This is a genomic window from Leucobacter chromiisoli (genome assembly GCF_016522505.1).
Taxonomy (GTDB): Bacteria; Actinomycetota; Actinomycetes; order Actinomycetales; family Microbacteriaceae; genus Leucobacter; species Leucobacter chromiisoli.
This window is the reverse complement of record NZ_JAEHOH010000012.1, coordinates 1-57671: the sequence shown is the minus strand read 5'-3', so window position 1 is coordinate 57671 and position 57671 is coordinate 1. Positions and strand designations below refer to the sequence as shown.

Here is a 57671-nt window from a genome sequence, read left to right as displayed (position 1 = left end):
AGCGCCGGGATCCCGAGCCCGGCGCCCAGGCCGAGCAGCGTCCCGACGCCCGCCGCGCCTCCCGTGAGGAGGGCGCGGCGGGCGACGGCGGGACGGTTCTCGGAGGCCTCCGGGCTAGTGCCCGGCATGCTCGTCTCCGTGCTCGGAGTGGTCGCCGTGCTCGGAGTGCTCCCCGTCGCCCGAGGAGTCGTCGCCGCCCTCGAGGTTCTCGTAGTTCTCCTGTGCGCCGGCGAAGTCCTTCACCAGCACGCCGACCTCGGCGGTGGAGCCGTCGCCGAAGTGAAGGGTCAGCCGCACCTCGTCGCCCGCGAGCAGAGGCTCGGGCATCTCCATGAGCATGATGTGGTCGCCGCCGGGCGAGAGCTCGAGGGAGCCGCCGGCGGGGATCTCGAACCCGCCCTCGATCTCGCTCATCGTGGCGTTCCCGCCGCTCGTCGAGGTCTCGTGCAGTTCGACGACGCCCGCGGCGTCGCTCGACGCGCTCTCGAGCACGAGGGGCGCGTCGCCGGTGTTCTCGATCGTGCCGAACACCCCCGTCATCCCCTCGCCGGCCTTCGCCCAGCCGTCGTGCAGCTGCACCGCGTCCGCGGCCGCCGCCTCCTCGGTCGCGGCGGGGGCGGGATCATCAGCCGCGCCGCAGCTCGCGAGCAGCGGCGCGGTCAGGGCGAGCAGCGCTGCGGCGGTGGCGGCCCGGGTGCGGTTCGGGATCATCGCTCGCCGCCTTCCTCGCTCGTCGCGGAGCCGGGCTGCGCCGCGGCGCGGCGCCTCCTCCGCCCGAGGACGGCCAGGACCGCGAGGACGGCGGCGAGTCCGCCCGCGCCGATCAGGACGGCCGGCCAGACGCCGCCCGGCGATGCCACCTCATCGGCGTCGTGCTCGTCCCCCTCGCCGTGCTCGTGCTCGGCGGGCGCCTCCGATTCCGGCTCCTCCGCCTCCTCCGAGGGGGCGGAGGCCTCCTCGTCGAAGGGCTGGATCGCCGGGGGCTCCGTCTGCCCCTCCTCGAATTCGAACGAGAAGGCGCCCTCGATGGGGTGGCCGTCGCTCGACACCACGCGCCAGACGACGTCGTAGCCGCCCTCGGAGAGATCGGCGGTGAGCGGCTGCAGCACGTCGCGACCCCGGTGCTCGGGGTCGCCGTCGGCGGCGTCGGCCCCGTCGGGGCCGCTCACGACGATCTCGGTGCCGACGGTCAGCACCTCGTTGTTGAAGGTGAGCTGCACGGCCTCGAGCGAGCCGTCGGCCGGGTCGATGACGAAGCCGGTGTCGACGAGCTCATCGTGGGCGAGCGCCGGCGCGGCGGGGAGGCAGAGCGCCGCGGCGGCCGTCAGGGCCGTGGCCGCGACGACGAGCGCTCGGGGGCGCGAGGGCGCGACGGCGGACAGGCCGCCGAGGGGAGCGCCCGGGGTGTTCTGGACATGGGTGTGCGAAGACATGGTCGCCTGTTTCTCCCGGAGGATCCGGGGGGTCGAAGCGCCGCTGACACGCCGAGGCGGCAGCGGCAGGGTGATGGAGCTTCAGGAAACAGGGACGGCGGGAGGGCCGCGGTGGGTGATCGCCGAGGGTGAGCAGAGCCGGTCGCGCAGGTCGGCTCCCGCGACGAACCGGGCGCCGCGGAGGGTCGCGCGCTCGCCGGGGATCGGGAGCCCGCCGGGCAGCGCCGCCGGCAGCGCCTCGCGGATCAGCCCGACGAGGCGCAGCGCCGCGCGCTCGCCGCGGTGCAGCAGCAGGGTGGTCAGGATCGCCGCCACGGCGTGCGCGACCCACATGGTCGCGTCGGCCGCGGCGGCGTCGGCGAGGCGAGGGGCGATCGATTCCAGGCCGGCCAGGTGCTCGGCGTGGAGGGGCAGCGGCGCACCGGATCCCGGGCCGCCGGCCGAAGCGTCCGCGCCAGTCGAGAGGCCGAGGCCGGCGAACGACCAGTGGTAGACGAACTGGCTGCAGGCGACCGCGACGGCGAGACGCCACAGCGATGCCGTGCGGCCCGCGAGGGCGACGCAGAGCGGCAGGGCGAGCAGAGCGGTGGCCACGACGGCGAGGGCCGTGACCCGGCCGCCGACCAGCGCGTGCGAGGCCGCCGCGAACAGCGTCGCGATGGCGGCGCCGGCGGTGCCGCGCGCAGCGCGAAGCGCGCGGGGCATGCCCGCCGCACCCGACCCGGCCGTCATCACGCCTCCAGTCTACGCGGGCCGAGAGCGGAGGGTCGGGCGCCGAGCGGCGCCCCGCCCCGGCGGGCGCGGCGCCTCCGTCGAAGCGGTGCTACGCCCAGGGGCGCTCGACGAGCGCGTGCCCGCCCGCGTACTCGGGGAAGGGCGGCTGCGACCAGCCCCCGAGCAGCTCCTCATCGATCCGGTACACCTCGACGCCGATCGGGCGGCAGACCTCGACCGGATCGTGCGCGCCGTCGCCCCACATCGGCACCGAGAGGTCGCCTCCGGGGCAGGTCGAGAGGGCCATGAGCAGATCCTGCTCGGCGAACATCTCGAAGTAGTCGCCGACCCGCGCCGGGCAGGTCTTCATGAAGTACTGGTCCTGCTCGTTGAGGCCCGTGCACTGGAAGACGTTGAGCACGTCGTGCACATCGAACTCCGTGAGGCCGAAGGGGCGCACGGCGCGGGTGAGGTTCGAGTGGCAGTGGTAGTCGAAGTCCTCTCCCGTGAGCATGCGGTTGACGTAGGGGTCGCAGCGCGTGCCCAGCGTGTCGTGCACGCGCCCGCCCTCGGCGTCGGTGCCGTAGTCCTCGAGGGTGTCCGCGGTGATCGTGACGAGCGGGCGCAGATAGGGCAGGTTCGACCACAGCCGGTCGAAGGTGGTGACGTGCGCGGCCTGCAGCTGCCGGGTGCGGGCCGCCCAGAAGCGCTCGCGGGGGTTGTGCCGGTTCCACACGTTGAGGTCGCCCACCTGGGGGCCGTCGACGGTGAGCAGCCGGCAGACGTGCCCCGCGGGCACCTCCCAGGCCCGCCCCGATCGGATCGGGATCTCGAACGAGTCGACGAGGGTGCGGGCTCCGGACTCGCGCGCGATCGCACCGTAGAAGTCGCGGTCCACCTCGAGCGCCGGCCCCTTGTAGGCGGCCTCGGTGAGCGCGGCGACCCGCCCGTTCTGTTCGGTCATGGTGTTCTCCCGGTCCTCTCGGTTGATGATGATGCGTCGTGGGGGTCTCGGTCGGCGTCGTCCTCGTCGCCCGCGGCGCCCGATGCCGCTGCGGCGCTGCGGTGCCGCGCGCGGTTGGCGGCCCGGATCGCGTCGATCACGCGGGCCTCGGAGTCGTCGAGGTAGGAGGCGAGCGCGGCGGCCGCCTCCTCGCGCGCACCCGAGAGCACGAGCTCGGCGATCTCCCGGTCGCGCGGCACCCACTGCACCTGGAACGCGCCCTCGTCGGGGATCACGGCGAACGCGAGCCGGAGCTGCGCCACGGTGCCGACGAAGAAGCGGTCGAGGCTCGACGACATGGCGAGCCCCACGAGGGCGCGGTGGAAGTCGAGGCTGCCGGTGCCGACCTGCGACCAGTCGCCGGCGCGCACGCTGGCCTCGGTGCGCGCGACGGCCTGCTCGACCCGCTCGAACAGCTCGGAGGCGGCGGAGACGCTCTGCTGGACGGCGCCGGCCTCGACGATGCGGCGGGCGGTGTAGAGATCGCGGATGTCCTCCACCGTCAGCTCGCGCACCGAGTAGCCGGCGTTGCGCACGGAGACCGCGAGTCCGTCGGCGGCGAGGAGGCGGAGCGCGTCGCGCGCGGTATTGCGGGAGACGCCGTGCTGCTCGGCGACGGTGGCGTCGACGAGCCGCGCCCCGGGCGGGATGCCCCCCTCGATGATGCGCCGGCGCAGCGCGTGCAGCACCGTCTCCGCGGCGGAGCCGGCGGGCCCCGCGAACGCAGAACTCTGGATCATGAGGGCGATCATAGCAACTTCTCGAGCAATTGTTCATCAATATACTCCGATCTGGCGGACGGCAGCACCTCAGGGACCGCGCGCGCCGCGTGTGAGCATGCCCTCCAGGCCCTGATAAGCAGGGGATTTGCGGGAGGGGAAGCAGAAACGATCGATTGCCCCGCCAATGTGTTGCATAACTTCACCTTGACAAAATTGTTCAACTATCCGTAGCGTCGTCTGCATGATTCAGAGAAGAGTCCGCGGTGCCCGCGGCGCGTTCGCCGCTCTCGCCGCGGTGGTCATGGCGATCCTCGCGGTCCTCGTGCCGCTCCAGACGGCGCAGGCCGCCGAAGCCGACGACTCGGCGAGCGGTGAGACGCTCAGGATCGGCTCCGACCTCACCTACCCGCCGTACGCCTACCTCGACGGCGACGAGCCCTCCGGCTTCGATCCCGACTTCATGCGGGGCCTCTCGGCCGAGCTCGACCGCGAGGCCGAGTTCGTCGACACCCGCTTCGAGCAGCTCGTCCCGAACCTCCAGGCCGGCCACTTCGACGTCATCGCCTCCGCGCTCTACATCACCGAGGACCGTGCGCGTCTCGTCGACTTCATCCCGTACTTCATGACGGGCAACTCGATCGTCACCCCCGCCGACGCGGAGCCCGCGCGCGACGCCTCCGACCTCTGCGGGCTGAGCGTCGCCGTGATCAAGGGCGGCGAGGTCGCCACCCAGCTGCGCGGCGAGGCGAGCCAGGAGTGCCTCGACGCCGGCGAGCGGGCGATCGACGTGCGCGACTTCGCCGCCGACACCGAGGGGACGCAGGCGCTCCTCGCCGGGCAGGTCGACGTGCAGGTCACCGACGCCGCCGTGGGGAAGACGGCCGTGGACTCCTCGAACGGCGCGCTGGCGCTCACGAGCACGGAGCTGCTCTTCCCCGTGCCGGTCGGCATCGCGGTGGCTCAGGGCAACGCCGAGCTCGCGGACCAGCTGCGCGCCGGGCTCGACGAGATGCGCGCCGACGGCAGCTACCAGGCGCTGCTGACCGAGTACAACCTCGAGGAGCCGGATCCCGAGGCGGTCGAAGAGGCGCTCGGATCGCAGGCCGACGCCGCGAGCGCGGGCGGGGGCTTCTCCTTCGACTGGCCCTACTTCTTCAGCCTCTTCGCGCACGCGGACTTCTGGAACGCGACGCTCACCGTGCTCGCGCTCTCCGCGCTCGCCTGGACCATCTCGACGGTGCTCGGCATGCTCGTCGCGCTCGGCCGCCAGTCGCGGCAGGCGTGGCTGCGCGGGATCCTGGGCGTCTACGTCTGGTTCTTCCGCTCGCTGCCGCTCCTGGTGCTCCTCATCTTCGTCTACAACGCGCCCCAGGTGATCCCCGAGCTGCGCACGATCGTGGGATCCCCTTTCATGGCGGGACTCATCGCCCTCGTGCTCTCGGAGACGGCCTACATCTCGGAGATCCACCGCGGCGGCCTGTCCTCCGTCGCGGGCGGGCAGGGCGAGGCGGGCCGGGCGCTCGGCATCCCGTGGCGGGGCGTGCAGCGGCTCATCGTGATCCCGCAGGCGTTCCGGGTCGCCCTCCCCGCGCTCGGCAACGAGCTCGTCACCATCATCAAGCTGACGTCGCTCGTCTCGGCCATCTCGCTCACCGAGATCCTGCTGGTCGGTCAGCGGCTCTACACCCAGAACTTCAAGGTGCTCGAGACGCTGCTCGTGGTCGGCGTGTTCTACGTCATGATCGTCACCGTCTTCGACCAGGCGCTGAAGTACCTGGAGCGCAGACTCGACGTGAACCGGCGCGGGAAGCGGGCGAGGCTCGGCACCGCCACCTCCTCGATCGACGTGATCCCGCCCGCTGCGAAGCGGGAGCGCACGCCCCACGAGGGCGAGGTCGTCATCAGCGTCAGGGACGAGCGGAAGTCGTACGGCAGCGTCGAAGTGCTCAAGGGCATCGACCTCGACGTGCACCGGGGCGAGGTCGTAGCCGTGATCGGCCCCTCGGGATCGGGCAAGACCACCATGATCCGCACCCTCAACGCGATGGAGCAGATCGACGGCGGCGACGTCCTCTACCGCGGCGAGCCCGTCGGATACACCCGCGCAGCGGACGGCTCCGCCCGGCCGGCCCCGGATCGCGTGCTCGCGAGGACCCGCGCCCGGGTCGGCATGGTGTTCCAGCAGTTCAACCTGTTCCCGCACCAGACGGTGCTCGAGAACGTCACCTTCGCCCCCGACTACCTGCGCGTCGCGAGCCGCGCCGACACCCGTGCGCTCGCGCTCGAGCTGCTGGCGAAGGTGGGCATGGACGCGCACGCCGACAAGTACCCGCATCAGCTCTCCGGCGGTCAGCAGCAGCGCGTCGCGATCGCCCGGGCGCTCGCGATGGAGCCGGAGGTGCTGCTGTTCGACGAGCCGACGAGCGCGCTCGACCCCGAGCTGGTCGACGAGGTGCTGCGGGTCATGACCGAGCTCGCGGCCGAGGGGCTGACGATGGTCGTGGTCACCCACGAGATGCGCTTCGCCCGCGAGGTCGCCGACTGGGTGGTGTTCATGGACCAGGGCGTCATCGTCGAGGAGGGGCCCGCCGAGGAGGTCTTCGACCGCCCTCGAGAGGAGCGCACGAGGAGATTCCTCAACCGCGTGCAGGCCGGGGCGTAGACGGCCGACCCGGGGCCGGGTCGGGGACGCTTCGCCCCGGCCCGGCGCCCGGGCACGGTAAGCTTGATCCCTGTGTCAGACACTTCTCCGATCTCCCAGGACGCGGTCGACGCCGCAGTCGATGCGGCGCTCGCCGCCTTCGCCGCGGCTAGCACCGTCGCCGAGCTGAAAGCCGCCCGCACCGAGCACGCCGGGGAGGCCTCCGCCATCGCCGGTCTGAACCGCAGGATGCGCGAGGTGCCCAAGGACGAGAAGGCCGCCACCGGCAAGCTCATGGGCCAGGCCCGCGGTCGCATCGAGGGCGCGTACCGGAGCCGCGAGGCCGAGCTCGCCGAGAAGGAGGCCGCCGAACGCCTGGTCGCCGAGACGGTCGACGTGACGGCCGCCCCCGTCCGCAGGCGCGCCGGGACCCGCCACCCCCTCGCCCAGCTGCAGGACGAGGCGGCCGACATCTTCATCGGCATGGGCTGGGAGGTCGCCGAGGGCCCCGAGATCGAGCACGAGTGGTTCAACTTCGACGCCCTCGGCTTCGACCCCGACCACCCGGCGCGAGCGATGCAGGACACGTTCTTCGTCGAGCCGGCCGACCGCCACCTGCTGCTGCGCACGCACACCTCGCCGGTGCAGATCCGGGCGCTGCTCGAGCGCGAGCTGCCCGTCTACGTCGTCGCGCCCGGTCGCGTCTACCGCACCGACGAGCTCGATGCGACGCACACCCCGGTCTTCCAGCAGATTGAGGGGCTCGCGATCGACCGCGGCCTCACGATGGCCCACCTGCGGGGCACACTCGAGCACTTCGCCCGCCAGATGTTCGGCGAGGAGGCGGAGATCCGCCTGCGTCCGAACTTCTTCCCGTTCACCGAGCCCTCGGCCGAGATGGACGTGTGGCAGCCGCACGCCAAGGGCGGCGCCCGGTGGGTCGAGTGGGGCGGCTGCGGCATGGTCGACCCGAACGTGCTCGCCGCTGCGGGCATCGACCCCGACGAGTACCAGGGCTTCGCCTTCGGCATGGGCATCGAGCGCACCCTGCAGTTCCGCCACGACCTCAACGACATGCGCGACATGGTCGAGGGCGACATCCGCTTCAACGCCCAGTTCGGAGGCCTGGTCTAGGTGAACCGGATCCACAACGTCACAGGCGTGCGCGCGGCACGCGAGTTCAACACCGGAGGCCTGGTCTGATGCGTATCCCACTGAGCTGGCTCGGCGAGTTCGTCTCGCTGCCCGCCGGCGCCACCCCCGAGCAGGTGCACGCCGACCTGGTGCGCGTGGGCTTCGAGGAGGAGTCGATCCGCCGGTTCGACGTGACGGGCCCCGTGGTCGTGGGCGAGGTGCTCGCCCAGGAGCCCGAGCCGCAGTCGAACGGCAAGACGATCAACTGGTGCCAGGTGCGCGTGGCCGCTCCCGGTGAGCGCGCCGCCGACGGCGGCGAGGACGTGCGCGGCATCGTGTGCGGCGCCCACAACTTCGGCCCCGGCGACAAGGTCGTCGTGACCCTGCCCGGCGCCGTGCTGCCGGGCGACTTCAGGATCGCGGCCCGCCAGACGTACGGCCACGTCTCGGACGGCATGATCGCGTCGGCGCGGGAGCTCTCGCTCGGCGAGGACCACGACGGCATCATCGTGCTCTCCCGACTCGGCTTCTCCGCCGAGAACGGGAACGATCCCGAGCCCGGCGCCGACGCGCTCGCGCTGCTCGGGCTCGACCAGAGCGCCGTCGAGATCAACGTGACCCCGGATCGCGGCTACGCCTTCTCCATCCGCGGCGTCGCGCGCGAGTACGCGCACTCCACCGGCGCCGAGTTCCGCGACCCCGCGCTCGCCGTGACCGTCGCGCCCGCCGCCGGCTTCCCCGTGGTGCTCGCCGACGAGGCGCCGATCCGGGGTCGCGAGGGGGCCGCCGGCTTCATCGCGCGCATCGTGCGCGGGATCGACGCCGCCCGCCCCACGCCGCCGTGGATGGTCGCGCGCCTGCAGCTCGCGGGAATCCGTGCGCTCTCGCTGCCCGTCGACATCTCGAACTACGTGATGCTCGAGCTGGGTCAGCCGCTGCACGCCTACGACCTCGCGAAGCTGGACGGGGGCATCACGGTGCGCCGTGCCGCTGCGGGCGAGACGCTCGTCACGCTCGACGAGCAGGAGCGCGAGCTGCACCCGGAGGACCTGGTCATCGCCGACGAGTCCGGGGCCATCGGCCTCGCCGGCGTCATGGGCGGCCAGTCGACGAAGACGGACGACGGCACGGTCGACGTGCTCGTCGAGGCGGCGAGCTTCGACCCGGTCTCGATCGCCCGATCCGTCCGCCGTCACAAGCTGCCGAGCGAGGCGTCGAAGCGGTTCGAGCGCGGGGTCGACCCCCTCGTCGCCCGCGCGGCCGCGCAGCGCATGGTCGACCTGCTGGTCGAGCTGGGCGGAGGCGCGGCCGACGAGCTCGGCACCGAGATCGCGACTCCCTGGGAGCCCGCGGTGGTGCGCCTGTCGCTCGCGAGCGTCAACGGCCTGCTCGGCACCGACTACACGGCCGACGAGATCCACGGTGCGCTCGAGACCATCGGCTGCTCCGTCTCCCTCGGCGCGGCCGGCGACCCCGACCTGCTCTTCGTCACCCCGCCGAGCTGGCGCAGCGACCTGACCCGACCCGCCGACCTCGTCGAGGAGGTCGCGCGCATCGTGGGCTACGACCGCATCCCCTCGGTGCTGCCCGTCGCGCCCGCGGGGCGCGGGCTCAGCCGCGAGCAGCGGCTGCGCCGCCGCGCCGCGAACGTCGTGACGGCCGCCGGGTTCGACGAGGTGCAGAGCTACCCCTTCGTGGCACGCGAGCAGCTCGACGCGTTCGGAGCCGGGAGCGGCGACGCCGAGGGGAGCGTGGCGGCCGTGCGGCTCGCCAACCCCCTCGACGGCGGGGCGCCCTTCCTGCGCCGCTCGCTGCTGCCGGGGCTCGTCACCGCGGCGCAGCGCAACGTCTCGCGCGGCATGACCGATCTCGCGCTCGTCGAGTTCGGTGCGGTGTTCGAGCCGGGCGAGCCGGCGGGGCGGATCGGCACCGACGAGGTGCCGCCGCTCGGGGCGCGGCCCGCCGACGCCGTGCTCGCGGAGGTGAACGCCTCGATCCCGACTCAGCCGCTGCGCGTCGCGGGGCTGCTGCTCGGCGACGCCGTGCTGAAGCAGCCCGGGGAGGCCGCCCGCGCCTCCGATTGGGCCGACGCGCTCGACGCGGCCCGGATCGTCGCGGGAGCCGTCTCGGCCGAGCTCGTCGTGGGCCGGGGGAGTCACCGCGCGTTCCACCCCGGCCGCACCGCCGAGCTGAGCGTGCGCTCGGAGGAGGGGCTGCGGGTCGTCGGCGTGGCCGGGGAGCTGCTGCCCGAGACCGTCGCCGCCCACCACCTCCCCGGCAGGGTCTCCGCGTTCGAGCTCGACCTCGGCCTCCTCATGGAGCTGGCGCCGCGCGAACCCGACACCCGTCCGCTCTCGGCGTACCCGGCGGCGACCCAGGACCTCACGCTCGTCGTGAGGGTCGAGGTGCCCGCGGGCGAACTGCTGGCCGCCGTCGTCTCGGGCGCCGGGGCGCTGCTGGAGGATGCCCGCGTCGTCGACGACTACCGCGGCGCCGGCGTCGAGGAGGGGCGGAAGGCGCTGACCTTCGCGCTCCGCTTCCGCGCCGACGACCGCACGCTGAAGGCCGAGGAGGCGAGTGCGGCGAAGCTCGCGGGGGTCGCCGCGGCCGAGGCGGCGTTCGGGGCGACGATCCGCGAGTAGGAGCCGGCCCGGGCTTCCGGCCCCGCTTCCCGCCTCGCCCGGGCTTGCGGCCCCGCTCTGAGCCCGGGCTTCCGCCTCGGCCCTCCGCGACGAGGGCCTCTTGTGACGGGGGCCGGCGAGGCGGATACTGACTGAGGGCGTGGTCGCGCGGGCCCGCCGGGCCCGTGCGGCGCCCGACGACGAGGAGAGGCCGCCATGAACGTATCGACCGCAGGGCAGAGGATCGTGCCCAACATCTGGTGCAACCGGAACGCGGAGGAGGCCGGGCGGTTCTACGCCTCAGCGTTCGACGCCGCCGCTCCCGGAGGGGCGAGCTCCGAGACGGAGTCGCGGTACCCGGGCGCAGGGGAGGGCCTCGCCGACTTCCAGCTCGACTTCGCGGGCGAGCCCCTGACGGTCGCGGTGACGATCGCCGACACCCGGCTCGTGCTCATCAACGCGGGTGACGAGTTCGCCCCGAATCCGTCCATCTCCTTCATGCTGAACTTCGACCCGCTGTTCTTCGGCGACGACGAGCAGGAGGCGCGGGAGCGGCTCGACGCGCTCTGGGACGTGCTCTCGGAGGGCGGCGGCGTGCTGATGCCGCTCCAGGAGTACCCCTTCAGCAAGCGCTACGGCTGGGTGCAGGATCGCTTCGGAGTGAGCTGGCAGCTGACGCTCACCGATCCCGAGGGCGACCCCCGACCGTTCCTCATGCCCTCGCTGCTCTTCGGCGGCTCGGCCCAGAACCGGGCGGCAGAGACGGTCGACCGCTACCTGTCGGTGTTCGAGGACGCCCAGCTCGGGATCCGCGTGCCCTACCCCGAGCAGACGGGCCCGGCCCGCCCCGGTGACGTGATGTTCAGCGATTTCAGGATCGGGGACCAGTGGTTCACCGCGATGGATTCGGGTGTGGAGCAGGCGTTCTCCTTCACCTGCGGCATGTCGCTCGAGGTGCTGTGCGAGGACCAGGAGGAGATCGACCGGCTGTGGTCGGCGCTGTCGGCGGTCCCCGAGGCCGAGCAGTGCGGCTGGCTGGCCGACCCCGCCGGTGTGAGCTGGCAGATCGTGCCGGCGAACATGGCCGAGCTCATGCGGCGGCCGAACGCGTACGCCATGATGGAGATGAAGAAGCTGGTCATCGCCGATTTCTGACGGCCGGCCGCGTCGTCTCGGGATCCGGGCCGGCGGAGGGCGCGACGGGGGCGCCGTGCTGCGCGGGCCGGGTAGTGCCAGAATGGTAGCTGTTCGCCTCCGTGGCGGCCCGCCCCGGCCGTCACGGAACCCAGATCTACACGTGCGAGGAGCGCAGATGGGATACAGCGTCGCCGTCGCCGGTGCTTCGGGATACGCGGGAGGCGAGCTGCTGCGCCTGCTCGCCGGCCACCCCGAGTTCGACATCCGCACCGTCACCGGGCACTCGAGCGCCGGCCGTCCGCTCATCGAGTCGCAGCCGCACCTGCGGTCGCTCGCGGGCCTGACCCTGCAGGAGACCGTGCCCGACGTGCTCGACGGCCACGACGTCGTGTTCTTCGCGCTGCCGCACGGCGCCTCCGGGGCGCTCACCGACGAGCTGCGGAACGTCCGCCTCGCCGTCGACTGCGGAGCCGACCACAGGCTCGCCGACCCCTCCGACTGGGCGGCGTTCTACGGCGGCGAGCACCACGAGGCGTGGACCTACGGGGTGCCGGAGCTGCTCGTCGCGCGCGGCGCCGATCCGGGCGGCGCCGATCCGCGCCCTGCCGAGGGCGTCGGCGCCGGCGACCTGCCCGGCAAGCAGCGGGAGGCCCTCGTGGGGGCGTCGCGGATCGCCGCTCCCGGGTGCAACGCCTCGACCGTCGCGCTGTCGCTGGCCCCGGGCATCGCCGCGGGCGTGATCGAGGCGGGCGACCTCGTGAGCGTGCTGGCCGTGGGGCCCTCGGGCGCCGGCAGGGCCGCGAAGACCCACCTGCTCGGCGCCGAGCTCATGGGAACCGCGAACCCCTACGCCGTCGGCGGCGGCCACCGCCACATCCCCGAGATCCGCCAGGCGCTGCGGGGAGCCGGCGCGCGCGGCGAGCCCACGATCAGCTTCACCCCGGTGCTCGTCCCGATGAGCCGCGGCATCCTCGCGACCTCGACGGCCAGGATCGCCGCGGGCATCGACCCGGCCCGGGTGCGCGAGGCCTGGGAGCGCGCCTACGCCGACGAGCCGTTCGTGCACCTGCTGCCCGAGGGGGTCTTCCCGCGCACGGCCGACGCGCTCGGCGCGAACACCTGCCTCATGGGCCTCGCCGTCGACGAGGCCGCCGGCCGCGTCGTCGTGGTCGCGGCGCTCGACAACCTGGCGAAGGGCACCGCCGGGGCGGCGATCCAGTCGGCCAACATCGCCCTCGGCCTGCCCGAGGCCACCGGTCTGCCCGTCGACGGCGTCGCCCCGTGAGCCCCGCCGACCAGATGGGCCCCGGCGGCCATACCGCCGCGGCACCCCCGTTCAGCAGCAAGGAGCAGCAGTGAGCGTCACCACCCCCCGCGGGTTCCGTTCGGCCGGCATCGCGGTCGGCCTCAAGAGCACCGGCAAGCCCGATCTCGCCCTCGTCGTCAACGACGGGCCGGCCCGCGCGAGCGCCGCCGTGTTCACCGGCAATCGCGCCCAGGCGAACCCGATCCTGTGGAGCCGGAAGGTCATCGCCGGCGGCACGGCACGAGCGGTGGTGCTGAACTCGGGAGGCGCCAACTGCTTCACGGGCGACTTCGGCTACGAGACGACCCGGCTCACCGCCGAGGCGGTGGCAGCGGCCCTCGGCGACGCGCGCGCCGAGGAGATCCTCGTCTGCTCGACGGGCCTCATCGGCACGGGCGACCAGGCGTTCCGCGACCGGATCGTCGGCGGCGTGCCGACCCTCGCGGCCGTGCTCGCCGAGGACGACGCGACCGCTCCGGCCGCGATCCTGACCACGGACTCGGTCGAGAAGACCGCGGTGCGCGAGGGCGGAGACGAGGGCGCGCGGTGGACGATCGGGGGCATGGCGAAGGGGGCCGGCATGCTGGCGCCGGGACTCGCCACGATGCTCGTCGTCATCACCACCGACGCCCTGCTCGACGACGGGGCGCTCGACCGCGCGCTGCGCCGCGCCACCCGCGTCAGCTTCGACCGGCTCGACTCGGACGGCTGCATGTCGACCAACGACCAGGTGTCCCTCCTCGCCAGCGGCGCGTCGGGCGTCGCCCCCGACGAGGAGGAGTTCGCCGCTGCGCTCGCCGCCCTCTGCGACGACCTGGCGTCCCAGCTTCAGGCCGACGCCGAGGGCGCGAGCCACGACATCGACATCGAGGTGCGGGGCGCCGCGACGGAGGAGGACGCCGCCGAGGTCGGACGCTCCGTGGCCCGCAACAACCTCTTCAAGGCCGCCATCTTCGGCAACGACCCCAACTGGGGTCGGGTGCTGGCCGCGATCGGCACGACGGAGGCCGCATTCGACCCCTACCGCGTCGACGTCTCGTTCAACGGCGTTCGCCTGTGCCACGCGGGGGCCCCCGACCGCCCGGTCGAGGAGTGCGACCTCACCCCGCGGCGGACGCACGTCGAGATCGAGCTGTTCGCGGGAGACTGCTCGGCGACGATCCGCACCAACGACCTCACGCACGACTACGTGCACGAGAACAGCGCGTATTCGAGCTAGGACGGGGAGCGGAGCACACCCATGAGGACGACGACGAAGACCCTGGACCACGAGCAGGCCGCGGTGAAGGCCGAGGTGCTCATCGAGTCGCTGCCCTGGCTGAAGAAGTTCCGGGATCGCGTGATGGTCATCAAGTTCGGCGGCAACGCGATGGTCGACGACGCCCTGCTCGACGCGTTCGCCGAGGACGTGGTGTACCTGCGCCACACCGGCATCCGCCCGGTCATCGTGCACGGAGGGGGCCCGCAGATCACCGCCATGCTCGAGCGCCTCGGCATCGAGAGCGAGTTCAAGGGCGGCTACCGGGTGACCACCCCGGAGACGATGGACGTCGTGCGCATGGTGCTCACCGGCAAGGTGAACCCCGAGCTGGTCGACGCGATCAACGCGCACGGCCCCCTCGCGGCCGGCACGACGGGCGAGGACGCCGGGCTGTTCGTCGGCCGCCGCCGCCCGCCGATCGAGGTCGACGGCGAGACGGTCGACCTCGGGCTCGTCGGCGACGTCGTCGGCGTGCGCGCCGAGCCGGTGCTGGCGCTGCTCGACGCCGGCCTCATCCCGGTCGTATCGTCCATCGCGCCCGACGCCGATCGCCCGGGCGACTCGCTCAACATCAACGCCGACGCCGCCGCCGGCGCGCTCGCCGCGGCGCTGGGCGCGGAGAAGCTCGTGATCCTCACGGACGTCGCCGGCCTCTACGCGAACTGGCCCGACCGGGACTCGCTCGTGTCGAGCATCGCCGCCGCGGAGCTCGAGGAGATGCTGCCGAGCCTGGAATCGGGCATGATCCCGAAGATGCGGGCCTGCCTCGAGGCGGTGCGCGGCGGTGTCGGGAAGGCGGCGATCATCGACGGCCGCGAGCCGCACTCGATGCTGCTCGAGATCTTCACCGAGCGCGGGATCGGCACCGAGGTCACGCCGTGAGCGCAGGTCCCGTGCCGGGCAGTGCCGTGAACGAAGCCGCCCCGTGAGGAGGCGGCGCGGCGTGACCGGAGGCGCCCGGTGAGCGACGGCCCGATCCTGCTGATCCGGCTCTCCACGCTGCTCTGGGGCTCGGGCGCGGTGTGCTTCGTCGTGTTCTCGGTGTGGTTGAGCGTCGTGGATCTCGTGACGCGGCGCCTGCCGAACCGGCTCGTCGCCTGGGGCACCGGATCCACGCTCGGTCTGCTGGCGGCCTCCGGTCTCGTCCAACTGGCCGCAGGGGTCCGGGATCCCGCGCTTCGGGATCTGGGGCTGCTGGCCGGTGGCGCCGCGGCGCTGTTCGGGCTGCTGTACCTGCTGTGGCGCACGGCCCCGGCGGGCATCGGGGGCGGCGACGTGAAGGTCGCACCGCTCGTCGGCGGCGTGCTGGGGTTCTTCGGCGGCGCCTGGGCGGTCGTGCTGGGCGCGGCCGTCGCGTGCGTGATCGCGGCGATCTGGGGAGCGGCGAGCCGGGTGCGCGGCACGGGCGCCTCGCGCGGCGTCCCGTTCGCGCCGTGCCTGTTCGCCGGGTGCTGGGTCGCGATCCTCGCGCTCCCGTTCGCCCTGCCGATGCTCGGTTAGGCGCGAGGCCCGCGGCGGCGTTCCCCGCGCGTCACGGGCGTGTTGCCGGCTGACAAGGCCGGGCCGAGGCCATTACGCTGGAACGGTGTCAGCAGAGCATCACGCGATCAACACCCTTCCCAGCTGGGATCCGGACGCCTACGAGGCCTTCCTCTTCGACCTCGACGGGGTGATCACCCCGACGGTCGACCTGCACATGCGCGCCTGGGCGGAGACGTTCGACCTCCTCTTCGCCGAGCGGCGCCTGCAGCCGTACCGAGAGTCGGAGTACTACGCCTCGCTCGACGGGCGCCCCCGCTTCGAGGGCGTCGCGACGCTGCTCGCCGCCCGGGGGATCGTGCTCCCGCCCGGAGCGCCGGGCGACGTGGGCTTCGAGAGCGTGGCGGGCATCGGCAACCGCAAGAACCTCATGTTCACCGAGCTCCTCGAGCGGGACGGCATCGCGCCGTACCCGGGGACGCTCGCGCTGCTCGACGAGCTCGCGCGGCGCGGCGCGGCGCTCGCGGTGGTCTCGAGCTCCCGCAACGCGGAGGCGGTGCTGGCCGCCGCCGGGCTGCGGGATCGCTTCGCCGCGGTCGTCGACGGCGTCGTGGCGGCCCGGGAGGGCCTGCCGGGGAAGCCGGCGCCCGACACGTTCGTGCGCGCGGCCCAGCTGCTCGGCGTCGCGCCGGCGCGGGCCGTGGTGTTCGAGGACGCGGCCTCGGGTGTCGCCGCGGCGCGGGCCGGGGGATTCGGATGGGTGATCGGGGTCGATCGCGGAGCCGGGGCGGAGGCGCTCGCGGAGGCCGGGGCGCACACGGTGGTACGAGACCTTGAGGAGCTGATGTGATGAGGGTGAACCCCTTCGATTCCGAGGTGGAGGAGCTGCGTCGCGACTTCGGAGACGACCCGTGGCGGCTCGTCGTGCACGGCATCGATCCCGAGCAGGCGGGGCAGGACGAGACCCTGTTCTCGCTCGGCAACGGGTATCTCGGGCTGCGCGGCAACCACGAGGAGGGCCTGCCGCTCGGCAGCCACGGCACGTTCGTGAACGGGCTGCACGAGACCTGGCAGATCCAGCACGCCGAGAACGCCTACGGGTTCGCCGAGCACGGGCAGACCATCGTCAACGCTCCCGACGCGAAGACCATCCGCATCTACGTCGACGACGAGCGCCTCAATCTGGAGTCCTCGGACATCATCGACGTGCAGCGCACCCTCGACATGCGCTCGGGCACGCTCACGCGGTCGCTGCTCTGGCTCACGCCGACGGGCAAGCGGGTGCGGGTCGAGACCCGTCGAATGGTGTCGTTCTCCTCACGGCACCTCGCGACGCTCGAGATGCGGGTGACCGTGCTCGACGCCGACGCCGACCTCACGTTCAGCAGCCTGCTCATCAACCGGCAGGATCTCGGCCGTGTGAACGCCGAGCACCCGAAGCGCAAGGTGGTCGACTCGGTGGGCATCGCCGATCCGCGCAAGACGGAGCAGCTGGCGGAGCGCGTGCTGGAGCCGGGGCCGGTGCTGCACGATCACGGCCGGAGCGTGCTCAGCTATCGCGTGCACGCCTCGGGGATGACGCTCGGCGTGGGCGTCGACCACGAGTTCCACTCCGGCGAGGAGGAGACGACGGTGCTCTTCGAGGACAGCGGGAGGGCGGAAGGCGTCTCCCGCGCGGCGATGACGCCGGGGGCCTGGCGCACCCGCGTCGAGTCCGCGCCCGACCGGGTGCGGCACGTCTTCCAGGGCACCGCGAAGCAGGGGCGCACCGTGCGCCTCGTGAAGACCGTGTCCTACCACTCGTCGGCGACGGCGGATCTGCCCGAGCTCATCGACCGCTGCGTGCACACGCTGGAGAAGGCCGCCTCCGAGCCCGGCGAGGAGCGCTGGGAGCGGCAGCGCGCGTTCCTCGACGCGTTCTGGGACCGCAGCGACGTCCGGGTCGACGCCGAGCCGGGCGTGCAGCAGGCGATCCGCTGGAACCTCTTCCAGCTCGCGCAGGCCGCGGCGCGCGCCGACGGGCGCGGAGTGCCCGCGAAGGGTTTGACGGGCTCGGGGTACAACGGGCACTACTTCTGGGACTCGGAGATCTACACACTGCCCTTCCTCACCTACACCACCCCGCTCTGGGCGAGGAACGCGCTGCGCTCGCGCGAGCACATGCTGTCGCAGGCGAGACTGCGCGCCATGATGCTGAACGAGGAGGGCGCGCTCTTCCCCTGGCGCACGATCAACGGCGAGGAGGCGAGCGCCTACTACGCCGCCGGGACCGCGGCGTACCACATCAACGCCGACATCACCTACGCGCTCGCGCGCTACGTCTCGGCGACCGGCGACCTCGAGTACATGCTGACGGGGGCGAGCGACATCCCCGTCGAGACGGCGCGGCTGTGGTGCAGCCTCGGGTTCTGGCGGGCCGAGAGCGACGGCAGCCGGAGCTTCCACATCCACGGGGTGACCGGCCCCGACGAGTACACGACCGTCGTGAACGACAACCTGTTCACCAACGTCATGGCCAGGTTCAACCTCCGCTTCGCGGCGGAGGTCGTGCGAAGGCTCCGCTCGGAGGCTCCGCAGGCCTACGCGGAGCTCGTCGAGCGGCTCTCCCTCGATCCCGCCGAGGTGGACGCGTGGGAGCGCGCCGCCGACGGCATGAGCGTGCCCTACTCGCAGGAGCGGGGAATCCACCCGCAGGACGCCCACTTCCTCGAGCGGGAGGTCTGGGACCTGGCGGCCACCCCGCCCGAGCAGAAGCCCCTGCTGCTGCACTTCCACCCGCTCGTCATCTACCGCTTCCAGGTGCTGAAGCAGGCCGACGTCGTGCTGGCCCTGCTGCTCGCGAGCGACGAGTTCAGCCGCGAGGAGAAGCAGCGGGACTTCGAGTACTACGACGCGCTGACGACGGGCGACTCGACGCTCTCCGCCGTCGTGCAGTCGATCATCGCGGCCGAGGTGGGATACCGGGATCTCGCCTACCGCTACTTCGACCACGCGCTGCGCGTCGACCTCGACAACCTGCACTTCAACTCCGCCGACGGCGTGCACATCGCCTCGGCCGGCGGCGTGTGGATGATGCTCGTGCAGGGCTTCGCCGGGATGCGCGACGCGGGGAGGAGGCTGACGTTCGACCCGAGGCTCCCCGCCCACTGGAACGCGCTGCGCTTCAAGCTGGAGTGGCGGGGCAGCCGGCTCGCGATCGACCTCTCGCAGCAGACGATGCGATTCGAGATGGTGGAGGGGTACCACCCGGTGACCGTGACGGTCCGCGGCGAGGAGTACGAGATCCGGCCGGGCGAGCCGGTCGAGGTCGTGCTCGACGGCCAGGGCCCCGACCTCGGGCAGTTCCGCGGCCTCTCGGCGGGGATCCTGCCGCGGGAGGGCGAGACGGGGGCCATGCCCCAGTTCACGGCGGAGATCCCGGTGGTCACGACCTCGATCCCGGTCGTGACGTCGTCGATCCCGACGCGCGGCGCCCCCTGACCGCGCGGCGCCCCCTGACCGCGGGGCGCCCCTTGACCGCGCGCCGCCCTCCGGCCTCGCGGCACCCTCTGATCTCGCGGCGATAGGATGGAGCCATCCCGATTGACAGGCGAGCCGATCCCGGTGCGCGGCGTCCGGCTGCCCGGCCGGCGCGTCGGCAGCGGCCGCCACTGGAGTGAAACGAAAGGCGGAGTGTCGTGACCTATGTGATCGCTCTTCCGTGCGTCGATGTGAAGGATCGAGCGTGCGTCGACGAGTGCCCGGTCGACTGCATCTACGAGGGCGAACGCTCGCTGTACATCCACCCCGACGAGTGCGTCGACTGCGGCGCGTGCGAACCCGTGTGCCCCGTCGAGGCGATCTACTACGAGGACGATCTGCCGAGCGAGTGGTCCGACTACTACAAGGCCAACGTCGAGTTCTTCGACGAGATCGGCTCCCCGGGCGGCGCCGCGAAGGTCGGGGCGTACGATTTCGACCATCCGATCATCGCGGCGCTCCCGCCGCAGGGCGAGTAGCGCGTGCGCGGCCCGCTGCCCGAGTACCCCTGGGACGCGATGGCGCCGTACGCCGAGCAGGCGGCGGCGCACCCGGGCGGAGCGCTGAACCTCTCGGTGGGGTCCCCCGTCGACCCGACGCCGGACTCGGTGCGCGAGGCCCTGGCGGCCGCGACGGACGCTCACGCCTATCCCGCGACGGCGGGGACGCCGCGGCTGCGCGAGGCGATCGCCGAGTGGTTCGCGCGCCGCCGCGGCGTGTCCGTCGAGCCGGGGGCCGTGCTGCCCACGGTCGGCTCCAAGGAGCTCGTCGCGCTGCTCCCGTTCCTGCTCGGCCTCGGGTCGGGGGAGGCCGTGGTGTTCCCGCGCATCTCCTACCCGAGCTACGCGATGGGGGCGGCGCTCGTGGGAGCGGACGCCGTCGCCTCCGACGACCCCTCGGAGTGGCCCGAGCACACCGCGCTCGTGTGGGTGAACTCGCCGGGCAACCCGGACGGGCGGGTCGCCGACGTCGAGGCGCTGCGCGCGGCGGTGGCTCGGGCGCGCGAGCTGGACGCGGTGATCGCGGGCGACGAGTGCTACGCCGAGTTCGGATGGGACGCGCCCTGGGACCGCGACCCCATCCCCTCCATCCTCGATCCCCGCGTCGTGGGCGACGACCACTCGGGCGTGCTGAGCGTCTACTCGCTGAGCAAGCAGTCCAACCTCGCGGGCTATCGCGCGGCGTTCCTCGCGGGCGATCCGGACCTCGTCGAGCGGCTGCTGACCGTGCGCAAGCACGCGGGGCTGATGCTGCCGGCTCCCGTGCAGCACGCGATGATCGCGGCGCTCGGGGACGAGTCGCACGTGGAGCAGCAGCGGGATCGCTACCGGGCGAGGCGGGAGGTGCTGCGCCCGGCTCTCGAGGCGGCGGGCTACCGCATCGAGGGCAGCGAGGCCGGACTCTACCTCTGGGCGACGCGCGACGTCGACGCGTGGGAGAGCGTCGCGGATCTGGCTCGCCTCGGCATCGTGGTGGGGCCGGGGCACTTCTACGGGGAGCATTCGCCTCGGCACGTGCGCCTCGCGCTCACCGCGAGCGATGACGACATCGCGGCCGCCGCGCGTAGGATCTCGGGCGAGAGCGCCTGATCCGCGGGGGAGGCCGAGCTCCCCGCGAATCGACATTTTGTTTGATGTCGAGATAATCTTGTGAGGCGGACCGCGCAGGCCGATGCGTCCGAGCGCTCCGAACCGGATAGGGTGGGAAGCGGGTGTGCGCCGCATCAGGCGCTCCCGACCGCCTCAGACCTCACGAGGAGACGATGTGACCGAATCGACTCAGGGCCAGAACCAGGCCGCAGCGAAGCTCACGTTCCCCGGAGGGTCGGCAGAGCTGCCGATCCTCTCGTCCGTGGACGGCGCCGCGGCCATCGACATCAGCACGCTGACCAGGCAGAGCGGTTACACGGCCCTCGACTACGGGTTCGTGAACACGGCCTCGACCAAGTCGGCCATCACCTACATCGACGGCGACCAGGGGATCCTCCGCTACCGCGGGTATCCCATCGAGGAGCTGGCGCGCGCCTCGACCTTCCTCGAGGTGGCCTACCTGCTGATCTACGGGGAGCTGCCGACGGCCGACGAGCTCGCCGCCTTCGACGGCGAGATCAGGCGGCACACGCTGCTGCACGAGGACATGAAGTACTACTTCGAGGGCCTGCCTCACACGGCCCATCCGATGGCCGCGCTTTCGGGCGGGCTGCAGGCGATGTCGACCTATTACGAGGACTCCCTCGACACGACGGTGCCCGAGTTCGTCGAGGTGAACACGATCCGCCTGCTCGCGAAGCTGCCCGTGCTGGCCGCGTACGCGCACAAGAAGTCGATCGGCCAGGCCTTCCTCTACCCCGACAACGACCTCAACTTCGTCGAGAACTTCCTGCGGCTCAACTTCGGCAACATGGCCGAGGAGTACGAGATGAACCCCGTACTCGTCGACGCGCTCGACAAGCTCCTGATCCTCCACGCCGACCACGAGCAGAACGCCTCGACCTCGACGGTGCGCCTCGTGGGCTCGACGGGGGCGAACATGTTCTCGTCGATCTCGGCCGGCATCAACGCCCTGTCGGGCCCCCTCCACGGCGGCGCGAACGAGGCCGTGCTCGGCATGCTGGCGCAGATCCGGGACTCCGGGCAGAGCGTGCAGTCGTTCGTCGAGCGTGTCAAGAACAAGGAGGCGGGCGTGAAGCTGATGGGCTTCGGGCACCGCGTCTACAAGAACTACGACCCGCGCGCCCGCATCGTCAAGGAGAGCGCCGGCCGCGTGCTCGGCGAGCTCGGCGTCAACGATCCGCTGCTCGACCTGGCGCAGGAGCTCGAGCAGATCGCGCTCGAGGACGACTACTTCAAGGAGCGCAAGCTCTACCCGAACGTCGACTTCTACACCGGCGTGATCTACAAGGCCATGGGCTTCCCGACCCGCATGTTCACGGTGCTGTTCGCGATCGGGCGCCTTCCGGGCTGGATCGCGCAGTGGCGCGAGGCGCGCGACGACGCGCAGACGAAGATCGGACGCCCGCAGCAGCTGTACACGGGCAGCCCCGAACGGCACCTGGAGCGGTAGACACGGCGACCCATGCTGCGCTCGTCAGAAAGTGTCGGAGAAGACGACTTTCCGGACCTCTACTGACCAGCTGAGCTGCGCGACCCGATCGTGCGCGCCGGCGTCCTGTGGATAACCCGGGTTTCGCAGCCGGGGCACCCTTCGGCCTGTGGATGGCGGCCCCGGTCGACGCGCGATCCTCTCCATGATGAGTGGATGAGTCATACACCGCTTCCGTCATCCCTGAACTCCGCCTTCTCCGTCGCCGAGGCCAGAAGGCTCGGCGTGGGCCCTGGCCGCCTGCGGGCGGCGGACCTCGAGCGCCCGTACCGAGGAGTGCGCATGCGGGTTGCCGAACCCGAGAACGAGGTCGAGAGTGCACCCGAGAACGCGCCCGAGAACGAGGGCGTCCGAGCCGTGCCGGCGAGGGGCCGCTTCGACGCGGCGTTGGATCGGGAGCTCGAGCTCATCCGCGCGCTCGCGGAACGCGCGATCCCGGGTCAGTTCTTCGTGCGACGCAGCGCGGCGCTCCTCCACGGGATGCCGATGCCGCACCTCGACGAACCCGAGCTGCACCTGGGGGTGCTCCTCCCGGCGCGCGCCCCGAGGGTCGCCGGGGTGGTCGGACACGCGCTCTCGAGCCACCGGTGCAGCGTCGAGACCCTCGAAGGGATCCCGTTGACCTCTGCCGCTTCGACCTGGGTCATGCTCGGCGATCTCACCGTGCACGAACTCGTCGCCGCAGGGGACTCCCTGATCCGCGTGCATCGGCCCGGCTACGGCAGGCCGAATGCCGGGAAGCCGCCCCTGACGACGCTCGAGGAGCTCTCCCGCGCGGTCGGACTGGGACGGTGGCGCGGCATGGGGCGGTTGCGTCGCGCCCTCACCCTCGTCCGTCGGGACGCGTGGTCGCCGATGGAGTCGGTCCTGAGGGTCAGCATCGTGTTGGCGGGTCTCCCCGAACCCGAGCTGAATGTCGATCTGTTCGACGACCGCGGCGTCTTCCTCGGATGCTTCGACCTCGTCTATCGTCGGTACCGCATCGCCATCGAGTATCAGGGGGTGGGCCACGCCGACCGGTATGCGCAGGATGTGGAGCGGATCGCGAGGCTGCGGGCCGAGGGATGGATCGTGATCGAGGTCACGAAGGCGCTCATGAGCGACCGGACCAGGGTGATCGCCCGGATCCGGGCCGCGCTGTGCGAGCGCGGATTCGCCTGAACGGCCCCGAACCGCCCGCGCCCCGAACCGCCCCTCACGCGCTCGTCAGTAGATGCTCATTCGCGCATGAGATCGGGCATCTACTGACGAGCGGAAGTGGATAGGAGGCGCATATGGGCTGGATGCGCCGGGTGGAGGGGAGGGGGAGGTGGAGGAGGAGGCGTCGGCGCTACGCGTGCAGCGCCGCGTTGAGCACGATGCCGGTCCCCTCGCGGGGCAGCGCCTCGACGGCGCCGGTGCGGGAGTTGCGGCGGAACAGCAGCTTCGGCAGTCCCGAGAGCTCGCGCGCCTTCACCTCGACCGGCTCGCCGTTCGACTCGGAGGTGCCCTTCGGCAGCACCACCTTCGTGCCGGCGGTCACGTACAGTCCGGCCTCGACGACGCTGTCGTCGCCGATGGAGATGCCGATGCCGGAGTTGGCGCCCAGCAGCGCCCGCTCGCCGATCGAGACCCGCTCGGTGCCGCCGCCCGAGAGCGTGCCCATGCTCGAGGCGCCGCCGCCGATGTCGGCGCCGTCGCCCACCACGACGCCCTGCGAGATGCGGCCCTCGACCATCGAGGCGCCGAGGGTGCCGGCGTTGAAGTTGACGAAGCCCTCGTGCATCACGGTCGTGCCGGGCGCGAGGTGCGCCCCGAGGCGCACGCGCGACGTGTCCGCGATGCGGACTCCCTGGGGAACGACGTAGTCGGTGAGCCGGGGGAACTTGTCGAGGCCGACGGCGGTGATGCCCGCGCTCTTGAGCTCGGGCAGCCGCGCCGCGTAGTCCGCGGGCAGCATCGGGCCGGCCGTCGTCCACGCGATGTTCGGCAGCTTGCCGAAGATCCCGTCGAGGTTCAGGGAGTTCGGCAGCGCGAGGCAGTGCGAGAGCAGGTGGAGGCGCAGGTAGGCGTCCTCGGTGCTCTCGGGGGCGGCGTCGAGGTCGATCTCGAGGTTCACGATCCGGAGCTCGACGCGGCGGCGCTCGTCCCTGCCGGCGAGCTCCGCGAGCTCCGCCGGTGCGATCCAGGGATCGCGGCTCTCGGGGCGCCGGCCGAGCGCGGGCGCGGGGAACCAGGCGTCGAGTACGGAGCCGTCGGAGGCGACGGTGGCGAGGCCGGAGGCCCAGGCGTGTCGAGTTTCAGTCATGCCTCCAGATTACCTTCGCCGCACGCCTCCGTGGTCCGGGCGGCGGAGGCGCGTAGGCTGGGCGGGTGAGCAGCAGCGCAATCAGCCAGGAACCCCCCGCCCTCGATCCCGCACTCGGCCCTGTCTCCCTGACGAGGCAACTGTGCGACATCGCGTCGGTCTCCGGCGACGAGCGGGCGATCGCGGATGCGGTCGAGGCGGTCCTGCTGGAGCGGGCTCCGCACCTGAGCGTCGTGCGCGACGGCGACACGCTCATCGCGCGCACCGAGCTCGGTCGCGAGCGCCGCGTCGCGATCGCCGGCCACCTCGACACGGTGCCGATCAACGCCAACCTGCCGGTGCGCGACGAGCTCGACGCCGAGACCGGCGAAGCGGTGATCCGCGGGCGGGGCACGGTCGACATGAAGGCCGGGGTCGCGGTGCAGCTCGCCCTCGCGATCGAGCTGGTCGAGCCGGCCGTCGACCTCACCTGGATCTGGTACGACCACGAGGAGGTCTCCTCCGACCTCAACGGTCTCGGCCGGGCGCAGCGCAACCGCCCCGAGCTGTTCGCCGCGGACTTCGCCATCCTCGGCGAGCCCTCGAACGGCACCATCGAGGGCGGCTGCAACGGCACCCTGCGCGCTCGGGTCGGCGTCCACGGGAAGCGGGCGCACTCCGCCCGCTCCTGGAAGGGCGTGAACGCGATCCACCGCGCGGGCGCGCTGCTGCAGCGTCTCGCCGCCTACGAGGCCGAGACGGTGGAGGTCGACGGCCTCGCGTACCGGGAGGGGCTGAACGCGGTGCGCGTGGGCGGCGGCATCGCGGGCAATGTGATCCCCGACCGCTGCGACGTCGAGGTGAACTACCGCTTCGCGCCCAGCAAGAGCGCCGAGGAGGCCGTCGCCTTCGTGCGCGAGTTCTTCTCCGACGCCGACGAGGTCGAGATCGTCGACCTCGCCCCCGGCGCGCGGCCCGGCCTCGACGCGCCGCTCGCCCAGCGCTTCGTGCGGGCCGTCGGGCAGACCCCCGTGGCCAAGTTCGGCTGGACGGACGTCTCCCGGTTCTCAGCGCTCGGGGTGCCCGCGGTGAACTTCGGCCCGGGTGATCCACAGCTCGCGCACGCGGACGACGAGCGCGTGCCGGTCGCCCAGATCGAGAGCTCGTACGCGGCGCTGCGGGCGTGGTTGAGCGGCGATCTGTGACACGAGGATTTCCGCGGGGCCGTGCACTAGCGGATAATAGAGAGCGAACCACCACCACTAGCGAGGAGGCGTCATGGCGGCAATGAAACCGAGGACCGGAGACGGGCCGATGGAAGCGGTGCGGGAGAGCCGCGTCATCGTGCTCCGGGTTCCGCTCGAGGGCGGGGGCCGTCTTGTCGTTTCGGTCAACGACGAGGAAGCCGCAGAGCTGCGCAACGTGCTGAACGGAGTGCTCGGCGACTGAGCGCCGGCATCAGCACGCGAAGAGGCCCGCCCCGGAGGATCCGGGTCGGGCCTCTTCGCATTCGCGCTCCTCAGCCCCGAGGCGGCTCCGCGGCTACGCGTCGAGGCGGGTCAGGGTCAGCAGGCCGTCGCCCGCCGGGGAGAGCACCGGCGCGATCGCGGGGGAGTCGGAGACCGTCGCGAGGAGGTCCCGGAGACTCTGGGTCGCTGCATCGCGAGCGGCCGGATCCGACACCCGGCCGCGGGCGAACGCGTTCGGCACCACGATGCTCCCTCCGGGGCGGACGATGGTGAGCGCGTACTCGACGTACTCCAGCAGGTGCTCGGGCTCGGCGTCGAGCAGCACCAGATCGTATGCTCCGAGGTTCAGGCGGGGCAGGACGTGCTGGGCGTTGCCCTCGATGAGCCGGAGCTGCGACGCGGGGATCCCCGCGCCCGCGAAGACGCTCCGGGCCTCCCGCAGGTGCTCGGGCTCCACCTCGATCGAGGTGAGGGTCGCCTCCCGCACGTAGCGCAGCAGCGCGAGACCGCTCACGCCCACGCCCGTGCCGACCTCGCAGATCGCGCGTGCGCGCCCGACGACGGCGAGGCCCGAGAGCTGCGCGGCGACCGCGCGGCTGACCGGTTCGACGCCGAGCTCGAGGGAGAGGCGTCGCGCTCTCGTCTGCGCCTCGGTCTCGCTCGGATACTGCTCGGCGTACTGCCAATTGCGTTCGAGCCTGCTCACTGTCTGTCCTCCACGCGTGCCAGCGGGCGGCGGGTGCCGCCGTTCATAGCGTAGATGCTGGGGCCCCGATGCCGGGACTCCCACGCCGCCGCGGCGCGAGGGCGAGCGGAACACGCCGGGCTTCGCCGACCGATTCGTCGGCCGGGCGTCTCCGCGACCACTACGATAGTGACTCATGGGGCTAACGATTGAGAAGATCATGGTGATCCTGGTCATCGCCATGTTCTTGCTCGGTCCGGAACGCCTGCCGATCTACGCCAAGAAGCTCGGCGAGCTGGTCCGGGGTGTGAAGCGCATGGCCGACGGCGCGAAGGATCGCATGCGCGAGGAGATGGGGCCGGAGTACGACGATGTCGACTGGCGTCAGCTCGACCCTCGGCAGTACGACCCCCGGCGCATCATCCGAGACGCCCTGCTCGAAGACGAGCGCGAGACGCGCGCGGCCGCACGGCGCGCGCGGGCCGAGCAGGCGGCGGCGCAGCGGCGCGCCCGCACCGAGGCGGCCGGCGGCCGCCTGAACTTCGACGAGGAGGCCACATGAGGCGCGAGCGGCGAGACCGGAGCCGCCGCCCGTCATGAACGACGCCGCGGAGCTCGCGCGTCTGCGAGAGGAGAACGCGTCGCTGCAGCGTCTTCTCGACGAGCTCACGTTCGCCCTCAACGTGCACTCGATCGTCGCCGTGACCGATCCGCGAGGGGTCATCGTCGAGGTCAACGAGCAGTTCTGCGAGATCTCGCAGTACCGTCGGGAGGAGCTCATCGGCAGGACCCACCGCGTCGTGAGCTCGGGGCGCCACCCCTCGGAGTTCTTCGCGCGAATGCGGCGAGTCATCGCGCGCGGCGAGATCTGGAAGGGCGAGATCTGCTATCGGGCGAAGGACGGGAGCGAGTACTGGGGAGACACGACCGTGATCCCGCTTCTCGACGAGCACGGCGAGCCGCGCCGCTACGTGGCGATCTGCACCGAGGAGACCCAGCGCCACCTCGCCGAGGAGCGGGCCCGCGAGCTCGCCTACACGGATCAGACGACGGGCCTGCCGAACCAGGCGTCGCTGCTGCAGCGGGTGGACGAGCTGCTCGGCGGCGATCGCTCCGGCATCTCGGCGGTGCTCGCGGTCGGCATCGACGAGTACTCCTGGGTGAACGACGGCTTCGGCTTCTCGACCGGGGACCGTCTGCTCAGGCGCGCCGGGTCGCGTCTGAGCGGCCTCGGATCCCCGGTGGAGACGGTCGGGCGCGTCGGCCCCGGCACCTTCGGCCTCCTGCTGCCGCGCCTCGGAGACGATCCGCACCGCGCGAACGAGGCGGCCGAGGAGACGGGCCGGAGGGTGGCGGAGGCGCTCGGCGGCACCGCCGACCTGGGCGACGGGGTGTCGGTCGAGATCTCCGCGACGATCGGCTACGCGACCTTCCACGCCGACGCCTGCCCCGCGACGCAGCCGCCCGTGACGGCCGCCGACGAGGTCCTGAAGGCGGCCGAGATCGCGCGGAAGCGCGCCGCGCTCTCCGGCGGTCGGACGCGGCTGTGCCGCTTCGAGCCCCGGATGCTCGACGAGGCGCAGAGCCGGGTGACGCTGGCCTCGGATCTGCGGCGGGGGATATCCGCCGGCCAGCTGCGGCTCTACGCCCAGCCGATCGTCGACCGCGACCGTCGGGTGATCGCGCACGAGGGCCTGCTGCGCTGGGAGAGCCCCGCCCGGGGGCTCGTCGCCCCGGCGGATTTCATCCCCATCGCCGAGCAGACCGGCATGATCGTCGAGATGGGCGCCTGGGTGCTCGAGGAGGCCTGCCGCGTGCTTGCGGGCTGGGCGGAGCGCCCCGAGACCGCTCACCTCGCCTTCTCGGTGAACCTCAGCGAGCGGCAGCTGCGCGCGAGCGACTTCGTCCAGACGGTGTGCCACGCCCTCGAAACCCACGGCGCTCCGGCCGAGCGGCTCAAGCTCGAGATGACCGAGAGCATGTTCCACACCGACATCGACCGCACCGTGCGCGTGCTCCGAGCGCTGCTCGCCGAGCACGTCAGGGTCTCGCTCGACGACTTCGGCACCGGCTACTCGTCGCTGAGCTATCTCAGGCAGCTCCCGGTGCAGCAGGTGAAGATCGACCGCTCGTTCGTGACCCGCGTCGTCGAGGATCCGGACGAGGTGGCGATCGTGAAGACGATCGTCGACCTCGCGGACATCCTGCGGCTGCAAGTCGTGGTGGAGGGGGTCGAGACGGAGGAGCAGTTCGCGGTGCTGCGTGAGCTGGGCATCGACGCGTTCCAGGGGTATCTCTTCGGGCGGCCCGCCCCCGTCTCCGAGATCGATCCGCTCGCGGCCGGCGGCTGATCGGTCGGTTCAGCCGCGCGGACTGACCCCCAGGCGCCGGCCCGCGAGGCCCCGGCCGCGACCCGCGATCCCGGCCGCGATGCGCAGCACCTCCGCGGCGGCGGGATCCTGCGGGCGGTCGAGCACCGCGGGCACGCCCGCGTCGCCGCCCTCCCGGAAGCCGGGGCTTAGGGGGACGCTCCCGAGCAGGGGCACGTCGCCGTGCTCCTCGTCGCTCAGGCGCGAGGCGACGAGGGCGCCGCCGCCGGAGCCGAACAGTTCGAGCACCGAGCCGTCCGGCTGCCGCAGACCCGACATATTCTCGATCACACCCGTGACGCGCTGCCCGGTCTGCCGGGCGACGAGGGCGCTGCGCACCGCGACGTCGGCGGCCGCCTCCTGGGGCGTCGTGACGACGAGGACCTCGGCCTGGGGGAGCAGCTGGCCGACGCTGATCGCGACGTCGCCCGTCCCGGGGGGCAGGTCGAGCAGCAGGACGTCGAGATCGCCGAACCAGACGTCCCGGAGGAACTGCTCGATGGTGCGGTGCAGCATGGGCCCGCGCCACGAGACGGCGGTGCTGCGCGGATCGGCCTCGCCCAGGAACATGCCGATGGAGACGACCTTCACCCCGAAGGCGACCGGGGGAAGAATCATGTCGTCGACGCGGGTCGGCTGCTCCGTGCGGCCGTCGCGGCTGAGCCCGAGGATGCCGGGGATCGAGAATCCGAACACGTCGGCGTCGACGAGGCCGACGGAGAGGCCCTGCGCGGCGAGCGCCACCGCGAGCCCCGCCGTCAGCGACGACTTGCCGACGCCGCCCTTCCCGCTCGTGACGGCGATGACCCGCGTCAGCGAGTCGGGCCCGAACTGCCGGGGTCGCGCCTCCGCTCCGCCGCGCACCCGCTCCGTGAACGCCCGCCGCTGCTCGGGGGTCATCACGCCGACGTCGACCCGCGCGGCCGCGATCCCGGGGGCGCTCTCGGCGGCCGCCAGGGTGTCGGCCTCGATGCGCCGCGCCGCGGGGCACCCGGCGATGGTGAGCAGGATCGACACCGACGCCTCGCCCGAGGACGTCACGTCGACCCCCGTCACCATGCCGAGCTCCGTGATCGGTCGCAGGATCTCGGGATCCTGCACCCGGTCGAGGGCGCGCCAGACCGCCAGCTCCTCGGCCGAGGCCGACTCCCGGGCCCTCACCGCGGATCCCGGCCGTCGGCATCGGCGTCCGTCGACCGCCCGGCCTCCCGCCGCTCCGGCTCCGGCTCCTCGGAGAGGTCGGCGATGAGGGCGCGCAGCTCGGCGCGGACGAACTCCCGATCCGGCAGCTCCTTGAGCGCGAGACGCAGCGCGACGACCTCGCGGGCGAGGAACTCCGTGTCCGCCAGGTTGCGTTCGGCGCGCTGCCGGTCCTGCTCCATCTGCACCCGGTCGCGATCGTCCTGGCGGTTCTGGGCGAGGAGGATCATGGGGGCCGCGTAGGAGGCCTGCAGCGAGAGGATCAGGGTGAGCGCCGTGAAGCCGAGGGCCGCCGAGTCGAACCGCAGATGATCCGGCGCGACCGTGTTCCAGACCAGCCACGCCACGCAGACGAGGCTCAGGATCAGGAGGAACCACGGAGTGCCCATTCCGCGGGCGATGCTCTCGGTCCAGCGGCCGAAGCGCTCGTTGCCGCCCCGTCGCCGTCCCTGCCCGCGGCCGCCGCTCATGCGGGGCGCGTCGAGGCCGGTGTCGCGCCTGAAGAGGTTCATGCGCGCCCCCTGCGAATCGGTGCCGCGGGTTCGTCCTCGGCATGACGCCAGTCGTCGGGCAGCAGGTGGTCGAGCACGTCGTCGACCGTGACCACCCCGACCAGGCGCTTCTGGTCGTCCACCACGGGGAAGGCGACCAGGTCGTAGCTCGCGAGGCGGCGCGACACCTCGGCGGCGCTCGCGTGCACGGGCACGGCCTCGATCTCGGTGTCGATGAGGGCGCTGAGACGCTCGTGCGGGGGGAACCGCAGCATCCGCTGGAAGTGCACGAGGCCGAGGTACTCGCCGGTCGGGGTCTCGTACGGCGGATGGGTCACGTACACGGCGGAGGCCATGGCGGGCGGGATCTCGGCGCGCCGGATCATCGCGAGCCCCTCGGCCACGCTCGACTCCGCCGACAGCACGATGGCGGCCGGGCTCATCAGCCCGCCCGCGGTGTCCGCGTCGTACTCGAGCAGGCGTCGCACGTCCTCGGCCTCCTCGGGCTCCATGAGGTCGAGCAGCTCCTCGCCCCGCGCCTCGGGAAGGGCGGCGATGAGATCGGCGGCGTCGTCCGGCTCCATCCGGTCGAGCACGTCGGCCGTGCGGTCGGAGGGGATCAGCGCGAGCAGGGCGAGCTGATCCTGCTCGCTCATCTCCTCGAGGGCGTCGGCCACGCGATCGTCGGGCAGCTCGCCGATCACCTCGAGCATGCGGGGCTGCGGCAGCTCGAGCAGCGCCTCCGCGAGGTCGGCGGGCTTGCGGTCCACGAGGGTCTGGATCAGGAGCTCCGCGGAGTGCGCCCCGACCCGGTCGCTCCGCATCTGCACCTCGTTCCAGCGCACGATGCGCGACTCCCCGCGGGTGAGGCGCCCCGCGGGCTTCGGCAGCCGGACGAACAGCTCCGAGACGATCCACTCCCCGGAACGCGTCCGGTCGATCGCAGCGTCCTCGATCGTCGCCGTGCCGCCCTCGGTGAGCGTGACCTCGCGGCCGATCATCTCGGCGATCATGCGGGTCTCCCCGCCGCGCTGCTCGAATCGGCGCACGTTGATGAGGCCGGTGATGATGACCTGGCCGGCGCCGATCGACGTGATCCTCCCGATCGAGACGAACACCCGGCGCTTGCCCGGGATCTCGACGATGAGGCCGACCACCCGGGGGGCGCTCGCGGCGCGATAGACGACGAGGACGTCGCGGACCTTGCCGATCCGGTCGCCCACGGGATCGAACACGCCGCGGCCGGCGAGACGCCCCACGAAGATCCTTGAACTGCTCACACACCTACGGTAGTCCTCCGAGCTGTTCGTCGCAGCACCGCGCACCGCGGCCCCGGACGTGGGACAATGGGGCTATGAGCTCCTTCGGCCCCTCGTCCCGCCGCCTCCCCCTCGTGCCCGAGCTGCCGAGCGGCGACATCATCTCGACGTACGACCGCTACCAGGACGCGAAGAACGCGGTCGACGTGCTGGTGCGGGCGAACTTCCCCGTGCGCGAGGTCTCGATCGTGGGCAACGACATGCGCAGCGTCGAGCGGGTCACCGGCCGACTCAGCTACGGGCGCGTGGCCCTCATGGGGGCGCTCTCGGGAGCCTACCTCGGGCTCTTCCTCGGGCTCCTGCTCTTCATCTTCCAACCCGACAACGCCGCGATCGGAGGGGTGTTCGCCGCCGCGATCGCCATCGGCGCGGGCTTCGGCATGCTCTTCGGCGTGCTCTCGTACGCGATGAACCGCAACCGGCGCGACTTCTCATCGGTCATGCAGATGGTCGCCACCCGCTACGACCTCGTCACGGACGCCGAGCTCGTGATGCGGGCGCGCAGAATTCTCTCCGGACAGCCGGAATGACGCCCTCCCGACAATCGGCGACAATCGGCGACAATCGGAATGATGTTCTGCGGGCCGGCGGAATGAGGCTCTCCGGGCATCCGGAATAGACAGCCGACGGTCGGAACGGGAAAGCGGGCGGGATCCTCTCGGATCGCCGCCCGCCTCCGTGCTCTCGGTGCCGGACTAGCCGTTCGCGGCCTCGTATTCGGCGACGAGCCTCGCGGGGATGCGCCCGCGGTCGGAGACCTCGTGCCCCTGCGCGCGGAGCCACTCGCGAATAGCCGAGAGATCGCTCCCGGATCGCGAGGCGTTCGGCTTCGACGCCCGAGCGCCCCTGCCTCCGCCCGTCGACCTGCGGCCCTTCTGCACGTATGCGCGCAGCGCGTCGCGGAGCTCCGCCGCGTGCTCGTTCGTGAGGTCGATCTCGTAGCGCACGCCGTCCAGCGCGAATCGTACGGTCTCGCCCTCGTCGGGGCCGATCTCCGTGCCGTCGAGGTCGTCGATGAGGATCTCGGTGATCTTCTTGGCCATTACTCGCCTTTCTGCCGATGGATGAATTCGCGGTGAACACGGTGACGAATGTCGAATAGCGATTCGAGCGCCGTGGAAAACGATGTCATTGGCAGTATAGGGCGATAGAGAATTCGAATTGCTGAATCTCGAGTATCTCCGTCGAATTCCGCGAGGAAGGGAAATGCTGAATGGGAATTCCCCGACCGGGGTGGAGATTCTCGGAGCTATCCGATATCGGGCGATGAGCGAATAGACCGCGAATAGACCGCGGATACGGAGCGGATCGGCATCGCCGCCAGCACGGTTCGGCGAACGGGCGCCGTGGCTGCCGCCGTGTGCGGCACTGCGGGCTACGCCGACGCTCCGCGCCGTCGTGACGCCCGCTGCCCCTCGCTTCGCTCCGTGGGCTGCCGCCGTGTGCGGCACTGCGGGCTACGCCGACGCTCCGCGCCGTCGTGACGCCCGCACCCACTCCTCGACGTCGTCGGGGGTGCGGGGGATGTCGGACGAGAGGTTGATGCACCCGTCCTCGGTCACCACGATGTCGTCCTCGATCCGGATCCCGATGCCGCGGAACTCCTCGGGCACGGTCAGATCGTCGGGCTGGAAGTAGAGCCCGGGCTCGATCGTGAACACCATTCCGGGTTCGAGGATCCCATCCATGTACATGTCGCGGCGGGCCTGCGCGCAGTCGTGGACATCGAGCCCGAGATGGTGGCTGGTGCCGTGCACCATGTAGCGGCGGTAGAAGGCGAAGCCCTCGCCGCCGTCGCCCGTCGGCGCGAGCCCCCACTCGCGCGTGCGGCGCTCGATCACCGCCATCGCGGCGTCGTGCACGTCGCCGAAGCGGATGCCGGGTCGCACGATCGCGCGTGCGGCGTCCGCCGCCTCCAGCACGGCCTCGTAGACCCTGCGCTGCACGGGGGAGAAGGAGCCGGAGACCGGGACGGTACGGGTGATGTCCGCGGTGTAGAGGCTGTCGAGCTCGACGCCGGCGTCGAGGAGCAGCAGGTCGCCCTCCCGCACGTCGCCGTCGTTCCGGATCCAGTGCAGCGTGCAGGCGTGCGCCCCCGACGCGGCGATCGTCTCGTATCCGACGGTGTTGCCGTCGAGCCTCGCCCGCTGGTTGAAGACGCCCTCGACCACGCGCTCGCCGCGGGCGGCGGCGCTCGCGCGGGGCAGCGCCTCGAGCACCTCGTCGAACCCCCGTGCCGTGGCGTCCACCGCGAGCTGCATCTCCCGGAGCTCGAACTCGTCCTTCACGAGCCGCAGCTCGGAGGCCGCCCGGGCCACCTCCGCGTCGTCGAGCGTCCGATCGTCGCTCGTCGCCTCGAACGCGCCGAGATCCGCCGTCCGCAGGTCGAGCGCGGCCGCGACCTGCCTCAGCGAGGGGCGCGCGCCGATCCAGAACTCGCCGATCTCGGGGTTGGCGAAGAACTCCTCACTGTCGCGGCCGGCGCGCTCGCGGAAGTACAGGGTGGCCTCGTGGCCGTCGGCCACGGGATCCAGCACGAGGATCGAGCCGGGCTCCGCCTCGGAGCCCCAGCCCGTGAGATGGGAGAACGCGCTGTGCGCCCGGAACTGGTAGAACGTGTCGTTCGAGCGCTGCTTCATCGCCCCGGCGGCGATGACCAGGCGATCCCCGGGGAAGCGGGAGCCGAGGGACTCCCGCCGCGCGGCCGCGAACGGGGCCACCGGCGACGGATCCGGGACCGGCTCCTCGCGCTCGGCCCAGCCCGACATGATGTAGCCGAGGAACTCGTCGGTCCGGGGGGTCGTGCTGCGGTTGCTGTTGTCGATCTCCGCCTCGTGCGTACCCGTCTGGTGCTCAGTCATGCCCGCCATTCTCTCACCGCAGGCCGAGGACGGCCCTCAGCGAATACCATGGGGGAATGCTCCGCACTGGAACGCCCGCGACGTCACGGGATCGCCGCTACGACCTGCACACCCACTCCGTGTACTCCGACGGCACCACCTCGCCCGGTGCGATCGCCGAGGAGGCCGCCGGGCTCGGGCTCGCGGGGTTCGCGCTGACCGACCACGACACGGTCGACGGCTGGGACGCCGCCCGAGCCGCGTCGGAGGAGCACGGCGTCGACTTCCTGCCCGGCATGGAGATCACCACCCGGCATCGCTGGCGCTCCACGCACCTGCTGGCCTACGGCCCGGATCTCGGCCGCGGGCGCCTGAGCGAGGAGATCGCGGAGGTGCGCCGCTCGCGCGTCGAGCGCGCCCGCGAGATGGTGCGGCTGATCTCGGCCGACTACCGCATCAGCTGGGAGTCGGTGATCGGCGACGGCGACGCGAGCACCGTGGGCAGACCCCACATCGCGGACGCCCTCGTGGTGGCCGGGTACTTCCCACACCGCAGCGCCGTCTTCTCGGATCTGCTCCGGCCGGGATCCCCCTACTACATCGACACCTACGCGCTCGAGACGCTCGACACCATCCGCATGGTGCGGGAGGCCGGCGGGGTGCCCGTGCTCGCGCACCCCGCCGCGGGTCGGAGCAGCCGTCCGGTGGATCCGGCGGCGCTCAGGAGCTTCGCGGAGGCCGGCCTGTGGGGGATCGAGCTGTCCCATCCCGAGAATCGCGCCGAGTGGATCCCCGGTCTTCGGGAGCAGGCGGGGGAACTCGGCCTCGTCGCCACGGGCGCGAGCGACTATCACGGTGCGGGCAAGGCCAACCGCCTCGGCGAGTGCACCTCGGGCGCGGAGGTCGTCGAGGCCGTCCGCGCCCTCGCGGCGGTGCCGCGCTGACGGGAGCGCCCTACTCGGCGACCGCGCTCTGAGCGCCCGCTTCGGCCGCCCCGCCCTCGGCGGCCGCACCCGCGGCCTCGCCGCTCGAGCGCCCCGAGCCGCCGCGGCGACGGCGACGGCGACGACGCGGCGAACCCGCCTCCTCGGCGCGCTCGCCGGCCGAGGCCCGCTCCAGCGGTGCACCGGGCTCGCCGCCGCCCTCGGCGTCGTGGCCGTGGGCCTCGTGGCCGTGCGTCTCGTGCCGGCCCCGGCCGCCCGGGTTGCCGTCGCGGGTGCGGCGGCGCGTGCGGCCCTCCCCGGCGCTCTCGGACCCCGCGCCCGAGCCCGAGCGGCGAGCGCCGTCCCGGCCTGCGCCGCGGCCCGAGCCCGAGCGCTCCTTCACGGGCGTCGCCTTGAGCCGGCCCTTCGAGCCCTCCGGGATGTTCAGGTCGGTGTAGAGGTGCGGCGACGAGGAGTAGGTCTCCTGCGGTTCGGGGATGCCGAAATCGAGCGCCTTGTTGATGAGCGCCCACTTGTGCATGTCGTCCCAGTCGACGAACGTGACGGCGATGCCCGTGCGCCCGGCCCGCCCGGTGCGACCGACGCGGTGCAGGTACGTCTTCTCATCGTCGGGGACGGTGTGGTTGATGACGTGGGTGACGTCGTCGACGTCGATGCCGCGGGCCGCGACGTCGGTGGCGATGAGGATGTCCTTCTTGCCGGCCTTGAACGAGGCCATGGCGCGCTCGCGTTGATCCTGGTTCAGATCCCCGTGCACCGAGACGGCGTTGAAGCCGCGGTCCACGAGCTCCTCCTGCAGCTTCGCGGCGGCGCGCTTCGTCCGCATGAAGACCACCGTCTTGCCGCGGCCCTCGGCCTGCAGGATCCGGCCGATCACCTCGTCCTTGTCGAGGGAGTGCGCCCGGTAGATGATGTGCTCGATGTTGGCCTGCATCGCACCCTCGTCGGGGTCGGTCGCACGGATGTGGATCGGCTTCGACATGAAGCGGCGCGCGAGCGTGACGATCGTGCCCGGCATGGTGGCCGAGAACAGCATGGTGTGACGGGTCGCCGGGGTGAGCGAGAACAGCTTCTCGATATCGGCGAGGAAGCCGAGGTCGAGCATCTTGTCGGCCTCGTCGAGCACCATCTCGCGCACGTTCTTGAGGTTCAGCACGCGCTGGTTCGCGAGGTCGAGCAGGCGGCCCGGGGTGCCGACGACGACCTGCGCGCCGGCCTTGAGCTGCTCGATCTGACCCTCGTAGGCCTTGCCGCCGTAGATCGGCACGACGGTCGCCCTGCGGTTCTTCGCCGCGAGCTCGAGATCCTCGTAGACCTGCACGCAGAGCTCGCGGGTCGGCACGACGATGAGCGCCTGCACGCCCTCCGCGGGATCGGCGCCCACCCGCTGCAGCAGGGGCAGGCCGAATCCGAAGGTCTTGCCGGTGCCGGTCTTCGCCTGGCCGATGATGTCCTGGCCCGAGATGGCGAGGGGGATCGTCTGCTCCTGGATCGGGAACGCATCGACGATGCCCTCCGAGGCGAGCGCGTCGACGAGGTCGGGATCGACGCCGAGTTCGTGGAAAGTGGTCACGTGGAGTTCCAATTCGTTCTGATGGTGCCACGCTCATGGTCTCTACGTGCGCGGCCTGTCGTGTTCGCGGCCGGTGCCCCGGATCCGGGGCCCGCCCAGGTCGCCGAACCGCGGGGCCGGGGCCCGCATCGCGCGTTCCGCGTCCGCAGCGCCTGTCTGCCCGTCCAGTCTATGCCCGCTCCCGGCCCCGCGCGCCGCTAAACTGGCGTGGTGTTCGAGTGGATCCGTGGCCTGCGCAAGTCGAAGGCGCCCGCGCGCAAGCTGCGCGCCAGGGGTGAGGCGAGCGACGCCGAGCGCGTCGAGATCGCCGAGTTCGCCCCCGGCATCCTCCCCTTCCTCGGGCTCACCGCCTATCTGCAGCTGGAGCTCTACGAGGCCGCCACGCGCGCGGTGTCGGGCGCCCCGACGCTCCAGGCGAAGGACGTGCTGGCGCGCATCGCCGGGCAGACGCTGTCGAAGCACCAGCGGCTGACGGCCGAGATCCGTCGCCGCGGGCACGAGCCGCACGTCGTGATGGCGCCGTTCAGCGAGGTCATCGATCGGTACATCTCGCGCATCGAGGCCCTCGACTGGCACCAGCACGTGCTCTCGCTCTACCTCGTCGGCGGGCTCTTCGACGACTTCTTCGCGAGTCTCGCGGGCGGCCTGAAGGACGGCTACCGCGGCGAGGCCATCGAGCTGCTGCGCGACCGGGGCGGCCACGCGGAGCTCCAGGCGCTGCTCGAGGCGGAGATCGCGGCCGAGGCGGGGCTCTCGAGCTGGCTCGCACTCTGGGGGAGGCGCCTCGTCGGCGACACCCTGCTCGTCTCCCGCGCGGTGCTCTCGCTCAGCGAGAGCCGCCCGTTCGTCGCGAGCGAGGTCGAGCCCGTCTTCACCGAGCTCATCGCCGACCACATCCGGCGGATGGACGGCCTCGGCCTGACCGCCTGAGAGCACCGTGCCGACCATTCCGCTCACCCCGATCGTCCCGGAGGGGAAGCCGCTCCGCTGCGGCTACTTCGAGGCGGGCGCGTGCCGATCCTGCACCCTCATCGAGACGCCCTACGCGGAGCAGCTGAGGGCCAAGGAGCGCCGGTGCCGCGAGCTCCTCGCCGCGGTCCCCGATGCGGGCTGGCTGCCGGCGTTCAGCGGCGGCGACCGCGACTTCCGCAACAAGGCGAAGCTCGTGGTCGGCGGCCGGGCCGGCGACGTCGCGCTCGGCATCCTCGGCCCCGACGGGCGGGGCGTCGACCTGCGCCGCTGCGCGATCCAGGAGCCGGCGATCCGGGCCGCGATCCCCGACCTCGCGACGTTCCTGAACGCGACGGGCCTCCCGCCCTACGACGTGCCCGCCCGCCGCGGAGAGCTGAAGTTCGTGCACGTCACGGCGGCGCCGGGCGGCGCGCTGATGCTGCGCTTCGTGGTGCGCACGGAGGAGGGGCTCGGCCGGATCCGGGCGCGCGTGGCGAGGCTCCGCGAGCTGGTGCCCCGGGCGGCCGTGATCTCGGTGAACCTGCTGCCGGAGCACAAGGCGGTGCTCGAGGGGGAGCGCGAGGAGATGCTGCTCGGATCGTCGCTGACGATGGGGATGGGCGACGTCTCGCTGCATCTGCGGCCGCAGAGCTTCTTCCAGACGAACACCGCGGTCGCGCGGGAGCTGTACGCCCAGGCGGCGGCCTGGGCCGCGGAGTGCCGTCCCGCCTCGCTGTGGGATCTCTACTGCGGCGTCGGCGGCTTCGCGCTGCGATTGGCGGGTGCGCTGCAGGGGAGCGGCGCGGGGCCCGTCGAGGTGCTCGGAGTGGAGCTGAGCGCGGCGGCGGTGCGGTCGGCGAGGCGCAGCGCCGAGGAGGCCGGGATCGCGGCGACGTTCGAGGCCGGCGACGCCACAGCCTTCGCGCTCGACGCGGCGCCCGAGGACCTGCCCGAGCTCGTCGTCGTGAACCCGCCCCGCCGGGGGATCGGCCCCGAGCTCGCCGGCTGGCTGGAGGAGGCCGGCGGCGTGCGGCACGTGATCTACTCGAGCTGCAACCCCGAGAGCCTGGCGCGCGACCTCGAGGCGATGCCGTCGCTGCGCCTCCGGCAGGCGCGCGTGTTCGACATGTTCCCGCACACGGGGCATCTCGAGGTCGCGGTGCTGCTCGAGCGCGACCCGAGCGGAGCCTCGACGCGCCCCGGGGGCTAGCTGACGAACCCGACCCTGCGGCCGCCGTCGCCGCCGACCTCGACGTAGGCGATGGTCGCCGTGGGCACGAGGTACTGCTTGCCCCGGTTGTCGCTCAGGGCCACGAGCGCCTGCCCGCCCGTGAGCGCCCCCTCGACGGCGCTGCGCACCTCGTCGGCGCTCGAATCGGTCTCGAAGCTGAGCTCACGCGGGGACTGGGTGATGCCGATACGAACTTCCACGGGTGCCTCCTGGTCGGGATGTCGGTGATGCTCTCGAGTCTACGGCGCGGACGGCGCGGCGGAGGCGTCGATCCCCGCTCGTTCGCTGGCAGCGCACGACGCGGCGCGGATGTCGCAGGTGCTCACTAGGCTGGCGGCATGCCCCGGTTCGACACCTCTCAGCAGCGCGTCCTCGCCCTCGATCCGACCGATCACGCCCGCGTGGTGGGGGCCCCGGGCAGCGGCAAGACCCTGACGCTCGTGGAGTCGTTCGCGCGGGTCTCGGCGCTGCCCGGCTGGTCCGACGGGGAACTGCTGGTGCTGGCGCCGAACCGCCTGGTGGCCTCGCAGCTCCGGGCGCAGCTCGAACGCAGGCTCGGCCGGGCCCTCGGCGGCACGCCGGTGCGCACCGCCGCCTCGTTCGCCTTCTCGGTGCTCGCGCGCGCATCGGCGCTGCGGGGCGAGCCGGCCCCTCGGCTGCTCACGGGCACGGTGCACGACGAGGCGCTCGCCGAGCAGATCGAGCGAGGCGGCGAGTCCGGGGAGACGGGCCGTCTCGGCGCGGCGTTCGCGCCCGAGGTGCTCCAGAGCGCCGCCTTCCGCGCCGAGCTCCGCGAGCTGTGGCGCGTGCTCGACGACTTCGCGCTGGCGCCCGAGGGGCTGAGCGCCGAGCTCGTGCGCGCGGCGGGCGAGGCCGCGGCGAGCGCCCGCACGCGAGCTCCGCAGGCGGAGCTCGTCGAGCAGTGGGTCGCCGCGCTGGGCCTCATCCGCGCGACGGCGGCGCGGATGCGCGACGAGCGCCCGGGGGAGCTCACCACGAGCGGCATGCTGCGGGCGGCCGCCGAGACGATCGGCCGCGACGACGGAGGGAATGACGGGATCCCCGTGCCCCGGCTCGTCCTCGTGGACGATGCGCAGGAGCTCGGAGAGGGCGAGCTCGCACTGCTCGCCGCCTGCGCCTCCCGGGGGTCGCGGGTGTGGGTCTTCGGCGACCCCGACATCGCGACGGGCGCCTTCCACGGCGAGCGGACCGATGTGCTCGCGCGGCTCGCCTCCGAACTCGAGCGGCGCGGTGCCCCGCGCCTCCCGGGCGAGCGGGAGCAGGAGGTCGTGCTCGGCACGGTGCACCGGCACGGCGAGGGGATCCGGGCCTTCGTGCGCGAGATCACCGAGCGCATCGGCGCGGCCGGAGCGGGCGCGCAACGGGCGGCCGAGGCCGAGGCCGGTGGAGAGGCCGGCGGCGAAGGCACGGGCGCCGGCGCCCCAGGCGAGGCATCCGGAGCGGCCTCGGGCGCGGAGGCGGTGCAGTTCGCGACCGTGCCGACGCTCGCCGAGCAGCTGGGCGTCATCGCGCATCGGCTGCGGCGGCGGCGGCTCGGGCTCGACACGAGCCGACCGCTGGCGTGGGAGCGGATGGCGGTGATCTGCCGCAGCCGCCGGGAGGCCGCTCGCGCCGCTCGCGTCCTCGCGGGGCATCAGGTGCCCACGGGCGTGGCCGCCGGCGGCCTCGTGCTGCGCGAGCACCAGGTGGTCCGCGAGCTGATCCGCCTGCTGCAGCACGCGCTCGGTCTCGCCCCCCTCGAGCCGGCGGAGGTGCTCGAGCTCGCCGGGGGCGTCGTCGGCGGACTCGACCCGATCGCGCTGCGCCGCCTCCGCGGGGCGCTGCGTCTGCAGGAGAACCGCGAGGCCAGGGCCGCGGGGCGCGAGCCCGGCGGCATCGACGGCATCGTCGCCGAGGCATTCGGGCTCCCCGGCGCGCAGCCCGTCGTCGACAGCGCCGGCGGCCGCGCGCTCAGGCGGCTCGGCCGGCTCGCGGCGGCCGGAGTCCGCGTCCGCGAGAACGGCGGAACGGCGCGCGAGACGCTCTGGGAGATCTGGAACGGCACCGGCCTCGCCGGGCGCTGGCAGGAGGAGGCCCTCGACGGCAGGGGATCCCGCTCCGACGACGCGCACCGGGCCCTCGACGCGGTGCTCGGCCTCTTCTTCGCCCTGCAGCGGCACGAGGAGCAGGACAGCGAGCTGCCCGTGTCCGAGGTGCTCGACGAGCTGCTCGCGAGCACGGTGCCCGAGGACACGCTCGCGGCCCGCAGCGAGCGCGGGGCCGTCACGGTGACGACCCCGCAGGGCGCGATCGGCAGGGAGTACGACGTCGTGTGCCTGCTCGGCCCGCAGGACGGGGTCTGGCCCAACCTCCGCGCACGGGGATCGCTGCTCGGCGTCACGGCGCTCGAACGGTGGCTTCGCGGCGGAGAGGCGGCGGCGCCCTCGCGCCGCGACACGCTCCACGACGAGCTGCGCCTCTTCGCCCACAGTTGCGCGCGGGCCCGGGGAGAGCTGCTCGCCGTCGCGGTCGCGGACGAGGACCACCACCCGAGCTCGTTCTTCGGCATCGGCCGGCGCCACGAGCCCCCGGACCGGCTGCCGAGCTCCCGGCTCACCCTGCGCGGGGCGGTGGCCGAGATGCGGCGCAGGCTCACCCGGGATCCCGACGACAGGGTCGCGAGGGACTCGCTCGCCGCGCTCGCCCGCGCGGAGGTGCCGGGCGCCCGCCCCGACGAGTGGTACGGTGTGCAGCCCACCAGCACCGAGGCGCCCCTCGTCGATCTCGACGGCGACCCGGAGGCGCGCGTGAAGGTGAGCCCCTCTCAGCTCGAGACGGCCGAGCGATGCCCGCTCGACTGGGCGATCTCACGGCTCGGCGGCGGCACGGGAGGGGTGAGCTCCGCTCTCGGGACGCTGCTGCACCGCGCCCTCGAGGAAGCGGAGGGGTCCGACCCGGAGGCGCTGCTCGCGACCGTCGCCTCCGAGTGGAGCCGTCTGCCCTTCGACGCGGAGTGGGAGGCGGAGCGGACGCTGCGCCTCGCCGAGGAGATGGTGCGCGGGCTCTCCGACTACCTGCGCGAGTTCGAGGCGTCCGGCCGCGAGCTCGTCGGCACGGAGGCCGGATTCTCGATCGAGATCGGCCGCGCCCGACTCGCCGGCATCGCGGACCGTCTGGAGGCCCGCGCCCTGCCCGACGGACGCTCGGAGATATCGGTCGTCGACCTCAAGACGGGCAAGCACCGGCCGACCGCGGGAGAGCTGGAGCAGCACGCCCAGCTGCGGGCCTATCAGCTCGGCGTGATCCACGGGGCCTTCGACCCGACCGACGGCGCGGATATCGGCGAGACCGTGAACGGAGGCGCGAGACTGCTCTACGTGCACCCCGACGCGGTGCCGAAGCGGGAGCGGGCGCGGAGCGGGCTGACCTACACGGAGGCGGGGCAGGCCCTGCTCGACCCCGAGGCGCAGGAGGCCTTCGCGAACCGGGTGGCCGACATCGCGCGGGTCATGGCGGGGAGCCGGTTCACCGCGAGGATCGAGCACCACTGCTCGAACGCGTACAGCCGGGGCGGATCCTGCCGCCTGCACGTCATCCCGGCGGTGAGCCGCGCATGAGCGACCGGGCCCCGGTGTTCTCGGCTGCGCGCATCGCCGAGCTGCTCGCCGTCCCTCCGAACCGGGCGCTGCTCCCCACGGAGGAGCAGCGCCGGGTGATCGAGCACCCCCTCGGCGGCAGCGCGCTCGTCGTCGCGGGCGCCGGAAGCGGCAAGACCGAAACGATGGCGGGCCGCGTGGTCTGGCTGGTGGCGAACGGGCTCGCGCAGCCGGCGCAGGTGCTCGGCCTCACCTTCACCCGGAAGGCGGCGGGGGAGCTGAACGAGCGCGTCGCCGGCCGGCTGAACGCGTTCGCGGAGCGCCTGGCCGAGGCCGACGAGCGCGGCGCGCTGAGCGGCGAGGAGGCGCTCCGCGCGGCCGAGATCCTGGAGGGGCGCGCCGCGGGACTCGAGCTGCCCGACGTCAGCACCTACAACTCGTTCGCCTCGGCGATCGTCCAGGAGTTCGGCGCGCTCGCCGGAGTCGCCGCCGCCGCGGCGGTGATCGACGAGGCGACGGCCTGGCGCCTCGCCCGGGACGTCGTGTGCACGAGCGACGACCCCGAGCTCGTGCGGAGCGGGGAGTCGATCCCGACCCTCGTGCGGCGCGTGCTCGAGATCGACCACGCCGTCTCCGACAACCTCACCTCCTTCGACAGGGTCGACCAGGTCATCGCCGAGTTCGGCCGGGTCCGCAGCCTGCCCTACAACGCGAAGGCGCGCGCCGAGGGGCAGGAGGGGCGCCTCTACGCCGTGGTGCGGGACGCCCTCACGAACCTCGACACGACGCTGCTCACCACCCGGCTCGCCCGCGAGTTCGCCGAGCGCAAACGCCGGCTCGGGCTCATCGAGTTCTCGGATCAGCTCGCGCTCGCCGTGGAGACCCTCGAGCGGTTCCCGCGCGCCGGCGCCGTGGTGCGGCAGCGCACGCCCGTGGTGCTGCTCGACGAGGTGCAGGACACCTCGGTCGGGCAGACGAGGCTGCTCTCGCGGCTGTTCGCAGGATGCTCGGTGATGGCGGTCGGCGACCCGCACCAGTCGATCTACGGCTGGCGGGGGGCGTCCGCCGACAACCTGCGCTCCTTCCACCGCGACTTCCGAGGCGCTGGGGCGCCGGAGGAGCCCGCCACGCTCAGCCTCTCGGTGAGCTGGCGCAACCCGGCCCGCGTGCTCGAGGCCGCGGGCGCGATCGTCGCCCCGCTCAACGCCGAGTCGCCCGTCGAGGTGCCGCGGCTTCGGTCGAAGGAGGAGCACTTCGGAGCGGCGGGCGCCGCCGGGACGGATCCCGCGCAGGTCGAGTGGCGCTATCCCGAGACCGTCGACGAGGAGTACGCGCAGCTCGCCTCCTGGCTGCGGGATGCGCGGGAGGAGCACGCCGCACGGACCGGCGAGCTGCCGACCGCCGCGGTCGTGTTCCGGACGAGGTCGGCGATGCCCGCCGTCTCGGCCGCCCTCACGGAGGCGGGCGTGCCGAACCGCATCGTCGGCGTCGGCGGGCTCCTCACCACACCCGAGATCACCGACGTCGTGAGCACCCTGCGCTGCCTCTGGTACGCGGACGCGGGCAGCGAGCTCATCAGGATCCTCAGCGGGCCGAGGTTCGCGATCGGCGTCTCCGACCTCGCGGGCCTCGGGGAGGCGGCGCGCTGGTTCGCCGGACGCGACACGGCGCAGCAGCCGCTCGACGCGGAGGATCGGTCGGAGGATCGCGCCCTCCCCGATCCCGACATGCAGTTCACGCTGCTCGACGCGCTCGACGAGATCGCGGGCATGCGCGGGCTCGACCACGCCGCGCTGCGGGGCATCAGCGCGCCCGGCCGTGAGCGACTGCGGGAGGCCGGGCAGCTGCTGCGCCAGCTGAGGCAGGCCGCGGGAGCGGGGATCCCGGAGCTGCTGCGGGCGATCGAGCACGGCCTGCGACTCGACATCGAGCTCGAGGCGAACGAGCGCAGCGGGTACGAGGGCGGCGCCGTCGCGCGCGCCAACCTCGACGCCTTCGTCGACCTCGTCGAGGGCTTCCTCGCGACCGACGAGCACGGCACCCTCGCCTCCGTGCTGGCCTGGCTCGAGCGGGTGAACGAGCTCGACCAGGCCGCCGAGCACGTGCCCGAGCCCGAGCCCGGCACCGTCCAGCTCATCACGGGGCACGGTTCCAAGGGGCTCGAGTGGGATCTCGTCGCGATCCCGCGCCTCACCGAGAACGAATTCCCGCTGCCCTCCTCGGAGGGGCTGGGCTGGCTGCGGCCGGGCCGCATCCCCGACGAGCTGCTCGGAGACGCGGCGGCCAGGCCCGCGCTCGACTGGCGCACCGCGACCACGCAGGAGGACCTGCACCGCGCCGTCAACGGCTTCACCGAGAAGACCGAGGGAGGCGTCGAGCGCGTGCCGGGCTACAAGGATCTGCTCGCCGAGCGGCACCGGGCCGAGGAGCGCCGCCTCGCCTACGTCGCCGTCACCCGGGCGGCCTCGCGCCTGCTGCTCACCGGTTCGTTCTGGGGCGGCGGCAGCCGGCCGCGCTCGCCCTCCGTCTTCCTGCGCGACCTCGACGAGTGCGGCATCATCGACGGGCTTCCGGAGGAGAGCGCGCACGAGCAGGATCCGCGGGACCGCCCCGACCGCACGGTCGTGTGGCCGCTCGACCCGCTGGGCTCCCGCCGGGAGGGCGTGCTGCGGGCCGCCGATGCGCTCCGGCGCGCGCTCGAGGCCCCGGCCCGGAGGGCCGAGACCGGTTCGGAACCGCGGATCGACCCGACCGTGGAACTGCTGCTCGCCGAGCGCGAGGCGGCGGAGGCGCGACGTCTCGCCGCCGGAGCAGGTGCGGGTCCGGCCGCGGCCGCGAGGCCTGCCGCGGCCTCGGTGCCGGAACCGACCTCGTCGAGCGGCTCCGCGGCCGGCGACGGGCTTCCCGAGCGCATCACCGCGTCGACCTTCCACGAGTTCGTGGAGGATCCCGAGACCGCGGAGCGGCGCAGGCTGCGCCCGCTCCCGCAGCGGCCCTACCGGCGCACCCGCATCGGCAACCGCTTCCACGAGTGGGTGGAGCGCCGGGCGACGACGGCGAGGGGCACCGCGCTGCCGCTCGCCGGTCTCGAACCGGGGGTCGCCGATCCGGAGCTCGCGGAGTTCGAGACCGAGGCGGAGCTCGCACCGCTCATCGAGAGCTTCGAGCGTTCGCGCTGGGCCGCCCTGCAGCCGATCGCGGTCGAGCAGGAGGTGACGCTGCCCTTCGCCGGGCGCAGCCTGGTCTGCAAGCTCGACGCCGTCTACCGGGAGGAGTCCGACGGGGAGGATCGCTACGAGATCGTCGACTGGAAGGCCGGCCGGGCGCCCCGCGATGACGTCGAGCGGCGGTCCCGGTTCTTCCAGCTCGATCTCTACCGCCACGCCTACGCGCAGTGGGCGGGAGTGCCGCCCGAGCGCATCGACGTCTCGCTGTTCTACGTCGCCGAGGGCGTCGAGCTGCGCGGGGAGCAGCCGCGCAGCCTCGAGGAGCTCGAGCGCATCTGGTACGAGGCGGCGGCGCGTCTCGCGCCGGCCCGGTGAGCTCCGCCGTCAGGAACGACCCGGACGCCCGGGGCGTCCCTCCGCCCGCGGCGCATCGGATCCGTCGTCGTCCGCGGCGCCGGGGCCCACGGGGTCGATCGGCTCGGTGAGCTGCTCCACGGGCTCGGTGAGCTGGATATCGGATCCCGCTCCGTCCGGCGCCTCGCGGCGCTCGTCGCCGCTCCGGTCCGCCCGGTCCCCGTTCCGGTCGTCCCCGTCCTCCCGGTCGTCCCCATCCTCCCGGTCGTCCCCGTCCTCGTCGGCGGGCTCCCCGCGCAGCACCTCCACGAAGTCGGTGTCGGCGTGGAACATGCGATCCTCATCGAGCGCCTCGTAGGCGGCGGTGTCCGAGAGGAGGTCGTTCACCTGCGGGACCTCGTCGAGCAGCTGGGACACCTGGTCGTCGGAGAGCGGCCTGCGGGTCGGCAGCGGTTCGCCCATCGACGTCAGCCGGTCCATGAGACGGTCGAGCATCGCCACGGCGTCGTCGACGATCTCGGAGTCCCGGCTCTCGACGCCGTGCAGCAGCCAGCGGGCGACGCCGAGCTGGTGGGTGAACAGGGCCCGCGCGCGCAGCCGGCCGAGGTGTCCGGCATCGCGCAGCAGCGAGTAGCGCGCGAGCACGGCGTCGAAGACCTCCTCGCCCGAGGAGATCAGCCACGCCAGGTCGCCCGCCGGGTCGCCCACGGACAGTTCGCCCCAGCCCAGCACGCCTGCGATCCCGTCGTCGGCGACGAGCAGCCGGTCGGCGTCGAGGGACCCGTGGACGACCGTCGGGGCGAAGTCCCACATCTCCGTCGCGTCGAGGGCCTGCGTCCAGCGCTCGTGCACGATCTCCGGCAGCAGCCTCGTGGATTCCGCCCGCTCCACGAGCCGCGCGGCCTGGAGCCTGACCTCCTCGGCGGTGAGGGCGCCGAGGCCGCCCTGCTGCACGAGACTGTGGGGCAGTTCGTGGATCGCGGCCACCGCCTCCGCGATCGGCTGCAGCAGGAGCGCCTCGGACTCGATGTCGGAGGCGTCGACGCGCCCGCCGGCGAGGAACGTCGTCACCGTGGCCCGGGTGTCGCCGGCCCGGGTGACCCCGAGCGTCTCGGGGACGGCGAAGGGCAACCGGGCGCGGGCGCCCTCCGTGAGCGCCGCGAGCCCGAGCAGCTCGGCCGACTGCTGCACCTCGGCGGCCTGCGTGCGGGGGACCCTGACGATGAGCTCCCCCTCCTCGGCGACCAGCACGGCGGAGGTGAAGGCCCCGTCGCCGTCGCCGGCGTGCTCGCGCGCCCCGTGGACGGCCAGCCCGGGGACGGCCGAGGTCGCGAGCGCGGCTAGAGTGAGAGGAATGCTGGCCATGCACTCAGCGTAGGCAGCGTTACGCGATCGTGACGGACGCCACGCGCATCGCGCGCCACACGCCGGGGCGGCCGGAGCCGCATGGCGGGCCCCGGGGAGGCCGGCCGCGCACCGAGATCCACGAGTGAGAGGAATGCCGATGGGAACTCCCATGCCCCCGCTGGCGAGCGGGCAGCTCGACCGGGACGCGGCCGCTCGGGCGAGCGCCGAGGCCCTCGCCGCGGCCTGGGACGAGGCGGGAGCGCGCGTACTCCGGGTGAACGGCGTCCTCGTCCCCGTCCGGGAGCGCGAAGACGGCGCGGCGCTGGCGCTGGCGCCCGTCGAGGGGCGCTACACCCCCGTGATCGAGGGGAACGGCGCCGGGCACTGCTACCTCGGCCGCATGAGCGGCGCGCCGGTGTTCGCGGTCGCGGAGGATCGGCACGGGGCGCTGGCGGCGGGCGACCCGGGCGCGAACGGGTCGGGGTCTCCATCCGCCGCGGGCGACGGCGAGGAGGTCGCGGGGATCCCGGGAGCCGTCTGGCGGCACCCCTTCGCGGTCGGCATGCGCCTGGACGACACCGAGCGGGAGATCCTCACGGTCGCGTCCGGCCTGCTGCGCTGGCACGAGGCCGCGGGCTTCTCGCCGCGGGACGGCCGGCCGACCACGCCCATGCTCGGCGGCTGGGGGCGCCGAGACGAGCACGGCGGAGAGCACTTCCCGCGCACGGATCCCGCGGTCATCGTGCTCGTCGAGCACGACGGGCGCGTGCTGCTCGGCTCGAACGTGCTCTGGGAGACGGGGCGGTTCTCACTGCTCGCCGGGTTCGTCGAGGCCGGCGAGTCGGCCGAGCAGACGGTGCTGCGCGAGGTCTACGAGGAGGCGGGTGTGCCGCTCGAGGCCGTCGAGTACGTGACGAGCCAGCCGTGGCCGTTCCCGCGCTCGCTCATGCTCGGCTTCCGCGCCAGGCTCGCCGAGGGCGCGGACCCGGACGACCTGAGCCCCGATCCTGAGGAGATCTCCGAGCTGCGCTGGTTCAGCCGGGAGGAGCTGCGCGACCCGGCCCCCGGCATCACGCTGCCGATGCCGGTGTCCATCGCGCGCTGGATGATCGACCGGTGGGTCGACGAGGGCGAATCCGGTGCAGCCGTCCGCTGACGACCTGCTCGGGGACCTCGATCCCGAGCAGCGCGAGATCGCCGAATGCCTCCGAGGCCCCGTGTCGGTGCTCGCCGGCGCCGGTACGGGGAAGACGCGCACGATCACGCACCGGATCGCGCACGGCGTCCGCACGGGCGCCTACGCGCCCGACCGCGTGCTCGCCGTGACGTTCACCCGGAAGGCCGCGGGGGAGCTGCAGGCGCGGCTGCGCGGGCTCGGCGCGGAGGGGGTGCGCGCGCAGACCTTCCACGGCGCCGCCCTGGCGCAGCTCGGCTTCTTCTGGCCGCAGTTCGTCGGCGGATCCGCGCCGCAGGTGCTTCCGGGCAAGGTGTCCGTCGTGTCGCAGGCGGTCGAGTCGCTGGGCCTCCGACTCGGCGCCGAGGGGCTCCGCGACGCTGCCTCCGAGATCGAGTGGCGCAAGGTGTCGATGCTGAGCATCGACGGGTACGCGGAGCGGGTGCACGAGCGGCCGGTGCCCGGGGGGCTGACCCCCGAGCAGCTCGTGGACGTGCATCAAGCCTACAGCCGGATCACCGACGAACGGCGGCAGATCGACTTCGAGGACGTGCTCGTGCTGCTCACCGGCATGCTCGAGACCGAGCCGAGAGCCGCGCTCCAGGTGCGCGAGCGGTATCGCTTCTTCACGGTGGACGAGTATCAGGACGTCTCGCCTCTGCAGCACGCGCTGCTGCGCGTGTGGCTCGGAGACCGCGACGACGTCTGCGTGGTCGGCGACGCGAGTCAGACCATCTACTCCTTCGCGGGGGCGTCGAGCTCGTTCCTCCTGCGCTTCGGCAGCGAGTTCCCGCACGCGCGCCAGTTCCGGCTCGAGCGGAACTACCGCTCGGTGGAGCCGATCGTGCGCGCCTCGAACCGGCTGATGCGGGATCGCCCGGGCGCCCTCACCCTCGAAGCGATCCGGCAGGAGGCCGTCGGGCCTCCCGCGGTCGAGTGGTTCGCGAGCGAGCAGGAGGAGGCCGAGGCCGTCGCCTCGTCGATCCGGGCGAGCGTCGCCTCCGGCACCCCGCCCTCGGAGATCGCGGTGCTGTACCGCACGAACGGGCAGTCCGCGCGCCTGGAGGAGGCGCTCGGGCGCTCGGGGCTCGGCACCCGCGTCCACGGCGCGCAGCGGTTCTTCGACCGCGCCGACGTGCGCCAGGCCGTCATGCTGATCCGGGGAGAGGCGAAGGTCGCCGACGACCGGCCGCTGTTCCAGATCGTGAGCGATGTCCTGCGCTCGATCGGGTGGACCTCGAGACCTCCCGAGGGGCCGGCGGAGCGGGATCGCTGGGAGGCGTTGAACGCGCTGCTCTCCCTCGTCGACGAGGCGCCGCCGGGCACGGGGATCCGGGAGTTCAGCGAGGAGCTGCTGGCCCGCCAGCGCGCGCACCACGAGCCCACGCTCGAGTCGGTGACGCTGAGCGCGATCCACGCGGCGAAGGGCCTCGAGTGGTCGCTCGTGCACGTCGTCGGGCTGAGCGAGGGGCTCCTGCCCATCGGCCACGCCGTCGACGACGAGGCCATCGAGGAGGAGCGCCGCCTCTGCTACGTCGCCTTCACCCGCGCCCGCGACGCCCTGCGCCTCTCGGGCGCGGCCTCGGGCGGGCGGAGCGCGAGGGCGCCCTCGAGGTTCATCGCCGAGGCCGGCCTCGCCTTCGCCGGGGAATAGGGCTCGGGCACCGCTCCCGCCTCGGCATCGGGTACCGTTCCCGCGTCCCCGCACGCGCAGGAGGGGTGCGGGGCGAGCGCCTCGAGCGTGGGCAGGCCCGCTACGAGCCCGCGCGAGACCGGAAGCGAGACCTGCGTCGTGTGCACCCGCGCGGCTCCAGCGAGCCAGTGCCTGACGAAGCCGGCCGCGCAGCTCGCCGCGGCCTCGGCGCCGGCCGGCGTCTCGCTGCGCGGCTCGCGCCCGACGAGCTGCGCGGCGAGCGTCGGCAGCGCGGGGTCGGCGTCCACGAGCCGCAGGGAGACGCAGGCCAGGCACGGCGATCCGGCGGGGCCGACGAGGGGACCGATCCGGATGCTCCGGTCCGTGAACCGGATCAGCAGATGCGGGACGCCCGCCGCGAGCCAGCGCAGCGAGCGCTCGAGGGGCTCGAGGAACCGCTCGATGCGCACGACGAGGTCGGGCGGCTCGGCGTACGCCGGCGGGGCATCGGTCGCGAAGAGCCCGGTGCTGAGCAGAGCGGCCCGAATCGTGCGGTTGGGCCGCGCGTCGTCGCAGAGATGCAGCCTCAGGAGCGGGGGATCGGCCGGAGCGTCGCGCCCCTGCTCGCCCGAGTCGATCAGCACCGGCTGCAGCGTCGCGAGCAGCCGTCGCGTCTCGTCGGGAGCGGAGCCGAGCCTCCGGGCGATGCGGGGGAGTCGGGCGATGTCCACGCCCCCGATGAAGGCTCCGATGAGCCGCTGCTCGCCGGCCGAGGGGTTCCGCACCCGCGCGCAGGCGCGGTCGAAGCCGATGCGCAGCGTGCGGGGATCCTCCCAGCACAGCGGGAGGTCCGGGTCGATGCGCGTGAGTCTCGGGGTCATAGCCGCAGTCTGGGGCACGGCGCCGGCGAGCGCACCGTTCTCCACAGGGGGAGGCTTCGAAAGGGGTGCGAACGCCGCCTGTGAACGACGCCCTACGAGCGGGGCCCCTCGGGATCCCGGGGCTCCCCGCCCTCGCCGCTCCCGTCCTCCGAGGCCTCGTGCGGCGGGAGCTCGCCGTCGAGCAGTCGGCTCAGCTCGCGGTCGAAGTCGTCGACCTCCTCCTCGGGCTCGGGGGTGCCGCCCGCCAGTCCGAGACGCTCGAGCAGCCGCGCCGGATGATCCAGCTCCTCGGTCGTGGGCAGCAGATCCGGGTGGGCCCAGAGACCGTCGCGCACGCCGCGATCCCCCCGCTCGGCGACGAGGCGCCACAGCGCCGCGGCCTCCCGGAGTCTGCGCGGGCGCAGCTCCAGTCCCACGAGGGTCGAGAAGGCGCGCTCGGCGGGCCCGCCGGTCGCGCGCCGTCTCCGCACCATCTCCGCGATGGCCTCACCGCCGGGCAGCCGGGTCACCGCGTCGGCGGTGACGACGTCGACCCACCCCTCGATGAGCGCGAGCATCGTCTCGAGGCGCGCGTGGGCGGCCTCCTGCTCGGGCGTCTTCGGGGGGATCAGCGCGCCGCCGGCGAGGAGCTCCTGGATCTGCTCGGGGTTCTGCGGATCGATCTCCCGAGCCATCTCCTCGATGCGGTCGGTGTCGATCCTGATGCCGCGGGCGTAGTCGGTGATCGCGGTGACGAGATGCAGCCGCAGCCACTTCGTGTGCCGGAAGAGCCGCGCGTGCGCCAGCTCCCGCACCGCGAGATACAGCGTCACCGCCTCCGCGTCCTGATCCAGCCCCTCGGCGAACGCCGCGACTCCGGTCGGGAGCAGCGCGCCGCCCTCGCGCCCCGGCCCGGTCATCAGGGGCACCCCGATGTCCCCCGCCGAGACGACCTCGCCCGAGAGCTTGCCGATGATCGAGCCGAGCTGCACGGCGAAGAGAGCGCCTCCGACGCTGCGGAGCATCGGCCCCGCGCCCTGCAGCGCCCCGCTCAGCTCCTCGGGCATCTGATGCGTCAGCGCCTCCATGAGAGCGTCGGTGATCGATTCGGCGACGGGCTCGGCGAAGCCGATCCACGTGTCGACGCTCTGCTGCACCCACTCGATGCGGGAGAGCGTGCGGGGGGCGTCGGCGGACGCCCCGATGTCGGTGACCTCGTCCAGCCACAGCGCGGCGACGGGGAATGCGCGCATCGCCGGGGCCGGATCCCCCGCGCCGCCGCCGTCGCCCGCGACCTCGATCGCGGTGCGCCGGGTCGCGCTCCAGTCGATGCCCCGGCCGGGCTGCTGCATCGCTCCGCGCAGCGTGCTGAAGAGCCCCTGGAGGGCAGCCGGATCGACGGGCAGCCCCGCCGCCGCCGCGAACTGCGACGGGTCGAATCCGGCCTCCTCGGCCGCGCTCCCGCCCGCCAGCATCTCGCGCAGGATCCGCTGGAGCTCCTCCATGTCGTCGTCGGGCCTGCGCCCCCCGTCCTCGGGGGTTCCGGCGTCGTCGTGTTCGTCCGCGCTCATCAGCAGCTCTCCTCGGTCGATTGCGTTCCACGCTACGGCACGGGCCTCAGATTGTGCTGCTAGATTTGCCCATCGCCGCGGCATCCGGTTGCGCCCACTGCGAACACGGGGCCGGGCCGCCCGCACCGGGGGAACGCCCGAGACGGGCGGACCCGTGGAGGAGGAAGAGTTGATCGATTACGAGCGCGAGCATCGGAGGATGCGGTTCATGCTCGGCGGCGCGATCCTGGCCTTCGTCGTCCTGCTCGCCGCGACGATCCCGTCGCCCTACGTGATCGAGCGTCCCGGGCCCGTGGTGGACACCCTCGGGAAGATCACGATCGAGGGCGAGACGGAGGACGTGATCCGGCTCGAGGGAGTCGACACGTACCCGACGACTGGACGCCTCAACCTGCTGACGGTGACGACGGTCGGCAGCCCGCAGCAGCCCGTCGACTGGCTGTCGCTCGTGCCCGCTCTCCTCGATCGCACGCAGCAGATCACCCCCATGTCGTCGCTCTTCCCCGAGGGCACCACCGAGGACGACCGCGATGCCGTCAACACCGCCCTCATGGGCTCCTCGCAGACGCGCTCCGTCGCTGCGGCCCTCGACGAGCTCGGTGAGCCGGTGCCGGTGATGCTGCGGGTGGGATCCGTCGCCGAGGACGGTCCCGCCGAGGGGATCCTGGAGCAGGGGGACCTGCTCGTCGCCGTCGGGGCGGACCCCGTCGAGGACTTCGAGTCGCTGCGCGCGGCCGTCGCGTCGTCGGGAGCCGGCAGCGAGGTCGAGCTGCTGATCGAGCGCTCGGGGGAGCGCCGCACCGAGACCGTGACGCCCGAGATCCCCGAGGGCGGCGAGGATCCCCTGCTCGGGATCACCGTGGTGTCGGAGTACGATCTGCCCTTCGAGGTGACCATCAGCCTCGACGAGATCGGCGGTCCCAGCGCGGGGATGATCTTCGCGCTCGCCATCTACGACGAGCTCACCCCCGGATCGCTGACCGACGGCATCGATGTGAGCGGCACCGGGACGATCGGCGAATCGGGCGAGGTCGGCCCGATCGGCGGGCTGTCCCAGAAGATGTGGGGCGCCGCGCGGGCCGGGTCGGATCTGATGCTGATCCCGGTCGGCAACTGCGGGGACGTGCCCGACCGGCTCCCCGAGGGGCTGCGGCTCGCGCCCGTGGCGACCCTCTCCGAGGCCATCGCGGCGGTGGAGACCGCCGCGGACGGTGGCACCCCGCCCGGCCTCGAGCGGTGCCCCGCGGAGTAGCCCGTGCCCGGTTCGCGCCGTCGCGACCGGGAGGCGCCGTCGGCGATCGATCGGCAGCCTCCTGTCAGCGGGTGCCGATAGGGTGTTGGGCAAGCCCAGATACAGGACAGGAAACAACAACGTGACCGACCAGAACGTCTCCGCTCCGGCCGCCCGTTCCCGTAGAATCTCGCCCCTCACCATCACCATCGTGCTGGTGGTGGTCCTCGTGCTGGCGTTCCTCGCGGCGTCCGCGGTGATCACCGAGGTGCTGTGGTACGACCAGCTCGGGTTCCTCCCGGTGCTGACGACCCAGTGGATCGCGGCGGGAGCGATGTTCCTCATCGGTTTCCTGGCCATGGCGATCCCGGTCTTCTTCGCGATCGACATCGCCTACCGCAAGCGCCCGGTGTACGCGCGTCTCACGGCGCAGCTCGACCGCTACCAGGAGCTCATCGAGCCGCTGCGCCGCCTCGTCAAGTGGGGGCTCCCCGCGGTGCTGGGCCTCTTCGCCGGCTTCAGCTCGGCCGCGCAGTGGCAGCGGGTGCTGCTGTGGATGAACCGCGAGGGCACCGGCGCGACCGACGCGCAGTTCGGGCTCGACGTCTCCTTCTACCTGTTCGACCTCCCACTGCTGCAGGGCATCGTCGGCTTCGCCTCGGCGGTCACGCTGATCTCGCTCATCCTCGGCGTCGCGACGAGCTACCTCTACGGCGGCATCTCCTTCTCCGGCCGCGACGTGCGGATCTCCAAGGCGACCCGGATCCAGGCGGCCGTGCTGGCGGTGCTCTACCTCCTGCTGCAGGCCGTGAGCCTCTGGCTGGACCAGTACCGCACGCTGAACGACCCGCAGGGCCTGCTCACGGGCGCCACGTTCGCCGACGTGCGCGCCGTCATCCCGGGCAAGCAGATCCTCGCGGGCATCGCGGTGCTCATCGCCATCCTGTTCCTCATCACGGCGTTCACCGGCAAGTGGCGGCTCCCCGTCATCGGCACGGCGCTGTTCCTGGCCTCCAGCCTCGTGCTCGGCGTCGGCTACCCGTGGGCGATCCAGCAGTTCCAGGTGCAGCCCGACGAGAAGAGCCTGGAAGACGAGTACATCACGCGGAACATCGAGGCGACCCGCACCGCCTACGGCATCGACGACGTCGAGATCGAGCGCTACGACGCGGTGACCGACGCCGAGCCGGGCGCGCTGCGCAACGACGCGGTCGCGACGGCGAACATCCGGATCATGGATCCCGAGGTCATCTCCCGGACGTTCGCGCAGCTCGAGCAGAGCAAGCAGTACTACACGTTCCCGAACTCCCTGAACGTCGACCGCTACGAGATCGACGGCCAGGTGGAGGACACGGTCTCGGCGATCCGGGACATCGACGTCGAGAACCAGAACAGCTGGTACAACCGCACGCTGGTCTACACGCACGGCTACGGCCTCGTGGCCGCATTCGGCAACCAGCGCTCGCCCGGCGGCGAGCCCGTGTTCCTCGAGAACGGCATCCCGACGAGCGGCAAGCTCGGCGAGTTCGAGCCGCGGGTGTACTTCGGCATGAACTCCCCCGAGTACTCCATCGTGGGCGGGGAGCGCGATCGCCCGATCGAGGTCGACTACCCGGCCGACGCCGAGAGCGGGGCCGAGGCGAGCGCCGACACCGCGGAGGGGGCCGAGGCCGCCGAGGAGGCGCCCGAGGACGACTCGGTCGAGGCCACGGAGGAGGTGGACGGCGAGCGTCAGAACCTCACCACCTTCTCGGGCGAGGGCGGCCCGGTGCTGAACAACATCTTCACGAAGCTCATCTACGCGCTGAAGTTCCAGGACATGGAGGTGCTCCTCTCGGGCGCCGTCGTCGACGGCTCCCAGATCCTCTACGATCGCAACCCGATCGACCGCGTGCAGAAGGTCGCGCCGTACCTCACGATCGACGCGGCGCCCTACGCCTCCGTCGTGGACGGCCGCGTGAAGTGGATCATCGACGGCTACACGACCTCCGCCAGCTACCCCTACTCCGACGTCACCGACATGAACGCGCTGACGGTGGACGCCGACAACCCGGCGGGCTCGCCCAGCAACCCGGTCAACTACATCCGCAACTCGGTGAAGGCGACCGTGGACGCGTACGACGGCACCGTGACGCTCTACGCCTGGGATACCGAGGATCCGATCCTCAAGGCCTGGAGCAAGGTGTTCCCGGGCACGCTGCAGAGCGTCTCCGAGATGAGCGGAGACCTCCTGAGCCACGTGCGCTACCCGACCGACCTGTTCAAGGTGCAGCGCGAGGTGCTGAGCAAGTACCACGTCACCAATGCGGGCGCCTTCTACTCTGCCGAGGACGCCTGGCGCACGCCGAACGACCCCGTGTCGGCGAACCAGAACCTGCCGCAGCCCCCGTACTACCTGACGCTCTCGGCTGGGGCGGGCGCCGAACCCAACTACTCGATCTACTCGACGTACATCCCCGACGCGACGGGGGAGGGCGCGCGCGACATCCTCACCGGGTATCTGGCGGCGAACGCGAACGCAGGATCCGAGGACGGCGAGATATCCGAGGACTACGGCAAGTTGAAGCTCCTCACGCTGCCCAAGGGCGACACGGTGCCGGGCCCCGGTCAGGTGCAGAACGCCTACAACACCGACCCCGCCGTCTCCACAGAGCTGAACATCCTGCGCCAGGGCGAGACGAACGTGATCAGCGGCAACCTGCTGACGCTCCCCGTGGGCGGCGGTCTGCTCTACGTGCAGCCCGTGTACATCGAGGCCTCCTCGGGCACGAGCTTCCCGCTGCTGCAGAAGGTGCTCGTCTCCTTCGGCGACGACATCGCCTTCGAGGACACGCTGGATCAGGCCCTCGACGAGCTCTTCGGCGGCAACTCCGGGGCCAGCGCCGGAGACGGCGACGTCTCGGAGACGGAGACCCCGAGCGAGGGCTCCGACGGATCGGAGGGCTCCGGCTCCGATGCGGAGGGCGGATCCGGCGGCTCGTCGGGCGGCGGCTCGCTCGAGGCCGCGCTCCGAGAGATGCAGAGCGCTCTCGCCGACCGCGACGAGGCGATGAAGAGCGGCGACTGGACCGCCTACGGCGAGGCGGACGAGCGCCTCAAGCGGGCGATCGAGGAGGCCCTCGAGGCCGGATGATCCGGGCTCGCCGCAGCGATCGCTCGGGCCCGGGGTGCGAGGGTGCCCCGGGCCCGAGCGCGTCTAGCTGTACCCGGCCATGAGGTTGGTGGTGGTGCGGGCCTTGTGAAAAGGGAGAACCTCCGGGCTTAGTGGAGATATCTGACGTCTTCACGAACTCGGAGGTTCTCATGTCCCACCGTAACGCCCGTCTGA

Annotated in this window: 45 protein-coding genes (1 of these 45 running past the window's edge); 28 read left to right on the top strand and 17 right to left on the bottom strand. The window is 72.5% G+C overall.

Annotation, left to right across the window (positions count from 1 at the left end):
• The 6 genes from JD276_RS09585 to JD276_RS09560 form a co-directional block, all read right to left on the bottom strand.
• Positions 1-128, bottom strand: partial view of a Dyp-type peroxidase gene (locus JD276_RS09585; RefSeq protein WP_200115429.1) — the start only. Its footprint begins 1192 nt before the window's first position; the window shows 128 of its 1320 coding nt (coding positions 1-128); its start codon is at positions 126-128; its stop codon lies off the left edge, out of view.
• A complete protein-coding gene (locus JD276_RS09580) occupies positions 115-711 on the bottom strand; it encodes a copper chaperone PCu(A)C (protein ID WP_200115428.1) in 597 nt (198 codons plus the stop codon). Before JD276_RS09580 ends, JD276_RS09585 begins: the two co-directional genes overlap by 14 nt.
• Positions 708-1433, bottom strand: a complete 726-nt coding sequence (locus JD276_RS09575) for a copper resistance CopC family protein (protein ID WP_200115427.1) — start codon at positions 1431-1433, stop codon at positions 708-710. Before JD276_RS09575 ends, JD276_RS09580 begins: the two co-directional genes overlap by 4 nt.
• A gap of 81 nt (positions 1434-1514) precedes the next feature.
• On the bottom strand, positions 1515-2165 hold the full coding sequence (locus JD276_RS09570; protein ID WP_200115514.1) for a hypothetical protein: 651 nt from the start codon (positions 2163-2165) through the stop codon (positions 1515-1517).
• A gap of 91 nt (positions 2166-2256) precedes the next feature.
• Positions 2257-3111 carry an urea carboxylase-associated family protein gene (locus JD276_RS09565; protein ID WP_200115426.1) on the bottom strand — a complete coding sequence of 285 codons (855 nt, stop codon included), beginning with the start codon at positions 3109-3111 and terminating at the stop codon, positions 2257-2259.
• Complete coding sequence (locus JD276_RS09560; protein ID WP_200115425.1) at positions 3108-3890, bottom strand: GntR family transcriptional regulator; 783 nt, start codon at positions 3888-3890, stop codon at positions 3108-3110. Before JD276_RS09560 ends, JD276_RS09565 begins: the two co-directional genes overlap by 4 nt.
• Positions 3891-4113: 223 nt before the next feature.
• Between JD276_RS09560 and JD276_RS16330 the strand changes: the two genes are divergently transcribed.
• The 14 genes from JD276_RS16330 to JD276_RS09490 all read left to right on the top strand — a co-directional run bounded on the left by JD276_RS16330 (position 4114) and on the right by JD276_RS09490 (position 23233).
• The gene (locus JD276_RS16330) at positions 4114-6534 is read left to right on the top strand and encodes an ABC transporter permease subunit (protein WP_200115424.1); all 2421 of its coding nucleotides are present in this window, start codon (positions 4114-4116) and stop codon (positions 6532-6534) included.
• A gap of 72 nt (positions 6535-6606) precedes the next feature.
• Positions 6607-7647, top strand: coding sequence for a phenylalanine--tRNA ligase subunit alpha (gene pheS / locus JD276_RS09550; RefSeq protein WP_200115423.1), 1041 nt, complete (start codon positions 6607-6609; stop codon positions 7645-7647).
• A 68-nt stretch (positions 7648-7715) separates the two neighbouring features.
• Complete coding sequence (pheT, locus tag JD276_RS09545) at positions 7716-10289, top strand: phenylalanine--tRNA ligase subunit beta (RefSeq protein ID WP_200115422.1); 2574 nt, start codon at positions 7716-7718, stop codon at positions 10287-10289.
• A gap of 195 nt (positions 10290-10484) precedes the next feature.
• Positions 10485-11423: a VOC family protein gene (locus JD276_RS09540; protein ID WP_200115421.1), complete on the top strand. Its 939-nt coding sequence runs from the start codon at positions 10485-10487 to the stop codon at positions 11421-11423.
• Between the two features lie 157 nt (positions 11424-11580).
• Positions 11581-12690 carry an N-acetyl-gamma-glutamyl-phosphate reductase gene (locus JD276_RS09535; RefSeq protein ID WP_200115420.1) on the top strand — a complete coding sequence of 370 codons (1110 nt, stop codon included), beginning with the start codon at positions 11581-11583 and terminating at the stop codon, positions 12688-12690.
• 70 nt (positions 12691-12760) lie between these two features.
• Positions 12761-13930, top strand: coding sequence for a bifunctional glutamate N-acetyltransferase/amino-acid acetyltransferase ArgJ (argJ, locus tag JD276_RS09530; RefSeq protein ID WP_200115419.1), 1170 nt, complete (start codon positions 12761-12763; stop codon positions 13928-13930).
• A gap of 21 nt (positions 13931-13951) precedes the next feature.
• Positions 13952-14854: an acetylglutamate kinase gene (argB, locus tag JD276_RS09525; RefSeq protein ID WP_200115418.1), complete on the top strand. Its 903-nt coding sequence runs from the start codon at positions 13952-13954 to the stop codon at positions 14852-14854.
• A gap of 78 nt (positions 14855-14932) precedes the next feature.
• Complete coding sequence (locus JD276_RS09520; RefSeq protein WP_200115417.1) at positions 14933-15472, top strand: prepilin peptidase; 540 nt, start codon at positions 14933-14935, stop codon at positions 15470-15472.
• A gap of 85 nt (positions 15473-15557) precedes the next feature.
• Positions 15558-16301 carry a beta-phosphoglucomutase family hydrolase gene (locus tag JD276_RS09515; protein ID WP_307866520.1) on the top strand — a complete coding sequence of 248 codons (744 nt, stop codon included), beginning with the start codon at positions 15558-15560 and terminating at the stop codon, positions 16299-16301.
• Positions 16301-18931 carry a glycoside hydrolase family 65 protein gene (locus JD276_RS09510; RefSeq protein ID WP_200115416.1) on the top strand — a complete coding sequence of 877 codons (2631 nt, stop codon included), beginning with the start codon at positions 16301-16303 and terminating at the stop codon, positions 18929-18931. Before JD276_RS09515 ends, JD276_RS09510 begins: the two co-directional genes overlap by 1 nt.
• A 197-nt stretch (positions 18932-19128) precedes the next feature.
• The gene (fdxA, locus tag JD276_RS09505) at positions 19129-19449 is read left to right on the top strand and encodes a ferredoxin (protein WP_200115415.1); all 321 of its coding nucleotides are present in this window, start codon (positions 19129-19131) and stop codon (positions 19447-19449) included.
• 3 nt (positions 19450-19452) lie between these two features.
• Positions 19453-20559 carry a succinyldiaminopimelate transaminase gene (gene dapC / locus JD276_RS09500; protein ID WP_200115414.1) on the top strand — a complete coding sequence of 369 codons (1107 nt, stop codon included), beginning with the start codon at positions 19453-19455 and terminating at the stop codon, positions 20557-20559.
• Between the two features lie 175 nt (positions 20560-20734).
• Complete coding sequence (locus JD276_RS09495; RefSeq protein WP_200115413.1) at positions 20735-22033, top strand: citrate synthase; 1299 nt, start codon at positions 20735-20737, stop codon at positions 22031-22033.
• A gap of 321 nt (positions 22034-22354) precedes the next feature.
• Positions 22355-23233, top strand: a complete 879-nt coding sequence (locus JD276_RS09490; RefSeq protein ID WP_200115412.1) for a putative endonuclease domain-containing protein — start codon at positions 22355-22357, stop codon at positions 23231-23233.
• A gap of 169 nt (positions 23234-23402) precedes the next feature.
• On the opposite strand, the gene dapD is transcribed toward JD276_RS09490, so the two are convergent.
• The gene (gene dapD / locus JD276_RS09485; protein WP_200115411.1) at positions 23403-24359 is read right to left on the bottom strand and encodes a 2,3,4,5-tetrahydropyridine-2,6-dicarboxylate N-succinyltransferase; all 957 of its coding nucleotides are present in this window, start codon (positions 24357-24359) and stop codon (positions 23403-23405) included.
• A gap of 65 nt (positions 24360-24424) precedes the next feature.
• Here dapD and dapE point away from each other — a divergent pair, with 65 nt between their 5' ends.
• Positions 24425-25543: a succinyl-diaminopimelate desuccinylase gene (gene dapE / locus JD276_RS09480; RefSeq protein WP_307866519.1), complete on the top strand. Its 1119-nt coding sequence runs from the start codon at positions 24425-24427 to the stop codon at positions 25541-25543.
• A 73-nt stretch (positions 25544-25616) separates the two neighbouring features.
• Entirely contained in the window at positions 25617-25787 is a 171-nt protein-coding gene (locus tag JD276_RS09475) for a DUF3117 domain-containing protein (protein WP_200115410.1), read from the top strand.
• 93 nt (positions 25788-25880) lie between these two features.
• On the opposite strand, the gene JD276_RS09470 is transcribed toward JD276_RS09475, so the two are convergent.
• A complete protein-coding gene (locus JD276_RS09470; protein ID WP_200115409.1) occupies positions 25881-26513 on the bottom strand; it encodes an O-methyltransferase in 633 nt (210 codons plus the stop codon).
• A gap of 175 nt (positions 26514-26688) precedes the next feature.
• Here JD276_RS09470 and JD276_RS09465 point away from each other — a divergent pair, with 175 nt between their 5' ends.
• Both JD276_RS09465 and JD276_RS09460 read left to right on the top strand, forming a co-directional pair.
• Positions 26689-27054 (top strand): twin-arginine translocase TatA/TatE family subunit, encoded by a 366-nt coding sequence (locus JD276_RS09465; protein WP_200115408.1) that lies wholly within the window; start codon positions 26689-26691, stop codon positions 27052-27054.
• A 34-nt stretch (positions 27055-27088) separates the two neighbouring features.
• Positions 27089-28843 (top strand): putative bifunctional diguanylate cyclase/phosphodiesterase, encoded by a 1755-nt coding sequence (locus JD276_RS09460; protein WP_200115407.1) that lies wholly within the window; start codon positions 27089-27091, stop codon positions 28841-28843.
• Positions 28844-28852: 9 nt separating this feature from the next.
• Here the strand turns inward: JD276_RS09460 and JD276_RS09455 are convergent, their stop codons facing one another.
• The 3 genes from JD276_RS09455 to JD276_RS09445 are packed head-to-tail and all read right to left on the bottom strand — an operon-like array spanning position 28853 to position 31832.
• Positions 28853-30022 (bottom strand): Mrp/NBP35 family ATP-binding protein, encoded by a 1170-nt coding sequence (locus tag JD276_RS09455; RefSeq protein ID WP_200115406.1) that lies wholly within the window; start codon positions 30020-30022, stop codon positions 28853-28855.
• The gene (locus JD276_RS09450) at positions 30019-30573 is read right to left on the bottom strand and encodes a DUF1003 domain-containing protein (protein WP_200115405.1); all 555 of its coding nucleotides are present in this window, start codon (positions 30571-30573) and stop codon (positions 30019-30021) included. Before JD276_RS09450 ends, JD276_RS09455 begins: the two co-directional genes overlap by 4 nt.
• The gene (locus JD276_RS09445) at positions 30570-31832 is read right to left on the bottom strand and encodes a magnesium transporter MgtE N-terminal domain-containing protein (RefSeq protein WP_200115404.1); all 1263 of its coding nucleotides are present in this window, start codon (positions 31830-31832) and stop codon (positions 30570-30572) included. Before JD276_RS09445 ends, JD276_RS09450 begins: the two co-directional genes overlap by 4 nt.
• Positions 31833-31906: 74 nt before the next feature.
• On the opposite strand from JD276_RS09445, the gene JD276_RS09440 reads away from it, so the two are divergent.
• Positions 31907-32401, top strand: a complete 495-nt coding sequence (locus tag JD276_RS09440) for a YflT domain-containing protein (RefSeq protein WP_200115403.1) — start codon at positions 31907-31909, stop codon at positions 32399-32401.
• Between the two features lie 165 nt (positions 32402-32566).
• Here JD276_RS09440 and JD276_RS09435 read toward each other — a convergent pair whose 3' ends face one another.
• Both JD276_RS09435 and JD276_RS09430 read right to left on the bottom strand, forming a co-directional pair.
• Entirely contained in the window at positions 32567-32914 is a 348-nt protein-coding gene (locus JD276_RS09435) for a histone-like nucleoid-structuring protein Lsr2 (protein ID WP_200115402.1), read from the bottom strand.
• Positions 32915-33328: 414 nt separating this feature from the next.
• Positions 33329-34732 carry an aminopeptidase P family protein gene (locus JD276_RS09430; protein WP_200115401.1) on the bottom strand — a complete coding sequence of 468 codons (1404 nt, stop codon included), beginning with the start codon at positions 34730-34732 and terminating at the stop codon, positions 33329-33331.
• A gap of 56 nt (positions 34733-34788) precedes the next feature.
• On the opposite strand from JD276_RS09430, the gene JD276_RS09425 reads away from it, so the two are divergent.
• A complete protein-coding gene (locus JD276_RS09425) occupies positions 34789-35655 on the top strand; it encodes a PHP domain-containing protein (RefSeq protein ID WP_200115400.1) in 867 nt (288 codons plus the stop codon).
• 10 nt (positions 35656-35665) lie between these two features.
• Here the strand turns inward: JD276_RS09425 and JD276_RS09420 are convergent, their stop codons facing one another.
• Positions 35666-37228 (bottom strand): DEAD/DEAH box helicase, encoded by a 1563-nt coding sequence (locus tag JD276_RS09420; protein WP_200115399.1) that lies wholly within the window; start codon positions 37226-37228, stop codon positions 35666-35668.
• A 210-nt stretch (positions 37229-37438) separates the two neighbouring features.
• On the opposite strand from JD276_RS09420, the gene JD276_RS09415 reads away from it, so the two are divergent.
• Complete coding sequence (locus tag JD276_RS09415) at positions 37439-38158, top strand: ferritin-like fold-containing protein (protein WP_200115398.1); 720 nt, start codon at positions 37439-37441, stop codon at positions 38156-38158.
• Positions 38159-38165: 7 nt separating this feature from the next.
• Positions 38166-39389: a methyltransferase domain-containing protein gene (locus JD276_RS09410; RefSeq protein ID WP_307866518.1), complete on the top strand. Its 1224-nt coding sequence runs from the start codon at positions 38166-38168 to the stop codon at positions 39387-39389.
• Here JD276_RS09410 and JD276_RS09405 read toward each other — a convergent pair.
• Complete coding sequence (locus JD276_RS09405; protein WP_200115397.1) at positions 39386-39610, bottom strand: DUF3107 domain-containing protein; 225 nt, start codon at positions 39608-39610, stop codon at positions 39386-39388. The two genes, JD276_RS09410 and JD276_RS09405, sit on opposite strands and share 4 nt — an antisense overlap.
• A gap of 138 nt (positions 39611-39748) precedes the next feature.
• Between JD276_RS09405 and JD276_RS09400 the strand changes: the two genes are divergently transcribed.
• Positions 39749-43027 (top strand): PD-(D/E)XK nuclease family protein, encoded by a 3279-nt coding sequence (locus JD276_RS09400; protein WP_200115396.1) that lies wholly within the window; start codon positions 39749-39751, stop codon positions 43025-43027.
• The gene (locus JD276_RS09395) at positions 43024-46548 is read left to right on the top strand and encodes an ATP-dependent DNA helicase (RefSeq protein ID WP_200115395.1); all 3525 of its coding nucleotides are present in this window, start codon (positions 43024-43026) and stop codon (positions 46546-46548) included. Before JD276_RS09400 ends, JD276_RS09395 begins: the two co-directional genes overlap by 4 nt.
• A 9-nt stretch (positions 46549-46557) precedes the next feature.
• Here JD276_RS09395 and JD276_RS09390 read toward each other — a convergent pair whose 3' ends face one another.
• Complete coding sequence (locus tag JD276_RS09390) at positions 46558-47892, bottom strand: phosphotransferase (RefSeq protein ID WP_200115394.1); 1335 nt, start codon at positions 47890-47892, stop codon at positions 46558-46560.
• Positions 47893-48031: 139 nt separating this feature from the next.
• Here JD276_RS09390 and nudC point away from each other — a divergent pair, with 139 nt between their 5' ends.
• Positions 48032-49030: an NAD(+) diphosphatase gene (gene nudC / locus JD276_RS09385; protein ID WP_200115393.1), complete on the top strand. Its 999-nt coding sequence runs from the start codon at positions 48032-48034 to the stop codon at positions 49028-49030.
• The gene (locus tag JD276_RS09380; RefSeq protein WP_200115392.1) at positions 49014-50702 is read left to right on the top strand and encodes an ATP-dependent helicase; all 1689 of its coding nucleotides are present in this window, start codon (positions 49014-49016) and stop codon (positions 50700-50702) included. Before nudC ends, JD276_RS09380 begins: the two co-directional genes overlap by 17 nt.
• A gap of 952 nt (positions 50703-51654) precedes the next feature.
• Here the strand turns inward: JD276_RS09380 and JD276_RS09375 are convergent.
• Positions 51655-53112, bottom strand: coding sequence for a zinc-dependent metalloprotease (locus JD276_RS09375; protein ID WP_200115391.1), 1458 nt, complete (start codon positions 53110-53112; stop codon positions 51655-51657).
• A gap of 169 nt (positions 53113-53281) precedes the next feature.
• Here JD276_RS09375 and JD276_RS09370 point away from each other — a divergent pair, with 169 nt between their 5' ends.
• Positions 53282-54364, top strand: coding sequence for a YlbL family protein (locus tag JD276_RS09370; protein WP_233615550.1), 1083 nt, complete (start codon positions 53282-53284; stop codon positions 54362-54364).
• Between the two features lie 121 nt (positions 54365-54485).
• Complete coding sequence (locus JD276_RS09365) at positions 54486-57476, top strand: UPF0182 family membrane protein (RefSeq protein WP_200115390.1); 2991 nt, start codon at positions 54486-54488, stop codon at positions 57474-57476.
• The last annotated feature ends 195 nt before the right edge of the window (positions 57477-57671 follow it).

Coding starts and splice junctions, on each gene's coding strand:
- JD276_RS09535 (WP_200115420.1), top strand. CDS start 11,581: ATGGGATACAGCGTCGCCGTCGCCGGTGCTTCGGGATACGCGGGAGGC.
- JD276_RS09390 (WP_200115394.1), bottom strand. CDS start 47,892: ATGGCCAGCATTCCTCTCACTCTAGCCGCGCTCGCGACCTCGGCCGTC.
- JD276_RS09450 (WP_200115405.1), bottom strand. CDS start 30,573: ATGAACCTCTTCAGGCGCGACACCGGCCTCGACGCGCCCCGCATGAGC.
- JD276_RS09570 (WP_200115514.1), bottom strand. CDS start 2,165: ATGACGGCCGGGTCGGGTGCGGCGGGCATGCCCCGCGCGCTTCGCGCT.
- JD276_RS09460 (WP_200115407.1), top strand. CDS start 27,089: ATGAACGACGCCGCGGAGCTCGCGCGTCTGCGAGAGGAGAACGCGTCG.
- JD276_RS09400 (WP_200115396.1), top strand. CDS start 39,749: ATGCCCCGGTTCGACACCTCTCAGCAGCGCGTCCTCGCCCTCGATCCG.
- JD276_RS09395 (WP_200115395.1), top strand. CDS start 43,024: ATGAGCGACCGGGCCCCGGTGTTCTCGGCTGCGCGCATCGCCGAGCTG.
- pheT (WP_200115422.1), top strand. CDS start 7,716: ATGCGTATCCCACTGAGCTGGCTCGGCGAGTTCGTCTCGCTGCCCGCC.
- JD276_RS09575 (WP_200115427.1), bottom strand. CDS start 1,433: ATGTCTTCGCACACCCATGTCCAGAACACCCCGGGCGCTCCCCTCGGC.
- JD276_RS09540 (WP_200115421.1), top strand. CDS start 10,485: ATGAACGTATCGACCGCAGGGCAGAGGATCGTGCCCAACATCTGGTGC.
- JD276_RS09435 (WP_200115402.1), bottom strand. CDS start 32,914: ATGGCCAAGAAGATCACCGAGATCCTCATCGACGACCTCGACGGCACG.
- JD276_RS09580 (WP_200115428.1), bottom strand. CDS start 711: ATGATCCCGAACCGCACCCGGGCCGCCACCGCCGCAGCGCTGCTCGCC.
- JD276_RS09560 (WP_200115425.1), bottom strand. CDS start 3,890: ATGATCCAGAGTTCTGCGTTCGCGGGGCCCGCCGGCTCCGCCGCGGAG.
- dapD (WP_200115411.1), bottom strand. CDS start 24,359: ATGACTGAAACTCGACACGCCTGGGCCTCCGGCCTCGCCACCGTCGCC.
- JD276_RS09440 (WP_200115403.1), top strand. CDS start 31,907: ATGAGCTCCTTCGGCCCCTCGTCCCGCCGCCTCCCCCTCGTGCCCGAG.
- JD276_RS09375 (WP_200115391.1), bottom strand. CDS start 53,112: ATGAGCGCGGACGAACACGACGACGCCGGAACCCCCGAGGACGGGGGG.
- JD276_RS09510 (WP_200115416.1), top strand. CDS start 16,301: ATGAGGGTGAACCCCTTCGATTCCGAGGTGGAGGAGCTGCGTCGCGAC.
- JD276_RS09465 (WP_200115408.1), top strand. CDS start 26,689: ATGGGGCTAACGATTGAGAAGATCATGGTGATCCTGGTCATCGCCATG.
- nudC (WP_200115393.1), top strand. CDS start 48,032: ATGGGAACTCCCATGCCCCCGCTGGCGAGCGGGCAGCTCGACCGGGAC.
- JD276_RS16330 (WP_200115424.1), top strand. CDS start 4,114: ATGATTCAGAGAAGAGTCCGCGGTGCCCGCGGCGCGTTCGCCGCTCTC.
- argB (WP_200115418.1), top strand. CDS start 13,952: ATGAGGACGACGACGAAGACCCTGGACCACGAGCAGGCCGCGGTGAAG.
- JD276_RS09475 (WP_200115410.1), top strand. CDS start 25,617: ATGGCGGCAATGAAACCGAGGACCGGAGACGGGCCGATGGAAGCGGTG.
- JD276_RS09430 (WP_200115401.1), bottom strand. CDS start 34,732: ATGACTGAGCACCAGACGGGTACGCACGAGGCGGAGATCGACAACAGC.
- JD276_RS09565 (WP_200115426.1), bottom strand. CDS start 3,111: ATGACCGAACAGAACGGGCGGGTCGCCGCGCTCACCGAGGCCGCCTAC.
- JD276_RS09425 (WP_200115400.1), top strand. CDS start 34,789: ATGCTCCGCACTGGAACGCCCGCGACGTCACGGGATCGCCGCTACGAC.
- JD276_RS09490 (WP_200115412.1), top strand. CDS start 22,355: ATGCGGGTTGCCGAACCCGAGAACGAGGTCGAGAGTGCACCCGAGAAC.